31 protein-coding genes and 1 other RNA gene (1 of these 32 running past the window's edge) are annotated in these 41,995 nt (G+C 38.9%); 16 read left to right on the plus strand and 16 right to left on the minus strand.

Annotated features, from left to right (window positions below):
* Positions 1–706: the 5' portion of an aspartyl protease family protein gene (locus tag SK086_RS08500; protein WP_324690934.1), read on the minus strand. The gene continues 629 nt to the left of window position 1, outside the view; the window shows 706 of its 1,335 coding nt (coding positions 1–706); the start codon lies at positions 704–706; its stop codon lies beyond the left edge, outside the window.
* Positions 707–835: 129 nt separating this feature from the next.
* Here SK086_RS08500 and SK086_RS08505 point away from each other — a divergent pair, with 129 nt between their 5' ends.
* The gene (locus SK086_RS08505; protein ID WP_324690936.1) at positions 836–2,029 is read left to right on the plus strand and encodes a pyridoxal phosphate-dependent aminotransferase; all 1,194 of its coding nucleotides are present in this window, start codon (positions 836–838) and stop codon (positions 2,027–2,029) included.
* Between the two features lie 181 nt (positions 2,030–2,210).
* On the opposite strand, the gene SK086_RS08510 is transcribed toward SK086_RS08505, so the two are convergent.
* The 3 genes from SK086_RS08510 to SK086_RS08520 all read right to left on the minus strand — a co-directional run bounded on the left by SK086_RS08510 (position 2,211) and on the right by SK086_RS08520 (position 12,286).
* The gene (locus tag SK086_RS08510) at positions 2,211–2,453 is read right to left on the minus strand and encodes a hypothetical protein (protein WP_324690938.1); all 243 of its coding nucleotides are present in this window, start codon (positions 2,451–2,453) and stop codon (positions 2,211–2,213) included.
* A 300-nt stretch (positions 2,454–2,753) separates the two neighbouring features.
* Positions 2,754–11,006 carry a T9SS type B sorting domain-containing protein gene (locus tag SK086_RS08515; protein WP_324690940.1) on the minus strand — a complete coding sequence of 2,751 codons (8,253 nt, stop codon included), beginning with the start codon at positions 11,004–11,006 and terminating at the stop codon, positions 2,754–2,756.
* 107 nt (positions 11,007–11,113) lie between these two features.
* The gene (locus SK086_RS08520) at positions 11,114–12,286 is read right to left on the minus strand and encodes a proline dehydrogenase family protein (protein WP_324690942.1); all 1,173 of its coding nucleotides are present in this window, start codon (positions 12,284–12,286) and stop codon (positions 11,114–11,116) included.
* 88 nt (positions 12,287–12,374) lie between these two features.
* Between SK086_RS08520 and aroB the strand changes: the two genes are divergently transcribed.
* The 5 genes from aroB (at position 12,375) to SK086_RS08545 (ending at position 16,649) form a co-directional block, all read left to right on the plus strand.
* On the plus strand, positions 12,375–13,442 hold the full coding sequence (aroB, locus tag SK086_RS08525) for a 3-dehydroquinate synthase (protein ID WP_324690944.1): 1,068 nt from the start codon (positions 12,375–12,377) through the stop codon (positions 13,440–13,442).
* A 57-nt stretch (positions 13,443–13,499) separates the two neighbouring features.
* Positions 13,500–13,679, plus strand: coding sequence for a hypothetical protein (locus SK086_RS08530; RefSeq protein ID WP_324690945.1), 180 nt, complete (start codon positions 13,500–13,502; stop codon positions 13,677–13,679).
* Between the two features lie 54 nt (positions 13,680–13,733).
* Positions 13,734–15,131, plus strand: coding sequence for a type III PLP-dependent enzyme domain-containing protein (locus tag SK086_RS08535; protein WP_290874289.1), 1,398 nt, complete (start codon positions 13,734–13,736; stop codon positions 15,129–15,131).
* Positions 15,132–15,240: 109 nt separating this feature from the next.
* On the plus strand, positions 15,241–16,215 hold the full coding sequence (locus SK086_RS08540) for a deoxyhypusine synthase family protein (RefSeq protein ID WP_290874293.1): 975 nt from the start codon (positions 15,241–15,243) through the stop codon (positions 16,213–16,215).
* A gap of 11 nt (positions 16,216–16,226) precedes the next feature.
* The gene (locus SK086_RS08545; protein WP_324690948.1) at positions 16,227–16,649 is read left to right on the plus strand and encodes a DNA primase; all 423 of its coding nucleotides are present in this window, start codon (positions 16,227–16,229) and stop codon (positions 16,647–16,649) included.
* A gap of 117 nt (positions 16,650–16,766) precedes the next feature.
* On the opposite strand, the gene SK086_RS08550 is transcribed toward SK086_RS08545, so the two are convergent.
* The 5 genes from SK086_RS08550 to SK086_RS08570 form a co-directional block, all read right to left on the minus strand.
* A complete protein-coding gene (locus SK086_RS08550) occupies positions 16,767–17,285 on the minus strand; it encodes a DinB family protein (RefSeq protein ID WP_324690949.1) in 519 nt (172 codons plus the stop codon).
* Positions 17,286–17,304: 19 nt separating this feature from the next.
* A complete protein-coding gene (locus SK086_RS08555) occupies positions 17,305–19,890 on the minus strand; it encodes a phosphoenolpyruvate carboxylase (protein WP_324690950.1) in 2,586 nt (861 codons plus the stop codon).
* Positions 19,891–19,968: 78 nt separating this feature from the next.
* Positions 19,969–20,451, minus strand: a complete 483-nt coding sequence (locus SK086_RS08560; RefSeq protein WP_121313528.1) for an Lrp/AsnC family transcriptional regulator — start codon at positions 20,449–20,451, stop codon at positions 19,969–19,971.
* Positions 20,452–20,524: 73 nt separating this feature from the next.
* A complete protein-coding gene (locus SK086_RS08565; RefSeq protein WP_324690952.1) occupies positions 20,525–21,667 on the minus strand; it encodes a M14 family metallopeptidase in 1,143 nt (380 codons plus the stop codon).
* A 93-nt stretch (positions 21,668–21,760) separates the two neighbouring features.
* Positions 21,761–22,273 (minus strand): 1-acyl-sn-glycerol-3-phosphate acyltransferase, encoded by a 513-nt coding sequence (locus SK086_RS08570; protein WP_324690953.1) that lies wholly within the window; start codon positions 22,271–22,273, stop codon positions 21,761–21,763.
* Between the two features lie 98 nt (positions 22,274–22,371).
* On the opposite strand from SK086_RS08570, the gene SK086_RS08575 reads away from it, so the two are divergent.
* Both SK086_RS08575 and SK086_RS08580 read left to right on the plus strand, forming a co-directional pair.
* A complete protein-coding gene (locus SK086_RS08575) occupies positions 22,372–23,034 on the plus strand; it encodes a spermidine synthase (protein ID WP_324690956.1) in 663 nt (220 codons plus the stop codon).
* On the plus strand, positions 23,034–23,744 hold the full coding sequence (locus tag SK086_RS08580; RefSeq protein ID WP_290874322.1) for a potassium channel family protein: 711 nt from the start codon (positions 23,034–23,036) through the stop codon (positions 23,742–23,744). Before SK086_RS08575 ends, SK086_RS08580 begins: the two co-directional genes overlap by 1 nt.
* Here SK086_RS08580 and kdsB read toward each other — a convergent pair.
* Positions 23,741–24,466, minus strand: coding sequence for a 3-deoxy-manno-octulosonate cytidylyltransferase (gene kdsB / locus SK086_RS08585; RefSeq protein ID WP_324690959.1), 726 nt, complete (start codon positions 24,464–24,466; stop codon positions 23,741–23,743). The genes SK086_RS08580 and kdsB overlap by 4 nt on opposite strands.
* 152 nt (positions 24,467–24,618) lie before the next feature.
* On the minus strand, positions 24,619–26,037 hold the full coding sequence (locus SK086_RS08590; RefSeq protein WP_324690960.1) for an ATP-dependent DNA helicase: 1,419 nt from the start codon (positions 26,035–26,037) through the stop codon (positions 24,619–24,621).
* Between the two features lie 189 nt (positions 26,038–26,226).
* Between SK086_RS08590 and SK086_RS08595 the strand changes: the two genes are divergently transcribed.
* The gene (locus SK086_RS08595; protein WP_324690961.1) at positions 26,227–27,039 is read left to right on the plus strand and encodes a DUF3822 family protein; all 813 of its coding nucleotides are present in this window, start codon (positions 26,227–26,229) and stop codon (positions 27,037–27,039) included.
* Entirely contained in the window at positions 27,036–27,596 is a 561-nt protein-coding gene (gene rsmD / locus SK086_RS08600) for a 16S rRNA (guanine(966)-N(2))-methyltransferase RsmD (protein WP_324690962.1), read from the plus strand. The genes SK086_RS08595 and rsmD overlap by 4 nt, the downstream gene beginning before the upstream one ends.
* A gap of 6 nt (positions 27,597–27,602) precedes the next feature.
* On the opposite strand, the gene SK086_RS08605 is transcribed toward rsmD, so the two are convergent.
* Entirely contained in the window at positions 27,603–29,699 is a 2,097-nt protein-coding gene (locus SK086_RS08605; protein WP_324690963.1) for an outer membrane beta-barrel family protein, read from the minus strand.
* A 126-nt stretch (positions 29,700–29,825) separates the two neighbouring features.
* Between SK086_RS08605 and SK086_RS08610 the strand changes: the two genes are divergently transcribed.
* Together SK086_RS08610 and SK086_RS08615 are read left to right on the plus strand one after the other, a co-directional pair.
* Complete coding sequence (locus tag SK086_RS08610) at positions 29,826–31,187, plus strand: sensor histidine kinase (RefSeq protein ID WP_324690964.1); 1,362 nt, start codon at positions 29,826–29,828, stop codon at positions 31,185–31,187.
* Between the two features lie 3 nt (positions 31,188–31,190).
* Complete coding sequence (locus SK086_RS08615; RefSeq protein ID WP_324690965.1) at positions 31,191–31,877, plus strand: response regulator transcription factor; 687 nt, start codon at positions 31,191–31,193, stop codon at positions 31,875–31,877.
* A gap of 79 nt (positions 31,878–31,956) precedes the next feature.
* On the opposite strand, the gene rnpB is transcribed toward SK086_RS08615, so the two are convergent.
* Positions 31,957–32,290: RNase P RNA component class A (gene rnpB / locus SK086_RS08620), an RNA gene on the minus strand.
* Positions 32,291–32,397: 107 nt separating this feature from the next.
* Between rnpB and dnaX the strand changes: the two genes are divergently transcribed.
* Both dnaX and SK086_RS08630 read left to right on the plus strand, forming a co-directional pair.
* Positions 32,398–33,480, plus strand: coding sequence for a DNA polymerase III subunit gamma/tau (dnaX, locus tag SK086_RS08625; protein WP_290874346.1), 1,083 nt, complete (start codon positions 32,398–32,400; stop codon positions 33,478–33,480).
* 59 nt (positions 33,481–33,539) lie between these two features.
* Positions 33,540–34,307, plus strand: a complete 768-nt coding sequence (locus tag SK086_RS08630) for a DNA polymerase III subunit gamma/tau (RefSeq protein WP_324690968.1) — start codon at positions 33,540–33,542, stop codon at positions 34,305–34,307.
* On the opposite strand, the gene SK086_RS08635 is transcribed toward SK086_RS08630, so the two are convergent.
* From SK086_RS08635 to SK086_RS08645, 3 genes are read right to left on the minus strand one after another with little or no spacing between them, the layout of a single operon-like run.
* Entirely contained in the window at positions 34,304–35,194 is an 891-nt protein-coding gene (locus SK086_RS08635) for a Ppx/GppA phosphatase family protein (RefSeq protein ID WP_324690969.1), read from the minus strand. The two genes, SK086_RS08630 and SK086_RS08635, sit on opposite strands and share 4 nt — an antisense overlap.
* Positions 35,195–35,203: 9 nt before the next feature.
* Entirely contained in the window at positions 35,204–37,339 is a 2,136-nt protein-coding gene (gene ppk1, locus SK086_RS08640; protein ID WP_290874355.1) for a polyphosphate kinase 1, read from the minus strand.
* A gap of 1 nt (position 37,340) precedes the next feature.
* Positions 37,341–37,826 (minus strand): SixA phosphatase family protein, encoded by a 486-nt coding sequence (locus SK086_RS08645; protein WP_324690971.1) that lies wholly within the window; start codon positions 37,824–37,826, stop codon positions 37,341–37,343.
* A gap of 617 nt (positions 37,827–38,443) precedes the next feature.
* Between SK086_RS08645 and SK086_RS08650 the strand changes: the two genes are divergently transcribed.
* Both SK086_RS08650 and SK086_RS08655 read left to right on the plus strand, forming a co-directional pair.
* Complete coding sequence (locus SK086_RS08650; protein WP_290874361.1) at positions 38,444–38,989, plus strand: hypothetical protein; 546 nt, start codon at positions 38,444–38,446, stop codon at positions 38,987–38,989.
* A gap of 24 nt (positions 38,990–39,013) precedes the next feature.
* The coding region (locus tag SK086_RS08655) for a beta strand repeat-containing protein (RefSeq protein WP_407652323.1) at positions 39,014–41,995 on the plus strand (2,982 nt) is incomplete at its 3' end.

Here is a 41,995-nt window from a genome sequence, read left to right on the forward strand (position 1 = left end):
AAAAACATTTAATCGACTTGGAAGGTAACGTCAGATTGGGCGCTTCACTCAAAAACAACCAAATGGCATCACTGTTGCCGGTATCGATAAGCATTTTAGACGGATGAGATTGGTTTACAGTCACCACATTGGTAGTGTAATAAGGCTTATTGTTTTCAAGACTAATCGCCTCTTTTTTATGTGATTTAAGGATTCTTTTTCTAATTTTAATATGTGAATCGGCATACACTATCACCTTTTTGCGATCGTAATTAATCTCAACCAAATGGTCTTTAAAAAAGTGATACCCTATAATACCATTTACAGGTATGCCTACTTGAGACGAAAAGTTAAACTCTTGGTCTAAAATCAAATAGAGCTCGTGGTTGTCATCAACAAAGCCTGAAACTTCAAGCTTGTTTTTAGAGGATTTAAAGGCCTCAACCGCCTCGTTAGCTCCTAAACCTTTCAATTTGATTTTTTCCAATTGATGCAAACTCACTTCTTCCTTGTCGTCTAAACTAAAAAGCACCGTTTCTTCTACTCCGGTATCCAACAAAAAAGTCAAAGTTTCGCCATTAACCTTTATAGGAATAAAAATTAAATTGTTGATCATTTGAAAAGGAATAACGGCTTTTTGTTGGCCTTGGGGCAATTGAAAAGCCGATTGACTAAAACCAAAAGTAAGGCTGATACAAAACAAGAGTAAAGTGTAGAAAAAGCGCATTCGATGTGATTTTCGCTAAATTTACTAAAAAACAAAGGTGAAAAAATAATTTTTAACAATTTTTAAGGCGATAAATGCATTGTTTTCAAACTAAAAAAATCGCAAATTTGCAGCTCTAAAATCAACAACATGCCTAAGATATCAATAAAAGGGCAGCAAATGCCTGAATCGCCCATCCGTAAGTTGGTGCCATATTCTGAAATTGCTAAGAAAAAAGGACATAAAGTATACCACCTCAATATTGGTCAACCCGATATCAAAACGCCTGAAGTAGCCTTGAATGCGGTAAAAAATGCCGACATCAAAGTATTGGAATACAGCCACTCGGCCGGTTTTGAAAGTTACCGCAACAAACTATCCGCTTACTACAAATCACATGGCTTACCTATTGATACCGCCGATATTATTATTACTACCGGAGGATCCGAAGCCTTGTTGTTTGCCATGGGAAGTACTATGGATGCAGGCGATGAAATTATTATTCCCGAGCCATTTTACGCTAACTATAACGGATTTTCAACAGCATCCGGTGTAACCGTAGTGCCTGTAATTTCTACTATAGACGAAGGTTTTGCCTTACCACCGATTGCCGCGTTCGAAAAACTGATTACGCCTAAAACCAAAGCCATCTTAATTTGTAATCCGGGCAATCCAACCGGTTATTTATACTCACAAGAAGAAATCATGCAGTTGGCTGAAATCGTTAAAAAACACGATTTATTCCTGATTGCCGATGAGGTATACCGCGAGTTTATTTACGACGAGAATGAAAAACACTTCTCCGTAATGAACGTGCCTGGCTTGGAAGAACACGCCATCATGATTGACTCAGTTTCCAAAAGATACAGCATGTGTGGCGCACGTATTGGTTGCATCGTTTCGAAAAACAAGGCTTTAATGGCCACCGCGATGAAATTTGCCCAGGCTCGTTTGAGTCCGCCAACCTACGCTCAAATTGCTAGTGAAGCCGCGTTGGAAACGCCGCAAAGTTATTTCGACGATGTGATAGCCGAGTACAAAGACCGTCGCGATACCTTAATTGCCGAACTGCAAAAAATTGAAGGCGTAAAAGTAGCTACGCCTAAAGGTGCCTTCTATTGCATTGCCCAATTACCGGTGAAAAACGCCGATGATTTTGCACAATGGTTATTGGAATCCTACGACAACAATGGCGAAACCGTAATGGTAGCGCCGGCAGCCGGTTTCTATTCTACTCCGGGCGTTGGATTAAATGAAGTCCGCATTGCTTACGTTTTGAAAAAAGAAGATTTAATCCGCTCTGTAGCCATTTTAAAAGAGGCATTGAAAGTGTACAATGCCTAATTTTCAAACCATATCATAAACAAAAAACGCCTCCATTAACAGAGGCGTTTTTTATTTTTGGAGCGCACCTTTTGTCTTTCTTTCACTACTGCTCCCGCTCCCGAAGCTTCGGGACGCTACACGGTAGCTCGCTGCTGTCGGGGCTAAATTCACCTTGGGTAGTTTGTTAGAACAGTGCTAACTACAAATGAATCAAATGAAAACCGTATTCCGAAATCACTAGCTTATGGGTTTCGCGGTAAATTAAGTACTTATTAACCATTACCAACGTTTCAGTAGTAGATGGAAAAATATAGTCGCAAAAAGGCTGGTTGACTTCAAAAAAAGTAATCGGGTCTTTAATTTTTTCTCCCCGAAAATAATACTCAATAATCAAAGGAGTATCATAGCGTTGAGCTTGCTCAAATACAGAAGACAATATCATGGGTAGGTTAGTTTGTGTTGGGTGTGTAAATGTAGAGAATTCTTATAAATAGTAAATGTTAAAACCATGACCTCAAGATGTTAAAAAAGGAAGTTGTTAAACGGCAAAACAGTAAAAAACTTACAATAAAAAGCCTATCAGAACCAAATTAACGAACTACCATCAACCCAAAAAATCTAAGCCTATCCCAAAAACCTTATTTTAACCATTACTACATCAATAAATTGTTATATTGATATTGCTATTGCAAAAAAAAACACCCGCTCATCAGAACGGGTGTTTTTGTATTTATGCGATTGTTTATCGTTTCAAACTAAAGTGCGCTTTAAACTGCTTCATCACACCATTTTCAGGGTAGTCTACCGTAAACCAGTAATCCGTTGACGGTAATGGTTGTCCGTTGTACGTTCCGTCCCAACCATCGCCCGAAGCACTCAGTTGTTTGAGCAACTTACCGTAGCGGTCAAAGATGTAAATCTTGGTTATCGCGGCAAAGTTTTGCAAGCCTGTTACATTCCAAGTCTCATGGAAACCATCACCGTTTGGTGTAAAGTATCTCGGGTAATCTATCACTTGTACATTCTCGATTGAAACCACACCACATGAATAGCCATCCGGACTTCTAACATCCCATACATAAATCGTATGACTACCCAACGATACGTTTTCAAACACGTTGCTGGCTTGTCTTGGTCCGTCGTCTAAACTGTATTCATATATCCCGTATCCATCGTTGGTCACGGTAATGATTTGGTTTTCTTCAAAAGCATTGGTCACTGTATACGTAATGTTTGCTGCCGAACCTGAACGAACCACTTCAAAGGTTGATGCGGCGGTGATAACAGACACACAACCCAATAGTGGTGGATTAACACTCACAGCCTCTACCGTGTAAGTCACGCTATCCGCATTGATATCCGTTACCGGATACGTTGCTGAGTTGGCTCCCGGAATCAAGTTGCCGTCAGCATACCAGTTAAAGGTATAGTTCGGTGCCGTGATACCGCTGTCTAAGATTAAGTTGTTGTTCACTGCCGTTTGGTTCCAATTCACACAAGCGATATTGCTGCCCGTGTTGCTGGTAATTACCGGCTCGGCCAATTTCTCTATCACTACCTCAAAAGAATCCAATTGGTAACAACCCGTTACTGTGTTGGTTACTCTTATCCAATATGTACCGGTTTGTACTTGGTAAGTATCTAAGTTGGTCAGCGCGTTGGCTGAGTTGCCTGCTTCGGCATCCGCCTGACTGTTATAATAGAACTCTACTATGAATGTCGGTGCCGTTTGCGCTGCTCCTAAAATATCATCCACATAACCCGCTAAGCTTGGTTGCGCATTGGTTGGGTTTTGCGTGTACAACATCAAGCCGTCGTTCACCCCATCGTAATCACACTCCAACATATCAGCCATTACAATGTTGATCGTTGGTTTCGGATTCACCAAGATATTGAACTGTCCTACTACACTGCGACACGTGGTAGCATCATTAGTGATTTGAACATAAATCGTTTGCGGATTAGTAAGATTGGTATAGGTAGTCGGATTGTTGATTGGAATGGTCAACGCGGCATCTTCATAGAATCTTACCGTATATGTTGGTGGTGTTGGGTTGTTGGCCATTAAAGCAGCGATTTGACTGGTTAAGTCGAATACCTCAAAGCCGTCATTTACTCCCGATGGATCTGCCTCACAGATTTGGTAATCAGCAATAGCAGCTACTGTTGGTAAAGGATTCACCGTGAGTGGTTGCTCTACTAGTACATAACAGTTATTGCCTAAATAATCCACACGGTTATTCTCTACTCTAATCCATACGCTTTGCTCATTCGGATCAACATCACCTACTAAAGCATTGGTTGGGCTTAGAATTGGGTTAACTTGGTTAATCGCATCCGCTTGGCTGTTGTAATACTCCAATGTTAAGTTAGGGTCGTTGTTCAAGATGTAAGCCGCATTCACCGTTAAATCAAAGAACTCCAACATATCGCCAGGATTGTTGTAATCACACTGTACACCCAAACTCGGTGGATTGGTGTTTGGTGTTGGAATTGGCAATACCCTGATATCTAAAGTTGTTACACTATAACATCCCGCAGCGCTGGTTACACGAACCCCTACGGTTTGAACCGGAGCTGTAAGGTTAGTATAAGCCGTTGGTGTTCCAATGGCATTGGTTACGTTTTGAGCATCGGCTAAAGTTGGGTAGTAAGTTACTGTGTAACCTGATAAGCCTTGCGTAATCATTACATCGCGTACCGTTAAATCAAAACTATGGAAACCATCATTCGGATTGGCATCATCATCACAAACGCTTAAAGGTGTTGGCGTAATTAATAACAAAGGCATATTTATAATCACGTTGAAAGTACCTATATTGTAGCAACCGGTACTGTTGTCTTCTACCCTAACCCAAATCGGTTGTCCGTTGAAAGCCAAGAAATTCGTTGCCGGAATAATTGGAGAGGTACCTTGCTGTGCTGCGGTTGAACTTGTATAATAAGTTACGGTATAGTTGCCGGCCGCTAAAGGTTGTTGGGCCAAAACATCAGCTGTACGAACCGTTAAATCTACTAGTGTGAACCCATTTTGGGTATTATTGTCTTGGTCACAAACTTCAATATCGTTCAAGTTTACAGGAGCAATCGGACTCGGATTCACTTCTAAAACAATCGGAATAACACTCCAACAACCGGTATTGATATCAACTGCTCTTACATAAATGGTTTGCATAAACGGAATGATAGAACAATAAGGTACAGAAGTATTGATAGCAGTATTACCTAACTCGGCATCCTGAAGGGTTTCGTGGAAAGTAATGGTATAAGAAGTTAGACCGTTTAACATATCCGGTACTAAGGAAGCCAAATCAAAATCGCAAGATACGCCGTCTTGGTTGTCATCGCAAATGGTGTAAGGTTGTGTTGGCGGTATAGGCGTTGGTAGCGGCACTACGCGAATATCCATAGTAGAGATTACATAACAACCCGTAATGCTGTTGGTGATACGAATACCCAAAGTTTGTACATAAATGTCTTGGTTTTGGTATTGTAAGTTGGTAATCTCATTGGTGTTGTTTTGCGCATCATTCAAACTCGGATAGAAGCTTACTGCCATACCGGTTTGACCTAATAAGATGTCATCTACTTGGTCGGCTAAGTTAAACACTTCAAAACCTACTGCGCCGTTGTAATCACACAAAGTGTATTGCGGATAGTTCGGCTGGGTTGCGTTTGGTAAAGAATTAACAACTAAGTCTAAACTAACCACATCATAACATCCGGTCAAGTTATTCTCTACACGTACATACAAAGTAGTACTGGCTGTTACATAGCCGGTGATGTTTCCGATAGCACCAATATCACCTTGAGCATCTCCCAAACTGGTGTGGAAGGTTACCGTATGAGTCGACGGGTCGATACTGCCTAGAATTTGCGGTATAGTGGTGGTTAAATCAAAAGTCTCAAAGCCTACTGCGCCAACGTAGTCACAAAGCACATAATCGTCAGGTGTGGTTGCTTCAGGTGTTGGATCAACTATCAATTGTAATGGTAAAACTTCATAACATCCGGTTGTATTTGATCGAACTCTGATGTAGATTATTTGTAACCAAGGGTTAATATTTTCATAAGCCGTAACATCGATAATTGGCGTTGCTCCGGTATTGGCATCGGTTACCGTTTCGTGGAAAGTGACCGTGTAAGGAGCACCACCGGTAACGGCATTGATTACCTGATTTAAGTTAAACGCAATAAAACCATCGTTGCTAAAATCACAACCTCTTAAGGGTTGCGGCGCTGTAACAATTACATCATTAGTAGTAGGATTGATATTGAAAGCAACTGCATTAGAAAAGCAATTACCGGTAATTTCATGGGCTACAATAGTGTGATTCCCTACTGCTAAATTGAAGAAAAGCGGACTAGACTGGTAAGTGCCACCGTCTATAGCATATTCGTAATTATTTCCAACAGGACTGGTAACCGTAACCGTATTAGCATTACATGATTCAACTATAGAAACTACTGGATCTGTTAGAGGAATAACTGTTATTTGTAAAGTAGTGCTATTGGCACAGGCTGTAGCATTGGGTGTAAAAGTATAGGTTGTAGTGGTTGTATTATTTAAGGCAGGCGACCAAGTTCCGGCAATTCCGTTGTTGGAAGTTGTTGGCAATGGAGTAATCACTCCACCATTACAAACCGGTGAAACCGCTGTAAAAGTTGGCGTAACACGTGGGTTAACCGTAATCACCAAAGTAGTTGCAGAAGCACACTGGCCTGCAGTTGGCGTAAAGGTATAAGTAGTTGTAGCGGTATTGTTCAAAGCCGGCGACCAAGTCCCGGTAATTCCGTTGTTAGATGTTGTAGGTAAAGCTGTTAGCGTTTGCCCGCTACAAATTGGCGCAACCGCTGTAAAAGTTGGCGATACATTTGCATTGACAGTTACCGTTAAAGTGGTAGAAGTAGCGCACTGACTATTTATTGGTGTGAAAGTATAAGTAGTTGTTGCCGTATTATTCAAGGCCGGTGTCCAAGTCCCACTAATACCATTATTAGAAGTAGTAGGCAAAGCCGTTAAAGTTTGTCCGCTACAAATTGGCCCAACGGCGGTAAAAGTTGGCAATACATTTGGATTTACAGTGATGGTTAAAGTTGTGGTCGAAGCACATTGCCCGGCCGTTGGTGTAAAGGTGTAAGTTGTCGTAGCGGTATTGTTTAGCGCCGGTGACCAAGACCCGGTAATACCATTGTTAGATGTAGTGGGCAAAGCTGTTAGGGTTTGTCCGCTACAAATTGGTGGTACCGCGGTAAAGGTTGGAGTAACAATAGGATTAACCGTTATTGATAAAGAAGCTATAGTGGCACATTGACCCGCTGATGGAGTGAAGGTGTAAGTGGTAGTAGCTGTATTATTCAAAGCCGGTGACCATGTTCCGGTAAAGCCATTGTTTGAAGTAGTTGGTAAAGCCGTTAAGGTTTGTCCGTTACAAATAGGAGCCACCGCTGTAAACGTTGGCAATACATTAGGGTTTACAGTGATAGTTAAAGTTGTAGGCGAAGCACATTGTCCGGCCGTTGGTGTAAAAGTATAAGTAGTCGTAGCTGTATTGTTTATTGCAGGCGACCAAGTTCCGGTAATGCCGTTTGTAGATGTAGTAGGCAATGCAGCCAATGTTTGTCCGCTACAAATTGGTGCCACAGCATTGAATGTAGGTACCACATTCGGATTGATTACAATGGTCATAGATGCTCTTGAAGCACATTGCGCCGGATTGGGTGTAAAAGTATAAGTTGTTGTAGCGGTATTATCAATAGTGGCCGGCGACCAGGTTCCTGTCTTATTATTTAAAGAAGTCGTTGGTAAAGCCGGTACTGTTTGACCAGCGCAATAAGGTCCAAGTTGGGTAAAAGTCGGCACCACAGTTGAAGAAGTCAAAGGTGGTGTACATACGCCATTCCAAGTAATAGTGAATACCACTACTTGCCCGGGAGATACTCCTGTTACGGTAAAATTAGAACCATTAATGGTGGGAAAAGTTCCTGTTACCGGAGTGCCGCCATCAATGGTATAACTATATGAAAAACTAGTTTGACCAAGGTTATTAAAATCAAAGGCTACTGAAGTCGGCGTGGAATTGGCTGTATCACAAAATAAAATTGGTGTTGCTGTTGGCGCTTGATTGTTAACCGTTACTGTTATAGTTGCTCTTGGGCTTTCACAACCGCCAAGAGTTTGACTCACATAGTAAGTTGTTGTTCCCAATGTTGCTGTACTCGGAGTTGGTGCTGTAGTTGAAGCTGTTCCACCGGTAGCATTAGTCCCATACCAATTTAAAACACCTCCTGTTGAAGGAGTAGCCGTTAAAGGAGTAGCGGTCGTATTTTGGCAATACACTACTGGCACTACCGAGGGTGCGGGGGTTGTAGGAACCGGATTAACTACTAAAGCAATTGGCGTTGAAACACAACCGGATACCAAATCTCGAACCGTAACATTGTATGTCCCTGGAGCTAAACCGGTGAAGGTTGGACTCGTTTGATAATTAACGCCATTTACACTATATTCGTAAGTGGCTGTTTGATAAGCATAAGAGCCAATTTCTGTATAATCTTGCGGGTCTATGGCAGTCCAATCAGCAGGGTTCCAAATCATACTTGGATGCGGTGCAGTGGCCAATCGACGATAAGTATATCCTGATTGATTTAGCGGAGTAAAATCAACACCATCGGTTCTTCCCCACAAATCAAATTCTACATCGGCACTGGTAGCCAATCTAACATTATCGTTAGTATTAAATCCAGGACATGCACTAACTACTAAATCAGGAACTACGCCACCTTGGTTAGCAGCAGAACCTACTCCTACTACATAAACATCATTATTATTTAGTGTCCCGGATAAAGCAAAATCGCAAAAATTAGAGGGACCAGGATTACCGTTATTATAAATTTTCAGTTTGTAATTGGCTAGGTTTTTAGGGGTGCCGGTACCGTTAAAAATTTCGATATAGGAAAGTGCTCCGCTACTTTCATCTGTCACTTCAGAAATAAATAAATCAGTCGGAATTGGCAGTGGTGATGGACCAACAGGATTGGTGAAAACTATAGTTCCTGTCGGCACAGCACAAGTAGGTTGTTGCGTTACACTTACTGTAGGTGGCGGACATGGAGCCGCACCACAAATTTTAGTAGCCGAAGTAAAACAACCTGAACCCGTTGGCGTAACAGTTAAACTAACCGAATCACTGGAAGTTATAGAAGTAACTGTAAATGTTGTAGCTGTAATAGTACCGCCATTCACAGGTGTTCCTCCATTAATACTATAAGAGATAGAATAGCCAGTCGCGCCTGCTAAAGCCGTCCAGTTGAAAACTTGAGAAGTCGGAGTAGCTGTACCACAAACAATGGTTGGCGCTACAGAAGTATTGATACTAACCGTTACAGAAGCGCTTACATTACAATTGACTGAAGTGGTTAAAGCGATATCATCTAAAGCAAAATCATTTCCGGAAGAGTTAGTATTAGAGTTAAACAGCTGAATTTGTGCCGAAGTACTGGCGCCTGAATTCCAAACATAAGTATATTGTGTCCAACCACACACCGTTGCCGAAGCATTGGCCGTGCCTACCAAAGTGCCATTAATTACTGTTCTGATAACGGCCGGATTATTAGGAGCAACTGTTTGTAACCAATATGAAAAAGTATAGTTCTGTCCAGGAGTAACCGCTACTGTTTGTCCCCAAACCAAATCGTTTCCACTGTTAAAAGTAGAACCGTCAACCACCATCATGAATCCGCCTCCAGTGGTGTGATCTACACAAGCAGCAGAGAATCCTGTTTCCCAAGAGTTAGGATTAATGACAATACCGTAAGCTCTTTGGGCTAAAGTAGTATTGGACGGCGTGTAAAAAGTATAATCTGTATCGAATCCGACATTACCGTTAGAGAAATTACCGTTAGCAACCAAATTCACAGTCGTTGTAGCTGTGGATGATACCGTATAGGTTGTAGGTTGGGTTGGGCTAACCACGGGATTAGCAATGTTGGGAGTGGTCAAACTGGCATCACTAGGATTGGCAGTCCAACTATACCCTGTGGCACCGCCACTTGCGGTTAAAGTGGTAGAAGCTCCGGAGCAAATACTGACAGGCGAACTCACGGTCAACCCGGTAGGATTGGTCAATACGATATTGGTTTGCGAGACAAAAGTGCCGGCACTATCTGTTACTGAAACGGTGTAAGTTCCGGCAGCCAAACCTGTAAAAAAACCTGTTGTATTGGTCTGACTGGCAGCTCCCGTCAAAACATAATTCCCATAAGGTGTAGCACCATTATTAGCGTAAGCGGCTATCGAACCATTAGACAATCCCTGACAAGTTGGATTTGTAGCGGTGTAACTAATAGATAAAGGCACCGGTGGTGCGGTTAAAGAAAAGTCATCTACCGCAAAATCATTACCGGCAAAATCAGTATTGTTGTTGTACAATTCTATATTAACACAAGCATTAGTCGGTGTAAAAGTATACACCACCTGACGCCAACCATTGGCTACTGTTGGAGCCGTAGCTGAACCCGAAACTAAAGTAACATTATTGGCATTATTAAATTGAACACCTATATTGGCCAAAGTCCCGCCCGCTGTAGTAAAGATGGAACGTATCCAGTAGGAGAAAGTATAGGTAACACCCACAGTTAAACCACAAACACCTCCACCACTGTTACCGGCTTTCCAAAAACGTTGTTGACCCCCTACATTGGTACCGTCAATAATCATCATTTGGCCACTACCGGTAGTATGATCACCACTGGTAATGAATGATGTTGTATTGACCGGTTGCGGATTGGTAAAGATGGTCCAATTCCCGGCGGCTGTTGTACCGCTGTAAGGAGTTGTTAAAACTGTATAATTGGGCGCTTGCCCACCTTGATGTCCGATGTTGAAACCCAACTCAAAATCGCCGTTGTTCAAGAGATTTTGAGAAAAACCACTCCAGCTCATCATTAAAGTTACAGCCCAAACTATTGTTTTTGAAAAAGTAATCCTCTTCATTTTTAACTAATTATATAAGTTTAAATACCGGTTTTGTCCCTAAAAAGGCCAAAAGTATTGATTTTATTTATTGTTATAAAAAAACCTCAAACTAATGAGGCTTAATTTTATTTTTCGATTTTTCTGCGGTCTCTTTCGATTTTCAACAAATTCAATTCCCTGCTCGTTTGACCGGCTACTGAAGTGTTTTCTTCCGCTCTTCTGATTAAATACGGCATGACATCACGCACCGGACCAAAAGGCAAATATTTGGCCACATTGTAACCATGAGCCGCTAAATTATAACTGATGTTATCGCTCATACCATACAACTGCCCAAACCAAATACGATTGTCGTTTTTCAATACGCCTTTGGCTTCCATCAACTCCATTAATTTGTAAGAACTCAACTCATTGTGCGTTCCGGCAAAAATGGCCATTTTATCCAAATGTTCCATCATGTAGGCTACAGTCTTATCATAGTTAATATCAGTGGCCTCCTTGCTTTCACAAATTGGCGTCGGATAACCTTTCTCTTCGGCACGTTTGTTTTCTTTTTCCATGTAAGCGCCGCGAACCAACTTCATTCCGATGTAGAAACCTTCAGTTTTGGCTTGTTCATGTAGTTTTTTCAAATAATCCAATCGGTCCCAACGGTACAATTGCAAAGTGTTAAAAACGATTGCCTTCTCTTTATTGTATTGGCGCATCATTTCGGTTACCAAATCATCGGCTGCATCTTGCATCCAACTTTCTTCACCATCAATTAATAGTGCTACATCTTTTTCATAAGCCGCTTTGCAAACTTTATCAAAGCGCACCACTACTCTATTCCATTCGTTTTGTTCTTCGACAGTTAACGCTTGCTTTTCCCCTATTTTTTCATACAAATAAAAGCGTCCGAAACCCGTTGGTTTGAAAACTGCAAACGGAATTGCCGCTCTTTCCTTGGCAAATTCAATCGTTTTAAGAGTCATTTCCAAAGCTGCATCAAACTGCGCTTCTTCTTCCTTGCCTTCCACAGAATAATCCAATACAGACGAAACGCCTTTGGTGTACATTTTATCCACTACAGTCAAGCAATCGTCTTCGGTAGTTCCGCCACAAAAATGATCAAAAACAGTGGCTCTAATCAAACCTTCCACCGGTAAATGCGCTTTTAAAGCAAAATTGGTAACGGCCGTTCCGATGCGAACCAATGGTTCACTGTCAATCATTTTGAATAAAAAATACGCCCTGTCGAGTTCAGTATCGGTTTTGAGGGCAAAAGCTACCTCTGTATTATTGAAAATTTTTTCCATGGTATTGAATTGATGGCACAAATATAAATAGTCTCTAACGATTATATATTAATTTTACTTTATTTTTGGGGCTCAATTCGACAAAAAAATGCAAACCATTCAAGCCAACGGTTATCCGGTTTTATTCGGAGAAAAGGAATACGAAACCCTCAATACCTTTATCAAAAAAAACAAGTATTCCAACTTGTTTATCTTGGTAGACAGTCACACCAACGAATTGTGTTTGTTGCGCTTTTTATCGTTCTTGGCTACAGATAAAACCATTGAAATCATAGAGATTGAATCGGGAGAATCAGAAAAGAACATTTCGACTTGTGTGGAAATTTGGAACATCTTGACTGAATTGGGTGCCGATCGAAAAACACTACTCATTAATATAGGCGGTGGCGTTATTACTGATATTGGTGGCTTTGTGGCTTCAACCTTTAAAAGAGGTATTGATTTTATCAACATACCAACCTCATTATTAGCTATGGTTGACGCTTCTATTGGTGGTAAAAACGGCGTGGATTTAGGCAATTTAAAAAACCAAATCGGCGTTATCAATGTACCAAAAATGGTGTTGATTGACACGGAATACTTATCGACTTTACCACAAAACCAAATGCGTTCCGGATTAGCGGAAATGCTCAAACACGGCTTAATTTTCGATGCTGCTTATTGGGCAGAATTTAAAGACTTAAGCCAAGTGGATTTTGCCGACTTCGATACCTTAATTCATCGCTCTATAGCCATTAAAAACGAAATAGTAAGCCAAGACCCGACAGAAAACGGCATCCGAAAAGCCTTGAATTTTGGTCATACTTTAGGCCACGCTATCGAAAGTTACTTTCTGGAAAATGAAACCAAAACCGATTTGCTTCACGGTGAAGCCATAGCCGCCGGAATGATTATGGAAAGCTACATTTCATGGCAAAAAGGATTGTTAACAGAAGTGGCGTATTTCGAAATCAAACAATCTTTAAAAAGTATTTTCGGAATAATTGATTTTGAAGAAAACGATCTTCAACCCATCATGGATTTACTGATTCACGACAAAAAAAATGAATATGGTAAGATTCAATTTGCTTTACTTGATGGTGTTGGTAAAATCAAAATCAACCAAGAAGCTGATAATGAATTAATTACAAAATCATTCATCGATTATAAAAACTAATATTTTTTTACTTAAAATTGTTGTATTTCGAAAATATTATTTTTTACATTTGCCCTAATGAAAAAATGTGCTAACACCAACAACTACAGTATTTACAGCCAAGAAATTAGTGCTTGTTTCTTAGCCGATACTTCCGCTTTTTTACAACAAAAAAGCGATCCCAGCACATTACTTTCGCCTATAACCTTCTTATTTCAGGAAAAACTACCCATTATTTACGCTAATATTAGAGTTTGAATGACAGATTACTTTGTTTTGAAAAATAAATTAATCTAAAATTCTGTATCCTAAATGAACACTAAATATTACGACTTAATTAACCAAACTTTCTATTTTCCACAAGAAGAATTTACTTTAAACAAAGACACACTTCAGTTCCACAACATCGATTTGATGAAATTGGTAGAACAATACGGTACGCCGTTGAAGTTTACTTATCTTCCTGCTATTTCCAACAACATCAACAAAGCCAAAGGTTGGTTTAGAAAAGGGATGGAAAAAATTGGTTACGAAGGCAAATACTATTACTGCTATTGCACCAAAAGTTCTCACTTTAAGTTCATCATGAATGAGGCTTTTAAAAACAACATACACATTGAAACTTCTTCGGCCTACGACATCAACATTGTTGAGAAATTAATGGCAGAAGGTAAAATCAATAAAAACACCTACGTAGTTTGTAACGGTTTCAAACGCGATGAATATGTGACCAATATTGCTCGATTGATGAACAACGGTCACAACAAAACCATACCGGTAATCGACAATTACGAAGAATTGGATTTGCTGCAAGAACAAATTAAAGGCAAGTTCAAAATCGGTATTCGTATTGCTGCCGAAGAAGAGCCGAAGTTTGAATTCTACACTTCTCGTTTGGGTATCGGTTACAAAGACATCGTTCCGTTTTACCGAAAACAAATTCAAGAAAACAAACAAGTGGAACTGAAAATGTTGCACTTCTTTATCAATACCGGTATTCGCGACACAGCCTACTACTGGAACGAATTATTGAAATGTATGAAAGTGTACATCGCCTTAAAAAGAGAATGTCCTACCTTAGACAGCTTGAATATTGGCGGCGGTTTCCCAATCAAAAATTCATTGGCCTTCGAATACGACTACCAATACATGATCGATGAAATCTTAAATCAAATTAAGATTGCTTGCGACGAGGCAGAAGTAGATGTTCCGCATATATTTACCGAATTCGGTTCGTTTACCGTAGGTGAATCAGGCGGTGCTATTTACCAAGTTTTGTACCAAAAGAAACAAAACGATCGTGAAAACTGGAATATGATTGACTCGTCTTTCATCACCACATTACCGGATACTTGGGCCATCAACAAGCGCTTTGTAATGTTGGCTGTAAACCGTTGGAACGACACTTACGAAAGGGTATTGTTAGGCGGAATGACTTGCGATAGCGACGACTATTACAACTCCGAGCAACACATGAACGCAGTTTATCTGCCGAAATACAATAAGGAAAAACCTTTGTATATTGGTTTTTTCAACACCGGAGCGTATCAGGAAACCATCGGAGGATTCGGAGGATTACACCACTGTTTGATTCCGCAACCCAAACACATTCTAATAGATAGAGACGAAAACGGCATCTTAGCCACAGAAGTTTTTTCAGAACAACAAAGTTCCGAAGATGTTTTGAGAATCTTGGGTTACGAACAATAAACTGTCCAAAAAAATCAGTTTTTATTTATAATAATTTTTTAAAAAAGAGTTTGATGGTTTAGAAAAAAAGGTTTTTCTTTGAACCATCAACTACAAACAACAAATCACAATGAGTAAAGGACCTATCAGTCAGTTCATAGAAAAAAACTACCTTCACTTCAATGCTGCAGCTTTAGTTGATGCTGCCAAAGGCTATGAAGAACACCTACTTGACAATGGTAAAATGATGATTACCTTAGCCGGTGCTATGAGTACAGCCGAATTAGGAAAATCGTTAGCCGAAATGATTCGTCAAGACAAAGTGCACATCATTTCTTGTACCGGTGCCAATTTAGAAGAAGACATCATGAACTTGGTAGCACACAACTCTTATAAAAGAGTGCCTAACTACCGCGACTTATCGCCACAAGAAGAATGGGATTTGTTGGAAAACCACTATAACCGTGTAACTGACACTTGTATCCCGGAAGAAGAAGCTTTCCGCAGATTGCAATCGCACTTATATGATATTTGGCACAATGCCGATTCTAAAGGAGAGCGCTATTTCCCGCATGAATTCATGTATCAAATGATCAATTCCGGTGTATTGCAACAATACTACGAAATTGACCCAAAAGATTCTTGGATGGTAGCCGCAGCCGAAAAAAACTTACCGATTGTAGTACCGGGTTGGGAAGACAGTACCATGGGTAACATCTTTGCTTCTTACTGCATCAAAGGAACTTTTAAACCCACTACCATGAAAAGTGGTATCGAATACATGATGTGGTTGGCCGACTGGTATACTAACAACAGTAGCGGAAAAGGTGTTGGCTTCTTCCAAATTGGCGGTGGTATTGCCGGCGACTTCCCTATTTGTGTGGTACCAATGTTGTACCAAGACATGGAAATGCACGACGTTCCGTTTTGGAGCTACTTCTGTCAAATTTCAGATTCTACTACAAGTTACGGTTCCTATTCCGGAGCTGTCCCTAATGAGAAAATCACTTGGGGCAAACTTGACATACATACCCCCAAATTTATTATCGAATCGGATGCCACCATTGTGGCACCATTAATTTTTGCTTACTTACTGGATTTATAAAAGATTTTTTTATGAGAAGAATTATTGTAGATTATGCTAAACTCACCGGAGACATTCTGAACCTATTAGTGGAAAAATTCCCTGAAGGCTACGACGATACCGATATCATTCGCTTTAGAAATGCCCAAAACGAATTAGTAGAAGCGGTTGAAGTTCGTACCGAAGACACTATTTACTTAGTGAAAGTGAGTACCAAATTAGCTAGTCGAATGGAAAAATTTGACGAAGAAGAAGACATCGACGCTGTAGTAGAACCTATCGAACCTATCAAAGGTTTGGATTTGGATGACGACGATTTGCCTTCAGATGATGACGATGTGGAAATTGATCCGTTAAAAGACAAAGGCGGTTCTGACGATGATGACGATGACGATGCTGATGAAGACGACTTTGCTGATTCAGACAACTTTGAAGAAGATGATGACGAAGAATAAAAATAAGTACAAAATTTGAAGTACGATATACAAAGTAAAACTCCCAATTTCTAATTGAAATTGGGAGTTTTTATTTTACACCTGTACACTTCGTACTTTTAACTTCGGACTTCGTACTTATAAGTATCTTTCTTCAAACACTCGTTGATGGTGGTTTTGATGTCCAATAATGGTAAAACCCAAGGCGCGAACCGACATAGGTTTATTGGACGCGATTCCTTTGCGCAACAATTCTTCCTCGTTGAATGTTTTGAACAAGGTTAATGTAGCTTGTCGGACTACTAACAATTCCGTCAATAAATCTTGAATACTACGACTGTTAGCTCTAGCTTCATCCACATAATCATTCTCTTCAAAGCCGGGCAATTCGGTTTTATCATTTCGGGCAAAACGCAAAGCGCGATAGGCAAAAATACGCTCGGCATCAATTAAGTGTTGCAATATATCTTTAATCGTCCATTTCCCTTCCGCATAGCGATAGTCAAATTTATCCATAGGGATTTCGCGAACAAACTTGACCAAGCGATGCACAGAAATTTCCAATTCTTCGGTCAAAGTAAATTCTTCGGTTACGGTGTTGATGTAAGTAGCGTAAAAATCGGCATACTCATCAGTCTTTAATTGTGATTTTTTCATAGTGATTTTTTCATAGTGATTAAGCGGAATTGCGACTCGCATTGGTGTTGCCAAACAACGAGCGCGTTACTAATTTTTCATAAACTCGGATTAATGTTTCGTCACTATCCGGTTGGTTTTTTAAGAGTTGGATTTGTGTCGATGCATATTGTTGAATGGTCAATAACGGCAACACTATTTGCTCTCTAATCACGATTGACGCTTTGCCATCGGGATAGTTTTGCATGAGTTCGGTATGACCGGCAATTTTCAATAACAAGCGTGTGGTTTCCTGAAACTCATCGTATATAATCTGCCAAAAACCACCAAACTCAGCATCGTCTTTCATGTAAGCGGTAAGCGAAAAATTACTTTTGGCCAACGACATCATACTGTTTTCCAACAAAGTCCTGAAGAAAAGCGAATTGTGATACAACTGTTGTACTTCTTCCCAGCGATTGTTGCTTTCAAAATATTTTAGTGCCGTTCCAACCCCGAAAAATCCGGGAACATTTTGCTTTAACTGACTCCAGGAACTCACAAACGGTATGGCGCGTAAATCGGCAAAGTCCAATTTATCGTCTGTATTGCGTTTCGAAGGTCGGCTACCGATATTGGTTTTCGCGTAATATTTCAACGTACTCATTTGTTCGAGATACGGGATAAACTTCGGATGGTTTTTAAAATCGACGTACTTCTCATAAGCGATTTGTGATAAGGAATCGATAATCGCTTTTTCAGTCTCAGACAAATCATTTTCATTTTCGTTAAAAATTTGATTGGCCACGCCGGCACTCAATAAGTTCTCTAAATTATAGCGACATGAATCCAATGTCCCAAAATTAGAGCTAATGGTTTGGCCTTGTACCGTGAGTTGAATTTCCTGATTTTCTATAGTAGAACCCAATGACGCATAAAACTTATGGGTTTTGCCACCACCACGAGCCGGTGGTCCGCCGCGTCCGTCGAAGAAAATTACTTTGATACCGTATTCGCGTGACACTTGGGTAATCATTTCTTTGGCTTTAAAAATACTCCAATTGGCCATTAAATAGCCTCCATCTTTGGTACCGTCGGAAAAGCCAAGCATTACAGTTTGCTTGTCTTTTCGTTCCTTTAAATGTTGGCGATAAACGCTATTTTGATACAACTGCTCCATTATGGTATGTGCGTTTTGTAAATCGTCTACCGATTCGAATAAAGGCACTATATCCACTGTTGGATTTTCCCAACCCATCAAACGGAACATAGCATAAGTTTCAATTACGTTTAACGCACTTTCGTTATTACTGATGATGTAACGATTACAGCCTTTCTCACCATTTTCGGTTTGGATTTCCTGCATCAACTTGATGGTTTCTAAAGTAGTGCGCGTCATTTCGTTTTCGAAGAAATGCTGAGACAGGTCGAATTTCAAATGTGAAACTACAGCCATTTTATCCACTTCGGTCATTTGTTCAAAATCTTCCGGGAAAACAACCGCTTTCTCTCTTTTCAAAAAAGCGGTAATATCGTCGAAAACCTTGGTGTGGATTTTACTGTTTTGGCGAATGTCTAAAGAAGCAAAATGGAAGCCGAATTGGGTAATTTTTTGTAGCAATAAATTGATGTCGTCCAAATACAATGATTGGTGTTTTTCGACCACAATATTCTTTACTATAGTGAGTTCGTTAATCAATTCTTCCAAACTGATAAAAATTTCCCCTTGTGAATAGAACACCGACCGGTAGAGTTTGTATTCCAATCCGGCAATAATGGTATCGACTTCGTTAAAAGTGAGTTTGCGTTTTAAACTTCGGATGTCGAAATAATAACATTTGAGTATGGAAGTACGCAATCGTTTGGCGACTTTCTCGGTAATTTCGGGTGTTACAAACGGATTACCATCGCGATCGCCACCCGGCCAAAATCCCAAATTAACAATTGGATTTTCTATCAAATTCCCTTCGAATATATTTTTCTGAAGGTATTGCATCATATCGCCTATGGTTTGGTAAAACACATTCTCCAAGTACCAAAGCAAGCTCACGGCTTCGTCAAAAGGCGTTGGTTTTTCTTTTTTGATAAAAGGCGTTTTGCCCAATTGCGCCAGTAATTGTTTGATTTTTATCAAATCGTTTATGCGAATGGCTGCTGTCAAATCGGTGATGATACCGAGCACCGAACCCGGATAAAATTGTGTCGGATGCGCTGTTAAAACGGTTCGTACATTGAAGGTTTCCAGAAACGAGATGAGTTCTTTTCGTTTGTCTTTGGCTTCGGTTTTCTCTTTGATGTCGCGCAACGAACCACGACCTTCCATATTATTCACTATCGGGAAAGCTGCGTCTTCTATGGCATCGAACAAAACCACTTGGCGTTCTACGTACTGAATAAAGCGAAACATCAAATCGATTTTCTCCGATTCGGAAGCATTGTCCAAGTACTTTTCGGCAAAGAAATCTACGATTTGTTTGGGTGACCAATGGTTCTTGAATCCGTTGTCGCAAACTTCGGAGAACAAAGGCAACAAAACACCGGTGTTATCGATAGCATCAAATGGCAAAGTGATGAACACACTGTTGTAAATATGGTATTTAGACAATACATTTTGGTTGAAACGCTCAATTTTCGGTAAAGTGTACATGGCCGCTAATTTTGGCTTAAATTAATAAAAAAACCTCAAGCTTTCACTTGAGGTTTTAAATATATTTTCGGATTAACACTAGTCTAATTCTTGGAAGATAGTGTGCATCAAACGCTTTTTATCGTTGATACTTTCCTCTAACGAAATCATGGTTTCAGTTCTGTAAACGCCTTCGATGTCGTCAATCATAAAGATAACATCTTTAGCATGTTTGGTATCTTTCGCTCTGATTTTACAGAAGATGTTAAATTTACCGGTAGTAACGTGTGCTACGGTTACATATGGAATTTCATTGATTCTTTCCAAAACGAATTTGGTTTGAGAAGTATTGTTCAAAAACACCCCTACGTAAGCGATAAACGAATAACCTAATTTTTCATAGTCTAACGACAATGACGAACCCATAATGATACCGGAATCTTCCATTTTTTTCACTCTGACGTGAACAGTACCGGCGGAAATTAATAATTTCTTAGCGATATCGGTGAAAGGAATTCTGGTGTTGTCAATCAACATGTCCAAAATTTGGTGGTCTACTTCATCTAAACGAAACTTACTCATAAAACTTATCTATTGGTTTATTATAATAACGCCACAAAAAAAATACATTTTTTCTAATAAAAAAAGTCAATTGCTAATTATTTATCAAACCATTAACAATTTTGATATTTTTTCCTAAAGAAAAATTCGCTTTTTGCTCAATATTCGGAAATCCACTTTCGTTGTCTTGGTACGCTTCGCCTCGGGCGTTAACTGTAACATGGCCAAAGTAATTTTCCAAATGGTCAATTTGAGCAATACGCGCTTCAAATCCGACTTTATTATCCTTTAGTACTTCTTTGTATTGTGCTGCAAAATTGACAATTTTTTCGTTACCATCATAATTTATCTTGACATTTTTATAAACAAAATCATAAAAAACCACTTTATTTTGCGGAATTTTTAAATAATCATCGATTTTATTGCTAACTACATCGTTTTCGTTCAAATAGTTGATTCCCGACAATAATGCCATAAAAATAAACTTTCGGGTTTGTTCCCTTTCATAATCGTTTTGAAAATGACCGGCTTCGAACAAAATAGTCGGCACATTCAGACTCTGAAAAGTATCCCCTATACAATTGAGATTAAAACCGTCATCAAAACGACCAACCTGATTGGGAATTACTTTTTGCAAACAAGAATTCATGGCCACAATGACATCGATGGCTTTAATTCGCGTTTCATTCATATCTCGATTCTCATTAAAAGCCGGTGCCAAAAATGAAACCGTTGCAGGATGTCCACTCTCGCCTGCTCCAAAAATGGTTCGCTGATCGTGTAAATTATAGGCGTAATGCGGCTGAAAGGTTTCAAACACTTGGCGCAACACCACACTTTCCGGTTGGGTTAAGTTTTGGGCGTCCCGATTTAAGTCGACTCCATTCGCATTTTCCCTTGTATACGCTGCTGCGCCATCGGGATTTACCATTGGCAACAAGCAAAAAGTAAAGGAATTCAATAGAGTTTGACTTTCGGGCGTATCTGAGTGCAGAAAATTGACAAAATCGAATAGCGCTTTGGTCGTAGTACTTTCGTTGCCGTGCATTTGCGACCACATGAAGATTTTCGTTTTGCCATTTCCCAAAAGCAGTTGGTAAATGGGTTTGCCCAAAATGGACTGCCCTACTACAGTAGTTTGGCAACGACTTAAAAGCGGCTCGATATGATTTAGCGTTAGGTATCTTCCTGAAATACTACGCTCTTGGTATTTTTGATGTAATGCTGCATAATCCATAGCACAAATTTAGCTAAAAAGGATTTGCTTAGCTCACCAAAACAAAAAAAACGCCTATACTATTTAATAGTATAAATATTCTATTTGAATAATTTAAAACGAGTATTGTTTTTCCGGAAATCGGCCCTGAACGCCTTTAAAATGGGCTAAAATAATTTTCATATCTTCCTCATAATTGCCGGTTGTGTTAAAGGGCGCTCCTATTTTTACCTCTTTTTTCCCATAATCAAAAGCCACAGGAATAATAGGCACACCGGCTTTATGAGCGATGAAATAAAATCCGGTTCGGAGTTGGGTTACTTTTTTTCGGGTGCCTTCGGGTGCGATGGCCATGCGAAACACTTCCCTGGAGTTGAAGACATCTACAGTAGCATCTACATTATTTTTACCACCGCTGCGGTCTAAAGGCGCGCCACCGATACTTTTGAAATAATAGCCAAAAGGAAAAGTGAATAATTCTTTTTTGCCCACAAAATTCATTTCTAAATTGATAATGCCACGACAAAACAAACCGATAAAAAAATCGAAATTGCACGTATGCGGCATAACCATCAGTACACATTTTTTAACTTCGGGTGAAATGGTACCGATGAGCTTCCACCCCATAATTTTGAAAAAAATAAATTCGTAAAGCCTTTTTCTCATGTGGAATATTTTGCGTAAATTTAGTATTTATCTCTTACTTTTGGTCAAAATCTTTTTGGATGTTACACAAACTGTTCAGCTACTTTATACCCATCAATATTTACAAGAAAAAATCCTCAATTAGTGAAACTATTGAAGTGACATGGAACAATGGTGAATTGGTCATCGACAGTAAAAACACCAATTATTCTTATGGCAGTTTGCAACGTATTTTGCGTAAAGGCTTGAAATATATTGGTTTTGAAAGAATCAAAAAATTCGATAATGTTTTATTACTGGGCGTAGCCGGCGGCAGTGTCATTAAAACTTTGGTAGAAGAGATTAAGTTCAAAGGCAAAATCACCGGTGTAGAAATTGATCCGGCGATGATTGAAGTGGCCAACACCTATTTCAAACTGAATGAAATTCCGAATTTGAATATTGTAATCGATGATGCTTTTGAGTTTGTACTGAAAACCAAAGAAACCTACGATTTAATTATTATTGATGTTTTCCAAGACACGACGATGCCGAACTTTTTGTTTGAAGACTTTTTTATCAATCGCGTGAACTTTTTGTTGCGAAAAGACGGTTTTATTTTGTTCAACACGATGGTGATTAATGATGGTAATCGTGAACGGAATTTGAATTACAAAAATAAATTCAACGGTAATTATTCACTCCGAATGTATCCAAAAGTAGAAACACACAACGAATTGTTTACCATAAAAAAACTACACTGATGAGCTTCCTAAAAAAACTGTTGATCGGGAAAGTTTCAGAAAACTTCAAACCCAAATACAATCCGGTACAACGGAGAATGCTTAACATCAGAGCCATTTGGAATAATGACCATCAGGATGATAACGGCATTGAAAAGATTTTCCGTTTGTTTCTCTCCATCTCCCAATTACTTTTTCCGGGAATTTATGTTAAAACCATCGCTGCCAAAATTGGCTATGCCTACAAAGATTTGGCTATGGACATTTACATTTTGCTGAAAGTAGCTTTTCCTTTAGTCATTCTAATCAATGGTTGGCTGAACTATCCTATTTTGATTTGGATTTTGGTTTACCTCATTTTAGAGACTATTTTATACATTCCGACACTGATCTTTGCCTCCGATTTATTTGCACGTCCGAGGTCTTATAAACGCTCAATGCTGTTGTTGTTTTTCAATTATTTGGAAGTTATTATCGCGTTCGGTGTGTTTTATAGTTTGGGGCAAAACACTAACATTCCTTTCGCCCATTGGTCAGATGCTTTGTATTTTAGCTTGATGACCTCCAATACAATTGGTTACGGCGACTACTATCCGATTACTACTTTCGGAAAATTTTTGGCTTCGGTACAAGCCATGTTCTTTTTGTCGTTTGTGATTTTATTCCTGAATTTCTTTTCGACCAAAGTCAAATCCAAAGGCTATTTTGACATCGATAACGAAGATCTTTAAAGCATTTTACGTGCTTTTTCCAAATCTTCCGGCGTATCAATACCGATGCCTACATGAGTTGTTTCGACCATTTTAATTCGCTTACCGAATTCTAAATAACGCAATTGCTCCAATTTTTCCGAAGCTTCCAAGGATTGCATCGGCAAATGGTAAAACGCCATCAAAGCTTCTTTGCGGAAAGCATATATCCCAACGTGTTTCATGTAACGAACACCAACATTTTTTTCTCTCGGATATGGAATCACCGAGCGCGAAAAGTATAAGGCAAAACCATTTTGGTCGGTAACCACTTTTACATTATTAGGATTGTTGATTTCCTCTATATCGGTAATTTCAAACATTAACGAAGCCAAGTCGATTTTCTTATCGAAATCATTTCTGAACACTTCAATTACTTTGGCTAACGGTGTCGCGTTGATGAACGGTTCATCGCCTTGCACATTCACCACGATGTCTACTTCTAAATTCTCTACTGCTTCAGCAATACGGTCGCTGCCACTTTCGTGCTCTTTGACACTCATAATGGCTTTTCCGCCGTGGTTGAGGATTTCGTCGTAAATCAAAATCGAATCGGTTACCACAAAAACATCGTCAAACAAACCGGTGTTAACGGCAGCTTCATACGTACGAAGAATAACGGTTTTACCACCTAAATCCTGCATCAATTTGGCAGGAAAACGGGTCGAAGCATAACGGGCTGGGATAACGGCGATGGTTTTCATTTTGAAAGGCGCTAAGGTTCTGAGGTGCTAAGGTACTGAGATTTTTTTATTTTTAGTGGCTGATTGGTTGAGTACTTTGAAAGATTAAATTATAAAGCCTTTCCATAAAAAACTGAGGAACTCAGCGACTTAGGAACTCAGTCACTCAGCTACTATTCTTCAAAACTATCCTCTTTAAACCCAATCAAATACAATTTATCTTTGGCACGAGTGACTGCGGTGTATAACCATCGGATGTAATCTATATCAATGCCGTTGGGTAAATACGGTTGTTCTATAAATACGGTGTTCCATTGGCCACCTTGCGATTTGTGGCAAGTGATGGCATAGGAAAACTTAACTTGTAGTGCGTTGAAATACTCGTTGTTTTTAACTTTCAAAAACTTGCGGTATTGCGGTTCGCCTTCGTAATCTTTCATCACTTCTTGGTAGAGTTTGTTGCTTTCTTCGTAGGTTAGCGACGGCGATTCGCTGGTAATTGTATCCAACAATACGATGGTTTCAAACGGAATTTGGTTCGGATAATCGACCATTCGGACTTTGACTTTAGCAAACTTGAAATCATACAATTCTTTGAAGGCAAAAATTTCAAGCACTTCCACGATATCGCCATTGGCAATAAATCCGGCTTCATCGGTTTCTTTGAGCCAAAAATAATTATTCTTTACCACCATCAAATAATCGCCCACCGACAATTCGCTTTCCTTATCCAAGATGCGAGAACGAATTTGCTGATTGTATTGGTTGGCTCTTTTGTTAGAACGCACTATAAAACAAGTATCTTCTATGCTGTAATTGCTGTAGGCCGAATGAATCGCGTCTTGAATGTCGTAGCCGTCAGTGAGTCGAACAATGTCTTTAAACCCTTTGACCCGAAACTGAAACGTATCGAAAAAATCGCTTTTCAAAATCTCGCGCAATTCAGTGGCGTTGTATAAGATACCCGATTTTTCCTCTTGGCGCATCACTTCGTCCAACTCGATTGAAAACACTTCTTTGTGGTAATGCATCGAGAGTAAATCGGTGTCAAGTGCCGGACTAACATCCAATTGCACCGGTGGCAGCTGAGCGGTATCGCCTAAAAGAATCATTTTACAATTTTTACCATTGTACACATACGACATCAAATCGTCGAGCAACGAACCGTTTTCGTACATTTTGGCTTCGGTGTTCACATCGGAAATCATCGACGATTCATCGACTATAAAAATGGTATTGGTGTGCTTGTTGGTTTGCATGGTAAACGACAAACCGCCTTTGACTTTTTTGGGGAAATAAATCTTCTTGTGAATGGTAAAAGCCGGCTTGTTCGAATAATTGGCAATGACTTTAGCGGCTCGTCCGGTTGGCGCCAACAAGACGTATTTTTTATTGACCTCCAATAAGTTGTTGACTAAGGTTGAAATAACCGTGGTTTTTCCGGTTCCGGCATATCCTTTTAACACAAAAACTTCTTGCTCGTTTTTATTGGTAACAAAATCGGCTATTTGCTGTAAAAAGATGTCCTGTTTTACAGTCGGCTGAAACGGAAAGCGCTGGCGTAAAAGACTGTAAAATTGGCCGGTAGTCATTGATTGTTGTGATTGTATTTGGAAACCCAAATATAGCTTATTTTAACTGATGATTGCTGATTAACGAGTGAAGATTGCAGAATTCTAAAGGACAGCGATTTGTACTTAAAAAATAACAATGTTTGAATACTTTAATTTATCAATCATTTAATTTTAGTAAGTTTGCCGAGTTCGTTTCAATCGAAAACCATGTATCAAAATACCAGCATAACCGACAAAACTTACCGTAAACTGAGCATTCAGGTTTCTTTGACCGGTTTGTCGTTTGCCGTTTTTGATACCATAGTCAACAAACCGTTAGCTTTAAAAACCATTAGCATGGGTAAAGTTAATGTATTGTCGAGGATAGAAGATTTGTTTGCCGAGGCGTTTCAAAATCATGCCGAATTGAAAGCCGGCTACGACGAAATCGTCATCATTCACAGCAACAACTTATCGACTTTTGTGCCAACGGCTCTGTTTGACGAAGAATATTTGGGCAGTTATTTGCAATTCAACACCAAGGTTTTTGAAACCGATTTTTTTGCTTTCGATGAATTGCCTACTTACGAAATGAACAACGTTTACATTCCGTATGTGAACATGAATAATTACTTTATTGACCAATTTGGTACTTTCGATTACAAACACGCGCATACAATATTGATGCAACGACTGTTAGAATTATCTAAGAATAATGACTACCGAAAAATGTTTGTGCATGTGAGCGACAGTCATTTTGAAATTGTGGTAGTACAAAACCAGCAATTGTTATTGTTCAATACTTTCGATTACAAAACACCGGAAGACTTTATCTATTATATCTTATTTGCTGCCGAACAACTGCAGTTGAATCCGGAACATTTTCAGTTGGAATTGCTTGGTAAAATAAGTGAAAGCGATAAGCTTTACAACATCGCTTACCAATACATTCGCAACGTTTCTTTATTGGATGTCAGCCATGTGATTAATCCGTTTACCGAAGCTGAAACCCGAGAACACTTTATCTTATTACACTCATGAGAATCATCTCGGGCAAATACAAAGGCAGAAGAATCATGCCTCCCAAAAACTTACCGGTTCGGCCAACCACCGACATGAGTAAGGAAGCCTTATTTAATGTATTGAACAACCATTTCAATTTTTCGGAATTGAGCATATTGGAATTGTTCGCCGGAACGGGCAGCATTAGTTACGAATTCGCCTCGCGTGGCAGCGCTCCCATTTTGTGTATAGACGGCGATATGGGCTGTGTGAACTTCATCAAAAAAACGGCTAAAGAATTCGACTTCGACATTACGGCGATTAAAAGTGATGTGTTTAAATTTTTAGAAAAACACCGCGGTACTTACGACCTTATTTTTGCCGATCCGCCTTATGGTATGTCGCAACAAGAATTTGAACAAATCATCAACTTAATTTTTGAAAACGAATTGTTAGACGAAGAAGGCATGTTGGTTGTTGAACATTCGAAGTACACCAAATTAGAGCACGCGCCGAATTATTCCTTCCAAAAAAACTATGGCGGTTCTGTGTTTAGTTTCTTTGAATTTGAAACAGAAGAAGACGACGACGAATAACCCTTATTATTTAATTCTGCCTGAGTTATCATCTATTGATTTCTCTTTGTAATCCGACTTTTTTATTTGTCCGAATGAATATTTTAGGGTCAACAGTACCGAATGGGAATCGGTAAAATAAACTCCTTTTGAAGAAACTTCATTGATAACGAAATTTTCCCTAATGGTTATTTTCTTCAAAATGTCATTCCAACTGATTGAGCAAATCAAATTTTTGTGAAACGTTTTTGAAAAGGCTGCGTTCATGGTAAAAATGGGCGTTCTTTCAAAAATACCCAATTGTTGCTTCGTAATTCCCCAAGCAGTAAAGTAGAGTTCCATTTTTTTAGGTAAGGTAAAAATATGATTGGAATAGTAATACAAATTGGGTTTGGCTTTGTTTATTAAGGCTGATTCATCTTCAATACTATTAATGCTTGCACTAAACACATTCATGGTTGTCCAAAACTTATATTTGAAGGGCAAAGTCAACTCTAAATTAAGATTGGTTTCCAATTCAAAATTTTTAGAAGTAAACGTCAGTAACTTCTGGTTGTTGTCATAAGAAGCACTATAGTAGACAGGATTCGTGATTTTGTAATAAGCCAGTCTGATGCTTTTGTCTTTATATTGGTAACCCAAAGCTATTTCGTCGGTAAAGGTTGGATTTAAGTTGATGTTGTCCGACCAAACAAAGTAAGGATTGATGTAAGTTGATGTTTGACTGGTAGAGGAATAATCCGGTCTGGCAATGGTTTTAGCATAATTTAGACTGACGGTATTGCTACTGTCGATAATCACTTCAAATTGCGCTTTGGGAAATAAATTGATAAAATTTTTAGCTACCGTTGGTTCGGTTGCCGCTTGATATTTTCCGTCTACAATAGTGTTTTCGCCGCGCAAGCCAAGCGTATAATTCAGCTTTTTATAAGTTCCCGAAAATTGAGTGTAGGCCGCAATGTTCTTTTCTTTGTGAAAATAAATCGACTGATTGGCTGCCGGCGGATTGGCGGTGATTACCTCAAAAAAAGTGTTGGCTTTGGCTTGAAGATACAAACCTCCCAATTCTAACTTCATTTCGTTTTTGAATGTTTTCTCTATATCAATTCGACCCGAAGCCACGTCAATCCCAAATCTTTGATTTCTGAATTGCGCCAACTCATATCCAACATCATTAAAATCGTTAGAAATCATGCCTTCCATTTGTTGGTTAAAAGAAGTAAGTTGTAAACCGGTAAAAAGATCCACGCCAAGACTTTTAATTTTGTGATTGTAGTTTAAGAAAGCGTTGGTATGATTTCTATTCTCGGTATTGGTATTTAAAGTATTGATGCTGTTTATTTCAATACCGTCACTGTTAAAAGTATCTGTGGTTATGGCAAAATCATCATCCTGAGCGGTGCGACTAAAATTAACCGATAAATAATCGTCTTCATTGATTTTGTAAAACAAACCGCCGCCATAAATAAACTGTGGCCTATCGGTTACCGCTGTGACCAAATATTGAGATTCGATATCGAAAGCAGGAATGGAAAATGTATTGCCGTTACTTTCCCAAACCTTAATCTGATTGTAATTAAAATTGGCTTTAAACTCCAAGGAACCGGTTTTCAGATTCGCATTGACAGCCGAGTAATTGTTGAAGTATTTTTTGAAAGCCGCATTTTCTGTTAAGGATACTTTATAACCTTCTCGTTTGGAAAACTTTCGGGTAATTAAAATCACCGCTCTTCCACTCGCTTCATATTTGGCCGAAGGATTATTAATGATTTCGATGGTTTTGATATCTTCCATAGCCAGCGAATTAATATCATTCATGTCTGCCTTTTGATTATCGATATACAATAACGGACTGCCTTTCCCTATAATGGAGAGACTTTGCTTGTCGGGCGCCACAATTACTTTAGGCAACTTTTCTAACAAATCAATAACCGAAGGCGCATTGCTTAGTATCGAATTGGCAACGTCAACCTTAATATTTCCGTTTTTATTGGTAAAGGTTTTGTTTTGTTTTTGCACAACAACTTCTTCTAAGGCTTTGGGTTGTTCTTCTTCTTTAGGTGTTTCTTGCGCAAACATTAACTGGGTAAACAACAAAGTAACTAGGGCAAATTTTCGGTACATAATATTGATATTGGTTTGCCGCAAAATTGAAGTTAATCTTTAGTATCGAAAGTTAATTGGAGGTTAATGCGAGGTTAAAAGGTGTTGTTTCTGATATTTCGATTATTTTTGACTTGTCAATTCAGAATGATGAAACGAAAAATCAATGTACTTATCGGTCTTTCCACCGCGATGTTGCTCATCCTTTGCGCTATACAAGTGTATTTGGTTAAAACCGCATATGACTATAAAGTTGAACAGTTTCGAGCCGAAGTAAAAGATAAAATCGGTAACATCACGAACAACTTCACCGATCTGGATTCGTCGGTATTTTACAAAAAGGAACTCTTGTACCAAAGAATAGCCGAGAAATTCATCGCCAACAAAAACTATCGCGTTACTGTAAAAAAAGAGTTGCTTTCTAATGCATTCCGGGAGGCTTTAACCCAAAGAATGCGCGAAAAATTCCGAAGAGAATTCAAAGACAATGAAGTTGATTTTGCCGTTATCGTTAATAAGTTTATCGTTTTTGACAACACCGCCAAAACGGATACCATCTTTTCCGAAAAACCAAAAATAAGCAATGCGCTTTACGGTAATTTGGCTTCTTTAGACGATGCCTTTATGGTTAGAAGCTATGTTGGCACTTCGAGCGATTTTAAGAAAAGTCAGTACAAACTGCTTACAGAAGATTGTTTGTACGTTTCTATAAAAAATTGGGAGCAAATTATACTCGGTCGAATGGCCTTCATTTTGGTTGTATCTGTGCTTTCGATGCTGGTTTTGGTTTCCCTTTTTGCTATGGCCATCAAAGCGTTAATTCAGCAGAAAAAAGTAAATGATGTTAAGACCGATTTCATCAACAACATCACCCATGAATTGAAAACACCATTAACTACTTTGAGTGTTTCCACCAAAATGTTGGCGCGTCAAGAAGTTAAAGAAAATGAAGTTGTTTTTAATAAAGTATTGGACACCGTTAACCGTCAGAACAACCGTTTGCAAAACATTATCGATCAAGTTTTGAGCAACTCTTTGGGGTTTGAAAAAATAGAACTTCAAAAACAGAAACTAAAAGCGGCTACATTATTGCAAACCATTATTACCGATTTTCACTTGGCTTTTCCCAAGGTGCAAATCCATCACCACATTCAAAATTCGGATACAATTTTGCATTTAGACAAATTTCAATTGACTACTGCCATCAATAATGTACTTGAAAATGCCGTGAAATACGGATGTCAAAATATCACCTTAATCACCTCTGAAGAAAACGGTATGTTTCACATCAGCATACAAGATGACGGAATTGGCATTGCCAAAACCAAACAATCGTTATTGTTTGAAAAATTCTATCGCGTAGAACAAGGAAATTTACACAATACTAAAGGTTTGGGACTTGGTTTGTATTACGTTGACCAAATCATCAAAGCTCACCAGGGTTCCGTTAAAGTGGTGAGCGATTTAGGCAAAGGCGCCGCTTTTACGCTTAGCATTCCTGTTGTATAAACTATGAAAAAAGTACTTTTAGCCGAAGACGACACCGATTTTGCAACTGTATTAAAACACTATTTGGAAATCCATCAATTCGACGTGCATTGGACCAAAGATGGTGAAGAAGCATGGCACGCATTTCAAAAGAATACATACGACTTGTGTATTTTCGATGTCATGATGCCTAAACTGGACGGTTTTTCATTGGCTGAAAGATGTATCAAAAAATCACCCGATATTCCGTTTTTGTTTTTAACTGCCAGAAGTCAGAGCGAAGACAAAATCAAAGGCCTCAAACTCGGAGCCGACGATTATGTTGTAAAGCCATTTGAAGCAGACGAATTGGTTTTGCGGATGAATAACATTTTAAAAAGGACTTCTAAAACCTTGTTCAAAACCTCCGGTAATGAAATTTTTATCGGACAATATACTTTTGACACCCAACGCTTGGTGTTAAAATTCAATGATACTGTACAGCAACTGACAGAGAAAGAAGCCGCATTAATCCATTTTTTGTACCAAAACAAAAATTCATTGCTCAAGCGTGATGAAGTATTGAAATCGGTTTGGAAGAGCGACGACTATTTTTCGGGAAGAAGTATGGATGTTTACATCAGTAAGCTAAGGAAGTACTTTGCCGAAGACAGGAATATTACCATCAACAGTATCCGAAATATAGGATTAGAGTTTAAAGTAAACAACTAAGATTTCAGTCACTTTATCCCAGTTAGCATCGGAATCAATTCCTTTAACAACTTCGAAAAATCAAAGTTAAGTTTCATTAAAAAAAAGCAGACCTGTAAGCCGGATTCTGTATCCCGATAAATCGGGACCCTTATCATTTATCTGGACTCGTTGTTGCCAACGCGTTCTAGCTTCCTACCCTTCGACAACGGACGAGTAGCCCTTTTTATCCCGAAACATCGGGAGCCGATATACTTGGAATTTCACCGCATAGAGTTTACCTGGTTTCACTACAGCCTTACCTGTACATACTTTCTGTTGCACTTGTCCTCGTTTTTCAACGGACGGGCGTTACCCGCTATGCTACTCTGTGGTGTCCGGACTTTCCTCCCTCTCGTCCGCTAAGACGAGAGAGCGATAAGGCGGTCTGCGGGGCAAAGGTAGAATATTAGATATTAAATTTTAGATATTAGACATATTTAATATTTAAAATTTGATATTTGATATTTCAAAACCTATATTTGTAATCCGATAAAAATCTATGGAACAATTTGTAGTATCAGCCCGTAAGTACCGTCCCCAAACGTTTAAAGACGTTGTAGGACAACAGGCTATTACCAATACGTTACTCAATGCCATAGAGAACAACCACTTGGCTTCTGCCCTGTTGTTTACCGGTCCGCGTGGTGTGGGTAAAACCACTTGTGCGCGTATTTTAGCCCGAAAAATTAACCAACCCGGTTATGACGACCCGAATGAGGATTTTGCTTTCAATGTATTTGAATTGGATGCGGCTTCTAATAACTCGGTTGACGACATCAGGAATTTGATTGACCAAGTTAGAATCCCGCCACAAACCGGACAATATAAAGTTTATATCATAGACGAGGTACATATGTTATCGTCGGCTGCTTTCAATGCATTTTTGAAAACTTTGGAAGAACCGCCGAAACATGCCATATTCATCTTGGCTACGACGGAAAAACACAAAATTATTCCGACCATTTTATCGCGTTGTCAGATTTTTGATTTCAAACGCATTACCGTTAAAGACGCTAAAGAGCATTTGGCAGAAGTAGCAGCGAGTCAGGGCGTACAATTTGAAGACGATGCCTTGCACATTATTGCACAAAAAGCCGATGGCGCCATGCGTGATGCTTTGTCGATTTTTGACAGAGTGGTTTCGTTTTGTGGTACCAACTTAACGCGTCAAGCCGTAACGGAAAACTTGAATGTATTAGATTACGAGACGTATATCAATATGACCGATTTGTTATTGGACAACAAAATCCCGGAAGTGTTATTGGCCTACAACGAGATTTTATCCAAAGGCTTTGACGGTCATCATTTTATAGCCGGTCTGGCCTCGCATTTCAGAGATTTGTTAGTGGCCAAAAATATCGCTACGCATTCTTTAATGGAAATGGGTGAAGCTGCACAAGCGTTATACCAACAGCAATCTCAAAAAACCAATCAAGAGTTCTTACTGAAAGGTATTGATTTGGCCAACGATTGTGATTTGAAATACAAAACTTCACAAAACCAACGCTTGTTGGTAGAACTTACCCTGATGCAAATTGCCTCTATCACTTTTGATGGAGAAAAAAAAAAGCTGATTTCATAATTCCGCCCTCGTATTACCGCAATAATAGTTATTCCATTACAGAAGTACAAAGTACGAAGTTGGAAGTACGAAGTGTGGAAACTCCTGCATTAGATGAGAAGGCAGAAAAACCAACAACCGACAACGTAGAAGTACAAAGTACGAAGTTGGAAGTACGAAGTGAAGAAAACAAAGTTGTCGAACCGTCAAGTGACAACCATCAGCCATCAGCCAGCAATGAAGAAGTACAAAGTACGAAGTTGGAAGTACGAGGTGAAGAACACAAAGTTGATGAAGTATCATCAACTATCAACCAACAACCTACAACACACAACATACAACCTACAACAGCGCCCAAACCCGAAACCCGCAACTCGGAACCCGCAGCTGTTAAAGTCTCTGCACTTTCCTTAGCCAGTATTCGGGCGAAAAAAGAAATGGCGGAAGCCCAAAAATCGGTGGTTAAAGACACGCAACAGTTGCCGAGCGAGCCATTTACCGAAACCGAAATGTTGGAGCAATGGCTAAAATATGCGCAACGTATGGAAGACAAAGGCTACCGCATAGTCGCTTCTTTATTAACCATTAACGATCCTGTTTTGGATGGTACTACTATCATTCACGAGTTGCCGAATGAAAGTTCGAAAATCGACTTTGAGAAAGAAAGACCGGAACTTTTAGGTTATTTGCGTGGCAAATTGCACAACCACGATATTCAAATTATAGTAAAAGTAAATGAAACTTTAGTGGTCAAAAAAGCCTTTACCAACCAAGACAAATACAATCGTTTGGTAGAAATCAATCCGAATTTAGAGATGTTGAAAAAGATGTTCGACTTGGATGTTTAAAGCGTTCCTTGGTACATCGCTTTAACAATACCATCAGCTAATCCAATCTTCGGCACGTACAACTGTCGTGCGCCACTCCATTTCATAGCATTCAAATACACTCGCGTGGCCGGTATGATTACGTCGGCACGGTCGGTGTTCAAAGCCAGTTCGGCAATTCTTTGTTCATAGGTTAATGAACTCAAATATTGGTATTGCGCATTTAAGTATAAATACGACAACGGTTTGTCTTGCATTTTACCCGACAATTTAAAGAGCTTATTGATGTTACCGCCGGAGCCGATTAAAATGACATTTTCGTATGGTTCGGTTTGGGTTCTAATCCACTTTTCAATTTCTTCCCAAACAATATCGGTCACCATATTATTGAGCAAGCGAACAGTTCCGATTTTAAACGATTTTGAGGTTACCATTTTACCATCGGCAAACAAAGAGAATTCGGTACTTCCGCCACCAACATCGACATACAAATACGTTTGATCGGTTTTTAAGAAAGAATGCAAATCGGAACTCGCAATTATAGTAGCTTCGATTTTGCCGTCGATAATATCAATATCAATACCGCATTGATCTTTGATAATTTGCGTTACTTCTTTACCGTTATAAGCCTCGCGCATGGCAGAAGTGGCGCAAGCTTTATACTTTTCGACTTTATATACTTTCATCAAGAGTTTGAAAGCTTTCATCGCATCCACCATACGATCAATGTTCTCATCGGAGATTTCGCCTACAGTAAACGCATCCTGACCTAAACGAATCGGAACCCGAATCAAAGCACTCTTATTGAATTGCGTTTCTTTGTCTTTTTGTTCCACTATGTTGGTAATGAGCAATCGCATAGCGTTGGAACCAATATCGATAGCAGCATATTTTTTAATAGAAATCATATTCTTTTTCTAGCTAATTATTTTGTTTTTGGCGGGTAATTCACAAAAATCCAAACGATTTCTGTAATAATTATAAGTTTCAAATTGAGCTCGGAAAACCGGTTCACCTTCTTTTCGAATGCGGTATTTATTGTCGAATTTTTCCGAGTGATAACGGGCTTTAACATTTCCTTTCCAACCAACGTTGAAAGTATCTATGATTTGCTTTTTGATATCGGCATCGTAAATAGGACAAGTCACTTCTACCCGACCGTCTAAATTTCGGGTCATAAAATCGGCTGAAGAAATGTACACTTCAGGATCATCGTTATTGCAGAAAATATAACAACGCGTGTGTTCCAACAGATAATCTACTATACTGATGGCTTCGATATTTTCGCTCATGCCTTTTACGCCCGGAATCAGTGAACAAATCCCACGAACTTGCAATTTAATCTTGACTCCGGCATTGCTGGCTTCGTAGAGTTTGTCGATCATGGCGTTATCGGAAAGACTGTTCATTTTTAAATTCATATACGCCGGTCGACCTGCAATAGCGTTGTTGATTTCACGATCGATAAGTTTGTAAAATTTGGAACGCGTATAATGTGGTGACACAATTAAGTGTTTGTATCGGTGAAGACGGTAATTGACATCGAAGAAATCAAAAATTTTAGCCACGTCTTTCAGGATTTGTTGGTGACTGGTAAACAGTGTTAAATCGGTGTAAATTTTAGCGGTCGTTTCATTAAAGTTTCCGGTAGAAATAAAGCCATAGCGTTTTATTTTGCCTTCTTCCATTCTGTCGATAACACATATTTTACTGTGCACTTTCAGACCTTTGATCCCAAAAATCAACTCAATACCTTCTTGTTGCATTTGTTCGGCATACGATATATTACTTGCCTCGTCAAATCGAGCTTGCAACTCGATTTGTACCGTCACTTTTTTACCGTTTTTGGCCGCGTTAATCAAGGAACTGATGATTTGCGAATTCTTAGCCAAACGGTATAACGTAATTTTGATTGCGGTTACTTTAGGATCTAAGGCAGCTTCACGCAAGAACTTGATTAAATAAGAAAACGACTGAAAAGGCGCATTAATCAAGTAATCTTTTTGAGCGATCCGATTCAGTATACTACCATCCAGCGATAAGCCTTCAACCGGTAGCGGTGTTCTAGGCTGGTATAATAAGTCGAATCGACCCAAATTCGGGAAGTTCATATAATCGCGACGGTTGTGGTATCTTCCACCGGGGATAATACCATCGGTAGCGTGAATGCCCATTTTATCCAAGAAGAATTTCAGTGTATCTTTGCCTATAGATTGGTCGTATACAAAACGAACCGGCTCGCCAATTCTGCGGTCTTTAACAGAAGTAGCGATTTTTTCGAGCATACTTTTACTCATGTCACTATCAATATCCAGCTGCGCATCTCTGGTGATTTTTATCATGTGTGCCGAAATACTTTCGTAGTCGAAAATATTAAAGATACTGCTCAGGTTGTAGCGAATGACATCGTCTAACAACATTAAGTATTGCTTTCCATCTTTGTGAGGCAACTCCACAATACGATTCGTATTTTTTGGAATTTCAATGATGGCGTATCGGATTTCAGGTTTGGGTTTCACCAGTCCTAAAATAGATGGTTTTTGCTCCGGCTTCATTACCAATTTCACCGCCAAATAGCCGGATGTATCTTTTAGAAGCGGAAATTCGGCCAAATCATTCAAGATGATAGTAACCAATTCCGGGCTGACTTTTTGAATAAAAAAATCTTTCACATAGTTTTCGTGTTCGCCGGTTACTTCGGTTTCATCAATAATAATGATATTCTGTCTGACCAATTCTTCTTCGATAAGACGCAATACCCGCAAACTTTCCGCTTGTTGCTTAATCACAATTTCGGTAATGTCTTTAACCAGTTGTTGGGCTGTGATGCCGCCCAAGATTTTCTCACCCGAAACACCGGACAAGCTCAAACGGCGAACTGCTGCAAAACGAACACGGAAAAATTCATCTAAATTATTGGAAAAAATACCAATAAATCGCAAACGTTCTAACAAAGGAACCGATTCGTCTGCTGCTTCTTGTAAAACTCTGGCATTAAAGGCCAACCAACTTTTTTCACGATCTATATAACGATAACCATTATCTGTACTCATATTATTTTAATTCTTTGGGAAAGATTGTCTTTAGCGTTTGTCCATCAGCAATGTCTTTCCAACAGTTTGCGTTAAAAGCAAGTTTAACAAAACCTGATGTTGGCACATTGTCAATAAACCTATCGCCAAATTTATTGACAAAATTTGTAATAGCCTCATTATGGCCACAAACAATTAAATGGTCACAGCTGTTAGAACACGATTTTATGATTTGCTCTAATTTTCTATCATCAAAGGTGTATAATTCAGCTTTAAACTGTATGCTTTCCAAAGGATAAGATACATTTTGAGCCAAGATTACTGCGGTTTCTTTTGCTCGTTTGGCTATACTACTCCAAAACAAGTAAGCTTCAGGCAGCTCATGAAAAACTACGCCTGATACCAAATGGGCATCTTGGATTCCCCTATTGGTCAAAGGTCTGTCAACATCATTTAAAGGAGATGACCAACTGGACTTTGCATGTCTGATTAGGTATAATTGCTTCATAGATTACATCCATATTTAATAAAGGTAAATTTAAGTTTTTTAAACTTGAAAAAGAAGATTGGAAGAAATGATTTTAGAAATGTGAGAATTTACAGAAGTGTCACATGAAACAATACACTTTCTGACGACATTTAACAAATAGATATTAAATTGATATTTTAGAAATAAATGTTAAATAAAGAGAATAGTTATAAACAATTTAGTGTTAATATATTTTTGTAGTATTTAACTTTCTAAAAAATAGTATAAATGCATTTTATCTATAAAATTATGCATTTTATCGATTTTTTTTTTGGAGGAATAAAAAAAAGAAACTACTTTCGAACTGTTAAAATGTAATTAAACTGAAAAATTAACCCCAAAAAACCCAAATCTTATGTCAAAATTTAACCTAAAAAAGAACCATCAACTGCCCAAAATCACCGTTAAACGGACTTAATTTGTCATTTAATCGAGTTTTCTAGTTGTTTGTAGACAAAATTGAGTCGTAAGAGTCAAAGTACATAATTTAGCCTTTGATAGTATAACCCAAAACAATACTCTTCAATATGCCTACAAACTTACTTCATGCCCGAAATGCAAATTTTTCAAAAATTTATTCTACTAAAATTAATTGTATGAAATCAAAAATCATCATGCTTATTGTGCTTCTTATCAGTTGTTTAAATGCTGTTGCACAAAGATTGTCCACGAGCGACAATATCGATGAAACGACGGTTCCGGTGTTAGAATTGGATGCTTTCTTGAGCCCTCCTTCTCAGACTGCCAGAGCTGCTGGCGTTTCAAATGTCACACTGCTTAACATGCAGAATGTAAAAGAGTTGGTTTACAATACCCAACCTTCCATCTACTTTTTTGGAGGTGTTGTAAAAGTATTTGGAGACAAACCGCGTAATCTATTTACCGACGCTAACTCAATTAGCAGTTTGAACAATTCCGTTACTTTAAAAAACAACATTGAAATTGTAACAGTGAATTTGGATAATCCAAATCAATTGAATACTCCAATCAATCTTAGTCAACTTTCGGAATTTAAAAATCTAAAATATATTTATTTCATTACCTCCTTTGACGTAAGCAATAATGCTATTGCAAACTTAATTCAAGGCGACAGTGAAAAGTATATGGTTTTTTATAAAGTTCAGAAAGGCGATAACAATTAACCCAAATTGGTAAAAATAACTATTATGAAGAATTTATACATAAACACCTCCAACACGAAGCTTAATTACTTGATTGTGATTTTGGCCATTCTTTTCGGAATGAACACCAAAGTTAACGCTCAGGTAAAAAAGGCTTTTACGCAACGAACTTCACAATATACTCCTACCAAGAAGATATACAATGTGAAAGGTGATTTTACCATGTTGGGTAATACTTGTTTGACCCCTCAAAACTATAGTCCTAATACTAATAACAATGGTCAATTTATGACTTATGTTGATGTTGACGGTGATCCGAATACGTTTAACTCGTCTTCGTCAACTTTGGTTTTATCCTCAGAGAACGGCGCTATCCCTTCTTGTTCTAACATTGTTTATGCCGGTTTGTATTGGACAGGAAAGTCATCAGCCAATAGTACTTTCAATGTAACCAAACAAGTTCCAAACGGAACTCAATCGATTAATGAAGACTTTGAGGTTATTCACAACGAAAATATTGAAAACACCAATTATACATTGTCGATAACTCGAGGAGGTTCAAGCGGAAACAGATATCCGATTTACACTTTCTCAGGAAACGGAAATACTTATGCTTTCACTTTTTACAATAGCTCTGCGCCAAACAGAGTAACATTATCTGTAAATGGTGGCACAGCAACCAATGTACCGGTAACCGTAAATGGTTCGGGAACTACTGCTACTTTAAGTACACCTTACACTATTAACGATGGTACTGTTGTAATTAAATTAGAAGAGTTAAACAGAAGTGCCTCTACCGGTTTATCCACCACAGATACTCAAAATACTTCAAGCGCTGAAGTAAATGTTTCAGGAACGATTATCGCCTACACTAGTGTAACTAAAACTTTTAATAAAAGAGTCGTTTCGTTAAAAGGGCCTGCTGCTTCAGGTTATACACAAATTACTGCTGCGGCTAATGATATTTATTACCCGTCAGGTTCTGATGACAACATTTACTCCGCTTATGCTGAAATTACAGATTACGTAAGAACCAATGGTATCGGGCAATATACTGTAGCAGACATGGCATTATTAGAAGGAAATGTAAGCGGAACAGGATATTCCGGTGGTTGGGGAATGATTGTTATCTATGAAAACTCCAAAATGAAATGGAGAGATATTACCATATTTGACGGATACGCTTATGTAGTATCAACCAATACTTCAGGTCATGACTTGCCGGTTTCTGGATTCAATACTGTACAAACCGGTAATGTAGGAATGAAACTTGGTTTAATGGCCAGTGAGGGAGACGTTAGCTTCACCGGTGATTACTTCAAAATCAGAAATCTGAATACTATAAACTATACCAACTTATCTCATACAGGTAATTCAACTACAAACTTCTTCAACTCCTCAATCAATGCAGGAGGAACACGAAATCCGAATTTATCTAATAACACAGGGATTGATATCGCTTTAATTGATGTGCCAAATGATGATAATGCAATCATTGGAAATAATCAAACTTCTACCAACTTTAGATATGGAACCAGTGGAGATACTTACTCCATTTTTGCCATAGCCATGTCGGTTGACGCCTATGTTCCTGAAGTTGAAGGTGTAATCACAGCTACAACTATCAATGGATCGCCAGCTACTCAACCTTACACTATCCAACCCGGACAACAAGCTGGATTTAGTGTAGACATCAAAAATATCGGAACTGAGGCCATTAACAATTATAAATTAATTGTCCCAATGCCTTACAATGCGACTTACGTTCCCGGCAGTGCTGTAGGTACTGTTTTCAGTCCGCAAACCACTCCTACACCAAACAACATCTCTTTCAATCCAAATTTAGGTGCGACAGGTTCATTGGTTTGGGATTTCGGAACTTTGGTTTTACCACCAAATACCAGTACTGTTTTGGCCCGATTAACATTCAAACTAACGGCAACTTCTGACTGCTCTATTTTGAGCAATTCAAGTTGTGCCGGTTTGATTCCTGTAAACGGATATTCAACAGGTATTGGAAGTAATACCTCTGTATCTTTGAACAATGCTAACTTTATTCAAGGATATACTACCAATGGAAGCTGTATTGGAGAACCAATCCCTGCTCCTATTAATTTAACTATTGACGGATCTAGCTATGTTTCTCAAAATTGTTCCGGAAATAACATCATTAGAAACTTTACTTATTGTAGTGAAAATACAACTGTAGGTACTTCTGATATTGCCTCAAATTTCCCTCCGGGTTCACTTTTCTATAATGAGTATCCGGTTACTATTAATTCAATACAATATTCAGATGCTAACCCTATTCCATTAATTGCCGGTTCTACAGTTACTTACTATGCTGTGCCTGCAGGTGGTGGTATCGGTTGTAGCTTCCCTTTCACTATTTCAAAATGTCCTCCTGTAATTGCGCAAGATGATACTTTGAACGGAGGAAACGGAACTACCGGAAATCCTAATATTGGTAACGTTTTAGCTAATAATGGTAATGGCAATGACACTATAAATGGTAACCCAGCAACTACCGGTCAAGTAACTATCTCAATTGTTACTCCTGCCACTCCAATTGGTGGAAATCCGGTACCTGTAATCAATACAACTACTGGTCAGGTTTCTGTCCCTCCGGGAACACCAGCAGGAACGTATACTATTGTTTACCAAATTTGCGACAGTAATAATATCTCAAATTGTGATTCTGCAACAGTTACAATTACTGTTACAAAACCAATTATTGACGCTGTTGATGACAACGGTGCGCCTATCGTTGGCGCTGCCGGTGGACAAACTGTAGCTAACGTTTTAGTAAACGATACTTTAAACGGAAACCCTGCTACTCTTGCTAATGTAATTTTAACTCAAGTTTCAACTTCAAATCCTAATGTTACTTTAGATCCTGCAACCGGTGCCGTTAATGTAGCTCCTGGTACTGCTGCCGGTTCTTATACAGTAACTTACCAAATTTGTGAAATCTTGAATCCTTCTAACTGTGATACTGCTGTCGTAACAGTAAATGTTACCGGTGCA

The sequence above is a fragment of the Flavobacterium cheonhonense genome (assembly GCF_035671315.1).
Lineage (GTDB): Bacteria > Bacteroidota > Bacteroidia > Flavobacteriales > Flavobacteriaceae > Flavobacterium > Flavobacterium cheonhonense.

Bases quoted from the DNA above. Each gene is read 5' to 3' on its own strand.
- SK086_RS08505 (WP_324690936.1), top strand. From the start codon at position 836: ATGCCTAAGATATCAATAAAAGGGCAGCAAATGCCTGAATCGCCCATC.
- SK086_RS08510 (WP_324690938.1), bottom strand. From the start codon at position 2,453: ATGATATTGTCTTCTGTATTTGAGCAAGCTCAACGCTATGATACTCCT.
- SK086_RS08515 (WP_324690940.1), bottom strand. From the start codon at position 11,006: ATGAAGAGGATTACTTTTTCAAAAACAATAGTTTGGGCTGTAACTTTA.
- SK086_RS08520 (WP_324690942.1), bottom strand. From the start codon at position 12,286: ATGGAAAAAATTTTCAATAATACAGAGGTAGCTTTTGCCCTCAAAACC.
- aroB (WP_324690944.1), top strand. From the start codon at position 12,375: ATGCAAACCATTCAAGCCAACGGTTATCCGGTTTTATTCGGAGAAAAG.
- SK086_RS08530 (WP_324690945.1), top strand. From the start codon at position 13,500: ATGAAAAAATGTGCTAACACCAACAACTACAGTATTTACAGCCAAGAA.
- SK086_RS08535 (WP_290874289.1), top strand. From the start codon at position 13,734: ATGAACACTAAATATTACGACTTAATTAACCAAACTTTCTATTTTCCA.
- SK086_RS08540 (WP_290874293.1), top strand. From the start codon at position 15,241: ATGAGTAAAGGACCTATCAGTCAGTTCATAGAAAAAAACTACCTTCAC.
- SK086_RS08545 (WP_324690948.1), top strand. From the start codon at position 16,227: ATGAGAAGAATTATTGTAGATTATGCTAAACTCACCGGAGACATTCTG.
- SK086_RS08550 (WP_324690949.1), bottom strand. From the start codon at position 17,285: ATGAAAAAATCACAATTAAAGACTGATGAGTATGCCGATTTTTACGCT.
- SK086_RS08555 (WP_324690950.1), bottom strand. From the start codon at position 19,890: ATGTACACTTTACCGAAAATTGAGCGTTTCAACCAAAATGTATTGTCT.
- SK086_RS08560 (WP_121313528.1), bottom strand. From the start codon at position 20,451: ATGAGTAAGTTTCGTTTAGATGAAGTAGACCACCAAATTTTGGACATG.
- SK086_RS08565 (WP_324690952.1), bottom strand. From the start codon at position 21,667: ATGGATTATGCAGCATTACATCAAAAATACCAAGAGCGTAGTATTTCA.
- SK086_RS08570 (WP_324690953.1), bottom strand. From the start codon at position 22,273: ATGGGGTGGAAGCTCATCGGTACCATTTCACCCGAAGTTAAAAAATGT.
- SK086_RS08575 (WP_324690956.1), top strand. From the start codon at position 22,372: ATGTTACACAAACTGTTCAGCTACTTTATACCCATCAATATTTACAAG.
- SK086_RS08580 (WP_290874322.1), top strand. From the start codon at position 23,034: ATGAGCTTCCTAAAAAAACTGTTGATCGGGAAAGTTTCAGAAAACTTC.
- kdsB (WP_324690959.1), bottom strand. From the start codon at position 24,466: ATGAAAACCATCGCCGTTATCCCAGCCCGTTATGCTTCGACCCGTTTT.
- SK086_RS08590 (WP_324690960.1), bottom strand. From the start codon at position 26,037: ATGACTACCGGCCAATTTTACAGTCTTTTACGCCAGCGCTTTCCGTTT.
- SK086_RS08595 (WP_324690961.1), top strand. From the start codon at position 26,227: ATGTATCAAAATACCAGCATAACCGACAAAACTTACCGTAAACTGAGC.
- rsmD (WP_324690962.1), top strand. From the start codon at position 27,036: ATGAGAATCATCTCGGGCAAATACAAAGGCAGAAGAATCATGCCTCCC.
- SK086_RS08605 (WP_324690963.1), bottom strand. From the start codon at position 29,699: ATGTACCGAAAATTTGCCCTAGTTACTTTGTTGTTTACCCAGTTAATG.
- SK086_RS08610 (WP_324690964.1), top strand. From the start codon at position 29,826: ATGATGAAACGAAAAATCAATGTACTTATCGGTCTTTCCACCGCGATG.
- SK086_RS08615 (WP_324690965.1), top strand. From the start codon at position 31,191: ATGAAAAAAGTACTTTTAGCCGAAGACGACACCGATTTTGCAACTGTA.
- dnaX (WP_290874346.1), top strand. From the start codon at position 32,398: ATGGAACAATTTGTAGTATCAGCCCGTAAGTACCGTCCCCAAACGTTT.
- SK086_RS08635 (WP_324690969.1), bottom strand. From the start codon at position 35,194: ATGATTTCTATTAAAAAATATGCTGCTATCGATATTGGTTCCAACGCT.
- ppk1 (WP_290874355.1), bottom strand. From the start codon at position 37,339: ATGAGTACAGATAATGGTTATCGTTATATAGATCGTGAAAAAAGTTGG.
- SK086_RS08645 (WP_324690971.1), bottom strand. From the start codon at position 37,826: ATGAAGCAATTATACCTAATCAGACATGCAAAGTCCAGTTGGTCATCT.
- SK086_RS08650 (WP_290874361.1), top strand. From the start codon at position 38,444: ATGAAATCAAAAATCATCATGCTTATTGTGCTTCTTATCAGTTGTTTA.